We start from the raw sequence: 54,626 nt of genomic DNA, 5'->3' as shown, positions 1-54,626 counted from the left end.
CCTGGAAGCCCTGGGGCTGGCTGCTCGTGCTGCTCGTTCCATCTCCCGCGCTGGTCAAAACGGCACGGTGCAGGCATTCACCACCCAGGACGTGGCCCAGCTGTATGGCCCGAATAACCCGCTGGAAGTCATCAGCCGCGCTGAAAAGGTCGAACTGCTCAAGCGTATTGATGCCGCTACCCGCGCCCTCGATCCGCGTATTCAGCAAGTCACCGTGAGCATGGCCGGGGTCTGGGAACGGATTCTGGTGGCCTCCACTGACGGTGGCCTGGCGGCAGATATTCGTCCTCTGGTGCGTTTCAATGTCAGCGTCATCGTCGAGCAAAATGGTCGTCGCGAACGCGGCGGGCATGGCGGTGGCGGGCGTACCGATTACCGCTATTTCCTCACCGACGACCGTGCCATGGGTTATGCCCGTGAGGCACTGCGTCAGGCGCTGGTCAACCTTGAAGCCGTACCGGCACCCGCAGGCACCATGCCTGTAGTCCTTGGTTCTGGTTGGTCTGGTGTGTTGCTGCACGAAGCCGTGGGCCACGGTCTGGAAGGGGACTTCAACCGCAAGGGCAGTTCGGCCTACAGCGGCCGCATGGGTGAAATGGTTGCCTCCAAGCTGTGCACCATTGTCGATGACGGCACCCTGGCCGGTCGCCGTGGCTCGCTCAGCGTCGATGACGAAGGCACCCCGACCGAGTGCACTACGCTGATCGAAAACGGCGTGCTCAAGGGCTATATGCAAGACAAACTCAATGCTCGCCTGATGGGTGTGGCCCGCACCGGCAATGGCCGTCGCGAGTCCTACGCGCATCTGCCAATGCCGCGCATGACCAACACCTACATGCTGGGCGGTGAAAGTGACCCGGCCGAAATTATTGCCTCGGTGAAAAAGGGCATCTACTGCGCCAATCTGGGCGGTGGTCAGGTCGACATCACCAGCGGCAAGTTCGTGTTCTCCACCAGCGAGGCGTACATGATCGAAGACGGTAAAATCACTTACCCGATCAAAGGCGCAACCCTGATTGGCAACGGGCCGGAAGCGATGAGCAAGGTGTCGATGGTCGGTAACGATCTGTCGCTGGATAGCGGCGTGGGGACATGCGGCAAGGACGGACAGTCGGTGCCGGTAGGCGTTGGGCAGCCAACCCTGAAGATTGACGCGATTACTGTTGGCGGTACGGGCGGTTGATGGAAGTTTCCGGGAGGGCTGCCAGGCAACCCTCCCGGATACGAGGCTTAACGCAGACCGCGTTGAGACTCGTCCAACCCACGAATGTACTTGAACAATTTGCGGCTTGAAGCCGGTGCCTTGTTCTGAGCCAGTTCGTGTTTGGCCTGACGTATGACCGAGCGCATTTGCTGGCGATCAGCTTCAGGGAACTCGGCAACAAACTTTTCCAGTACTGCGTCATCACCTTCGATCAGGCGATCACGCCAGCGCTCGAGGTTGTGAAAACGTTCGTTGTACTGGCGAGAAGAGGCATCGACTTGATCGATCAAAGCAAGAATTTCATCAAGCGGTTGATCGCGCATCAGTTTGCCGATGAACATCATATGGCGCTTGCGCGCAATATTGGCCGTGTGTTTTGGAGCATCTGCCAGAGCCTTTCGCATTGCGTCAGTCAGGGGCATTTTGTTCAGCAAGTCAGGCTTGAGTGTCGTGAGACGCTCGCCCAGATCAACCAGAGCATGAAGCTCGCGTTTGACCTGCGATTTGCTTTTTTCGCCGTCGAAGGCGTCGTCGTAAGAATCAACCATGGTGGCAGTCCGCAAAGAAACGCCGCCATGATAACCAGTCGGGGGCCGCTTGTCCGGCCCGGTCGCTCGGCGGCCCTGCCGAAAACAGAATTTGAGTGGAGAAAACCATGAGTGCAGTACAAAGCGTCGGCCCGCAGGCCTTGCCGGCACTGCAAGAGCAAGTAGAGCAAATCATCGCCGAAGCCAAGCGTCAGGGCGCCAGTGCCTGTGAAGTAGCTGTGTCGCTGGAGCAGGGCCTGTCGACCTCGGTACGTCAGCGCGAAGTCGAAACCGTTGAGTTCAACCGCGATCAGGGTTTTGGCATCACTCTTTACGTGGGTCAGCGCAAAGGTTCGGCCAGCACTTCGGCCACTGGCCCGGATGCGATCCGCGAAACCGTCGCAGCGGCGTTGGCGATTGCCCAGCACACCTCCGAAGATGAAAGCTCGGGTTTGGCTGATGCCAGCCTGATGGCTCGAGACCTGAAAGATTTCGATGTATTCCACACCTGGGACATTACCCCTGAGCAAGCCATCGAAAAGGCCCTGGCCTGTGAAGCCGCAGCGTTCGAGGCCGACAGCCGGATCAAGAACGCCGATGGCACCACGCTAAGCACGCATCAGGGTTGCCGCGTATACGGCAACAGCAACGGCTTTATCGGTGGCTCGGCTTCGACCCGTCATAGCCTGAGCTGCGTGATGATCGCCGAAGGCGATGGCCAGATGCAGCGCGATTACTGGTATGACGTCAATTGCCAGGGTGAGCTGCTGATGGACGCCGCAACCATTGGCCAGCGCGCTGCAGAGCGCGCCGCTCGCCGCCTGGGTTCACGCCCGGTGCCGACCTGCGAAGTGCCGGTCCTGTTCTCGGCCGAGTTGGCCGGTGGCTTGTTCGGCAGCTTCCTGGGCGCAATCTCGGGCGGCAACCTGTACCGTAAGTCATCGTTCCTGCTGGATACCATGGGCCAGCAGATTTTCCCTGAATGGCTGACCCTGGATGAGCGTCCGCATTTGATGCGCGCCATGGGCAGTTCGTCGTTCGATAACGATGGTTTGGCCACTTACGCCAAACCGTTTATCAAAGATGGCGAATTGGTGTCCTACATCCTCAGCACCTACTCCGGGCGCAAGCTGGGCATGCCAAGCACCGCCAACGCGGGCGGCGTGCACAACCTGTTCGTGACCCATGGCGATGAGGATCAGGCCGCATTGATCCGGCGCATGGGCCGCGGCCTGTTTGTCACTGAACTGATGGGCAGCGGCTTGAACATGGTCACCGGCGACTACTCCCGTGGCGCGGCGGGCTTCTGGGTCGAAAACGGCGAAATCCAGTTCCCGGTGCAAGAAGTGACGATTGCCGGCAACATGCGCGACATGTTCAAACAGATCGTGGCCGTGGGCAACGATCTGGAACTGCGCAGCAACATCCGCACCGGCTCGGTGCTGATCGAACGCATGATGGTGGCGGGTAGCTAAGCGCGAGTCATATGGGGCTTGCGCCGTACTCTGTAGCCGCTGAGGAGCTTCGCGAGGCTGCGTCCGGCTGCGCAGCAGTCGTAAACCATACAACCTGGGTATATCAGAGTTTTAACCATTGCCGGGTTTACGAGGACTCTGTCCTCGGACGCAGCCTCGTTCTACTCGTCAGCTGCTACAGATCGCAATCGTTGCAAAAACACCGTAGCCGCAGCGAGGCTGCGATGGGTTGCGCAGCATTTGAAGGGCCTTCGGCCCTTTTCGCAGCCTCGTACCTCGACAGCGGCTACAGGTTTTACTGCGCCGCTAGTCATAGTTGAGCGATAGCGGGATGGAGTAGCTGTCTATCCCCGTCGTACCATCGCGTCACTGCTCAGATTACGCACCATGACACTGGCTTCTTTTTTATTTCCTTCAAATACTGCTCTGGTTGAATTGAGCGTAATTGAGGCCTCTGCTTGACTGTACAGAAACACGGTAAACAGAACGGCGACTATGTTCAAACTTTGAAATAACATATTAATAGTCTCGGTGCGCGTGTGAAAGTTAAGGAAAGGCAGAGGACTTTCTTTGTTTTTACTTAGTCGTAAATAAACGTAAAACCATGCTTGCATTGGCAGCGCCAGCCGCCAGTGATATGCCGTTTTTGATGTGTGCGGCGCACAGATCTATTGTTGCAGTGGCCGCACCCGTGCCATTAACCGTGGGTGGTGTAGTTAGACTATTACCAACATCAATATTAAAAATCGTGTTGTTGTTGTCCATCAGCAACCTCTAAGGGTGTAGGAAGCTGCAGTGGGGTACTGAGTGAATACGAGGTAGATGATAGGTTTCTGGCTGCAGTACGGATGTGGGATTAGACCCTATTACTTGTAAGGATTTTCCTAATACTTCTATGGCCAGCAGTAGCACTACCGGCGAAGTGAGATTTTTCTCAGGCAATAAAAAGACCGCGATCAATGATCGCGGCCTTGCGGATCCGGGAACAGGGCTCTAAGCCATCATCAGGCTTGTTTTGATAATCAATATCGCTTAATAATGAATCTCATTATCGAGTGAGCTTGGGTCATGAGTTCAGCCTTGCGTGAAGGGCCGTATCTAGAAAGCTGGCGTTGGATGAGCCGCCAGATCCGTTGCGGGCTGGCGCCGAACGAGCCACGCCTGATCGAGCATTATCTGGCTGAAGGCCGCTATCTTGCGGGCTGCACGGCGACCTCGCCGTGGATGATTGCCGTAACTACCTTCCGGCTGCTGCTGGACACCGCAACCGACACCGCGCTGCCGTGGCACTGGCGCACTCAGTGTCTGGACCACGCGTGGCGCCCGCTGCGCGACCTCGAAACCCAAGCCCTATGTAACTGCCGACTCAAGCGCTGGCAAAGCTGTGCCTGGCAGTTGGCGACCTGCGAGCTCGAGCCTTCAATTTCTTTAACAGAACTGGTGCAAGGATTTCCTGATGAGTAACACTCGTATCGAACGTGACAGCATGGGCGAATTGCACGTACCTGAGGCGGCGCTCTATGGCGCACAAACCCAGCGTGCAGTCGACAACTTCCCCATTAGCCATCAACGCATGCCAGCGCAATTCATTCGCGCACTGATTCTGGCCAAGGCCGCAGCCGCCCAAGCCAACATTGAACTCAAGCAAATCAGCGCTGCCCAGGGCGAGGCCATAGTCGAGGCCGCCCAGATTCTGCTGACCGGTGACTTTATGGAGCACTTCCCGGTGGATATTTTCCAGACCGGATCGGGCACCAGTTCCAACATGAATGCCAATGAAGTGATCGCAACGCTTGCCACGCGGCTGCTGGGTGAGCCGGTTAACCCCAACGATCACGTCAACTGCGGGCAAAGCAGCAACGACATTATCCCGACCACCATCCATGTCAGCGCGGCTCTAGGCTTGCACGAGCAACTGCTGCCCGCGTTGACGCATCTGGTGCAGGTTATCGAGCACAAAGCCGAGCAGGTTCATCAGTACGTCAAAACCGGCCGTACGCACTTGATGGATGCCATGCCCGTGCGCATGAGCCAGGTGCTCAACGGCTGGGCGCAACAGCTCAGGGCTAATATCGAACATTTGCACAATCTGCAGCCTGCGCTGCAATCGCTGGCGCAGGGCGGTACGGCGGTGGGCACCGGGATTAACGCGCACCCGCAGTTTGCCGCTTTGTTCAGTCAGCAGCTCACGGCCCTGACTCAGGTGAAATTCACCCCGGGCAAAGACCTGTTTGCCTTGATTGGCTCGCAGGACACGGCCGTGTCGGTGTCGGGGCAACTCAAGGCCACTGCGGTGTCGCTGATGAAAATTGCTAACGACCTGCGCTGGATGAACTCAGGTCCCTTGGCAGGCCTGGGCGAGATCGAGCTTGAGGCCTTGCAGCCGGGCTCTTCGATCATGCCGGGCAAGGTCAACCCGGTGATTCCGGAAGCCACGGCAATGGTCGCAGCTCAAGTGATCGGCAACGACACGGTGATCACCATCGCGGGGCAGTCCGGCAACTTTGAACTGAACGTGATGTTGCCGGTAATTGCCCAGAACTTGCTGAGCAGCATCGAACTGCTGGCCAATTCCAGCCGCCTGTTAGCAGACAAGGCCATCGCCAGTTTCAAGGTCAACGAGGGCAAGCTTAAAGAAGCGCTGGCGCGTAATCCGATTCTGGTGACGGCCCTGAACCCGATCATTGGTTATCAGAAGGCTGCCGAAATCGCCAAGACCGCCTATCAACAAGGCCGCCCGGTGATTGATGTGGCCCTCGAATACACCGACCTGCCACGCAGCCAGCTTGAGGTCTTGCTCGACCCCGAGAAGTTGACTGCAGGCGGCGTTTAACGCATCGACACTGCTTTGGAGGCTCACATGGAACACTGGAAACGCACGATCGAAAGAGCCAATCGCTGTTTCGCCGAGGGCGAGCTGGTCGATGCGCGGGAGCATTACTTGCAGGCGCTGGCGCTGGCACAAGTTCTGTTCGAGCGCTGGAGTGATGCCGACGAAGCAGTAGCGGCTTGTGTCATTTCGCACCACAACCTGGCGGATCTGCACCTGCGGCTCAACCAGCCGGAGGAGAGCGTCGAGTACCTCTGCGCGATCCACCAGCGTTTATTGCAAACCATGCAGAACGCTCGCCTGTCGTCGGCCTTGCGTGAAGCAGCGTTGCGTCAGAGCAGTAAAACCTATGTTGAGCTTTTGAACTTTATCAGTGAGCACGGTGAGTACCCGCGCTCCAATCTTTTACTCAAAAGCAACCTGGCTCAGAGCAGCCATGAATATTCGACAGTTAGCGGCCATCACTTGGGAGCACATTGATATGACTTACACCTTGCCTGCCTTGCCTTATGCCTACGACGCGCTCGAGCCGCACATTGATGCGCAAACCATGGAAATCCACTACACCAAGCATCACCAGACCTATATCAACAACCTGAATGCGGCGGTGGAGGGCACGGAGTGGGCCCAGTGGCCTGTGGAAAAACTGGTGGCCAGTGTTAATCAGTTGCCCGAAAAGCTGCGGGCAGCGGTGATTAACCAAGGTGGCGGGCATGCCAACCATTCGCTTTTCTGGGAAGTTATGAGCCCTCAAGGCGGTGGCAAGCCGGAAGGTGAGTTGGCCAAGGCGATTGATCAACAACTGGGCGGGCTGGAGACCTTCAAGGAGAACTTCACCAAGGCAGCGCTGACTCGTTTTGGTAGTGGCTGGGCCTGGCTGAGCGTGACCCCGCAAAAAACACTGGTGATCGAGAGCAGTGGTAACCAGGACAGTCCGTTGATGAATGGCAATACGCCGATTCTCGGGCTGGACGTATGGGAGCACGCCTATTACCTGCGCTATCAAAACCGTCGCCCGGAATACATCAATGCGTTTTACAACGTAATTAATTGGCCTGAAGTGACGCGTCGCTATCAAGCAGCGATTGGCTGAGCCCACTCAAAAGGATTCAGGCGGATTATGGGCACGCAAATATTGGCGGTAGGTGGCGTGCGGATGTTTCGCTATGCCCTCGGCACGCTCTTGCTACTGGCGGGCACAGCCTTGCTGGTAGCGAAGGGTTTGGTCTGGCTGGATCTGGAGCCGAAACTGTTGCGGGCGCTGCAGGGCGGTTCGCTCTGTGCGCTGGGCACTGCATTGGGTGCGGTGCCGGTATTGGTCATTCGTAAAATGCCGGTGGCGGTCAGCGATACCTTACTTGGCTTTGGTGCCGGGGTGATGTTGGCGGCCACGGCCTTTTCGTTGATTGTGCCGGGGATTGCTGCCGCTCAAGGCCTGGGGTTGTCGCCCTGGTCTTCCAGCGGGCTGATCAGTCTGGGCATCATGCTGGGCGCTTTCTGCCTGTTTCTGGTGGATCGCAAGGTCTCGGGTGTCGGGCCGGAGGTGTTCGCCAGCCGCCCAGGCGAGCCGGTTATTGCACCGCGGATCTGGTTGTTTGTGATTGCGATTGTGGCGCACAACATTCCCGAAGGCATGGCGGTCGGGGTGTCGGCGGGGGGCGGTATGCCTGATGCCGATAGCCTGGCGATGGGCATAGCCTTGCAGGATGTGCCTGAAGGGCTGGTGATTGCCTTGGTGCTGGCAGGGGCGGGCATGTCGCGGGTCAAGGCGTTCCTGATTGGCGCAGCCTCCGGTCTGGTTGAGCCGGTGTTCGCGGTGCTCTGCGCTTGGCTGGTCAATCTGGCTGAGGTGTTGTTACCGTTGGGGCTGGCATTGGCGGCAGGGGCGATGCTGTTGGTGGTCACGCAAGAGGTGATCCCGGAGTCGCGGCGCAACGGTCACGAAAAACTGGCGAGCCTGGGGTTGTGTGTTGGCTTTTGCCTGATGATGGTGATGGATACGGCGCTTGGGGCGTAGTCGCAGCCTTCGTTCCTCGCCGGCGACAAGGCGAGCAAAACTCCTGTAGCAGTTGACGAGTAGAACGAGGCTACGTTCGGCTGCGAAGCAGCCGTAAAACCATTCAGCCTTGGTGTTTCAGATAAATCGCGTATACCGGGTTTACGACGATTGCATCGCCGAACGCAGCCTCGTGGAGCTCGTCAGCTGCTACGAGCAATTGCGTCGCTTTGCTCACTCACCCTCATCAAAGAAGTTGTTGATCAGTTTGGCCAGTGCATCCAGAGCTTCCTGCTCCTGCTCACCTTCGGTCATCAGGTGGATGGTGGTTCCCTTGCCCGCAGCGAGCATCATCATGGCCATGATGCTTTTGCCATCTACCATTGATTCAGGAGTACGACCCGCCCGGATCTGACATGGGAACTGCCCTGCGATACCGACGAACTTTGCTGATGCCCGGGCGTGCAAGCCCAGTTTGTTGATGATTTCAATTTCCAGTACAGGCATCGCGGGGTAGATCCTTCAAGTAAGGTCGCGGTGGCGAACCTGGACGTTCTTCAGAGTTTCTTGCAGGCATTTGCCCAAGCGTTCGGTCAGGTACACCGAGCGGTGATGCCCGCCCGTGCAGCCAATACCAATCGTTACATAGGCACGATTACTGGCAGCAAAGCGCGGTAGCCACTTCAACAGGTAACTGGAGATATCCTGGAACATCTCTTCGACATCGGGTTGTGCTGCCAGATAGTCGGCAACCGGTTGGTCGAGTCCCGATTGCTCGCGCAGCTCGGGTTTCCAGTACGGGTTAGGCAGGCAACGTACGTCAAAGACCAGATCAGCATCCACTGGCATCCCGCGCTTGAAGCCAAACGACTCAACCAAAAAGGCGGTGCCGGCTTCAGGCTTGTTCAGCAGGCGCAACTTGATGGTGTCACGCAACTGATACAAGTTCAGATTGGTGGTGTTGATGGTCAGGTCTGCGAGGTCAACAATTGGCCCGAGCAGTTGGGTCTCGTCTCGAATAGCTTCGGCAAGTGAGCGGCTTGCGCTGCTGAGCGGGTGACGTCGACGTGTTTCCGAGAAGCGCTTGAGCAAGGTTTCTTCGTCGGCGTCCAGGTACAGAACATCGCACTGGATATGCCGATTACGAACCTCTTCAAGCAGTTGGGGGAAACGTGACAAGTGGCTCGGCAGGTTTCGCGCATCGATCGATACGGCCACCAGCGGCTGCGCCAATTCGGTGTGAATCAGCGCACGCTCGGCCAGTTCCGGCAGCAAGCCGGCTGGCAGGTTGTCGATGCAGTAGAAGCCGTTATCTTCAAGGACGGCGAGGGCTGTACTTTTACCGGAGCCGGAGCGTCCGCTGACAATTACTAAGCGCATGATTAATGACCGTTCTGTACGTCCAGAACAACCTGATACAACGCTTCGTTGCTGGATGCGTTACGCAGTCTTTCGCGAACGTCTTTACGATCGAGCATGCTGGCAATCTGCCGGAGCAGTTCCAGGTGTGCATCGGTTGCCGCTTCTGGCACCAGCAAAACGAACAGCAGGTCGACCGGCGCGCCATCGATGGCGTCGAAATCTATAGGGGCGTCGAGGTGAAGCAAGGCGCTGACTGGCGACTCACAGCCCTTGAGGCGGCAGTGGGGTATGGCGATGCCGTTACCAAAACCGGTAGAACCCAGTTTTTCACGGGCGATAAGGCTCTCAAAAACATCCTGCATTTCGAGACCAGGCACTTCGCGGCTGATCAGGTTGGCAATGTGTTCGAGTGCGCGCTTTTTACTGCCGCCCGGCGCGTTCACCAAGGAACGGCCGGGGGTCAGGATACTTTCAAGTCGGATCATGGGTAGGGAGTATTAACGACCGGTCGCGCCCTGGAGCAGGCTTTGGGTCTTTTCCTTATGCTTTTTCAGTTGGCGATCAAGCTTGTCAGTGAGCAGATCAATGGCGGCATACATGTCGTCATGCTCGGCGTTGGCAACGACTTCTCCTCCATGGATGTGCAAGGTGGCTTCGATCTTCTGTTTAAGTTTTTCGACCGCCATCGTTACCTGTACGTTGGTAATCTTGTCGAAGTGACGCTCCAGTCGGTCGAGTTTTTCGCCGATGTAAGCGCGTAGCGGTTCGGTGACTTCCAGTTGGTGTCCACTGATGTTGACTTGCATACAGTTTCTCCTTTGATGCCATTGCATAAAGCGGCAGGCCGAGCAGCCTGCCACTGAAACGCTGGGGTCCGTGGCTTACATCAACCGCTTACGTTCGCTTGAAGGCGCTATCCCTAGGGATTCGCGGTACTTGGCGACGGTGCGACGGGCTACCTGAATACCTTGTGCCTCCAGTAAACCAGCGATCTTGCTGTCACTCAACGGCTTTTTCTGATTTTCAGCCGCAACCAGTTTTTTGATGATGGCACGGATCGCGGTGGAGGAGCATTCGCCGCCTTCGGAGGTGCTGACGTGGCTGGAGAAAAAGTACTTAAGCTCATAAATACCGCGGGGGGTATGCATGAATTTCTGCGTAGTTACTCGCGAAATCGTTGATTCGTGCATGCCGACAGCTTCTGCGATGTCATGCAGTACCAACGGCTTCATGGCCTCGTCGCCATATTCCAGAAAGCCGCGCTGATGCTCGACGATTTGGGTAGCCACTTTCATCAGGGTTTCGTTGCGGCTTTGCAGGCTTTTGATGAACCAGCGTGCTTCCTGCAACTGGTTGCGCATAAAGGTGTTGTCGGCACTGGTGTCGGCGCGGCGCACGAAACCCGCGTATTGCGGGTTGACCCGCAAGCGTGGCACGGACTCTTGATTGAGTTCTACCAGCCAGCGTTCGTTGTCCTTGCGTACGATCACGTCAGGTACGACGTACTCGGCTTCGCTGGACTCGATTTGCGAGCCAGGGCGCGGGTTGAGGCTTTGCACCAGCTCAATGACCTGGCGCAGCTCGTCTTCCTTGAGCTTCATGCGGCGCATGAGTTGGCTGTAGTCGCGCGCGCCCAGCAGATCGATGTAGTCAGTGACCAGGCGTTTGGCTTCGTTCAGCCAGGGTGTCTTGGCCGGGAGCTGACGCAATTGCAGCAGCAGGCACTCGCCCAGGTTGCGCGCACCGATGCCAGATGGCTCGAATTGCTGAATGCGGTGCAGAACGGCTTCGATTTCATCGAGCTCAATGTCCAGTTCCGGATCGAACGCTTCGAGAATTTCCTCGAGGGTTTCGTCCAGGTAGCCCTGGTTGTTGATGCAGTCGATAAGGGTCACGCCGATCAGTCGGTCGGTGTCAGACATCGGTGCCAGGTTCAATTGCCACAGCAGGTGGCTTTGCAGGCTTTCGCCAGCAGAAGTGCGGGTGGTGAAGTCCCACTCGTCATCGTCGTTGCTTGGCAGGCTGCTGGCGCTGGTCTGGTAGATGTCTTCCCAGGCGGTATCGACTGGCAGTTCATTGGGAATGCGGTCGTTCCAGTCGCCTTCGTCCAGGTTATCTACAGTTTGCGCAGATTCCTGGTAAGTCGGTTCCTGAACGTCGGTATTGGGTTTTTGCTCGATGTTGTCGGCCAGGGGGTCTGCATTGTCGAAGTCGTCGCCTTCTTCCTGGCGTTCGAGCATCGGATTGGACTCCAGGGCTTCCTGGATTTCCTGTTGCAGGTCGAGGGTCGACAATTGGAGCAGGCGGATGGCCTGTTGCAGCTGAGGTGTCATCGTCAGCTGCTGGCCCATTCTCAAGACTAGCGATGGTTTCATGGCAGGGGCTTAACACCTTATTCGCCGGCGCACATGGCGCCATCCACTACAGGGCGCGTGAGCGCCAAACATAAGCAAATTATATGCCTGAAACCGATGCGTTTGCCTAGGGGGTGCTCAGATTAGTTTTTTGCTTGCGCAACTAATCGAGAGCGCTCCCCATCGAGCGCCTGGATAATAAAAATCATGCGGACTTTTTTCTGTCCTTGGCGCTCCGGCAACACGCTATATCCTGGCCTTACAAGCGGAATTCATTGCCCAGATACACTTCTCTCACCAACTTGTTGGCAAGAATCGTTTCAGCATCACCTTCGGCAATAAGTTGACCGTCGTTAACGATATAAGCGGTTTCGCAGATGTCGAGGGTTTCGCGCACGTTGTGATCGGTGATCAGTACGCCAATGCCCTTGGCTTTGAGGTGGTAGATGATTTGCTTGATGTCGCCGACCGAGATCGGGTCAACCCCGGCAAAGGGTTCGTCGAGCAGGATGAACTTGGGGGCGGTGGCCAGTGCCCGGGCAATTTCTACTCGGCGACGCTCGCCGCCCGACAGGCTCATGCCCAGGTTGTCGCGGATGTGGTTGATATGGAACTCTTGCAGCAAGCTTTCCAGCTCTTTGCGTCGACCTGCCTTGTCGAGTTCCTTGCGGGTCTCGAGGATCGCCATGATGTTGTCGGCTACCGACAGCTTGCGAAAAATCGAGGCTTCCTGCGGCAAGTAACCAATACCGGCGCGTGCGCGACCGTGCATCGGCTCATGGCTGACGTCCAGGTCATCGATCAGGACGCGGCCCTGATCGGCATGTACCAGGCCGACAATCATATAGAAGCACGTGGTTTTGCCCGCGCCGTTAGGGCCGAGCAAGCCCACGATTTGCCCGCTGTCGATCGACAGGCTGACATCACGTACTACCTGACGGCTCTTGTAGCTTTTGGCCAGATGCTGGGCTTTCAGAGTTGCCATTACTGGGCCTTCTTCTTGGGCTGGATCACCATGTCAATGCGTGGGCGAGGTGCTGTGACCTGGCTGCCATTGGCGCGACCGGCGCTGGCGACTTGTTTCACCGTGTCGTAGATGATTTTTTCACCTTCGGTGGTGTTGCCGTCGTTGATGACTTTAGCCTTGTCGATCAGCACGATGCGGTTTTGCGGCGCATGGTATTGAATGGTAACGGCATAAGCCTGAACCGGCTTGGGGTCCGTGGCTTTCTGCAGTTGCTCGAAGTAAGCCAGGTTGCCGACGGAAGTAACCACGTCGATCTCGCCCGCGCTATTGCGAGTAATGGTGACGGTGTTGCCAGTGATTTTCATCGAACCCTGGGTGATGATTACATCGCCCTTGTAGGTGGCAACGCCTTGCTTGTCATCCAGTTGGGCTTCGTTGGCCTGGATGCGGATAGGTTGCTCGTTGTCGTTCGGCAGAGCCCAGGCGCTCACGCTTCCCAGTGCTGCGCTCAAGCTGAGCAATAAAGGGAGGGTTTTAACGAGACTCATACTGTCCTCTTACGTTGGACAGCAGGTCCATCCTGCCGTCTTTCAAATATGCTTTCATGCCCTTGCCGGTCGTTACGCCGCCAGCACCGTCGATTCTAACGTCTCGCTCGGTCTGCGCATATTGCTTCTGCGGGAATACAGTCATGCGGGTACTGGTAATAACGGTGCTGCGGTTCTTCTCGTCGGTGCGGGCAACACGCACCGAGTCGATCAGCTCGACCTGCGTACCGTCCGGGTTGACTTCGCCACGCTCGCTCTGCACGTGCCATGGGTATGCCGTGCCGCGATACATTTGCATGTCGGGGCGGGTCAGTTGAGTGACTTCCGACGCTTTAAGATGTTCAAGCTTGTCGGAGGTCATCTCGTATTGCAGCTTGCCGTCTGGCAAGTACTGAAGGCTGCGTGCATTGACGGCGTAATAGTCGATAGCCTGTTCATCAACAGCCACGGCAGGGGTGTCGAGAAAGCGTTCCGGTCTGATATTCCAGTAGCCAACTGCCGCAAACAGCGAAGCAATGACCGCGAATAGCAGAATGTGGCGAATCTTTTTGCTCAGCATATAAAGCTCTATAGGTAGGCGGCGTGGGCTGCGTCCAGGCTGCCCTGGGCACGCAGAATCAGCTCGCAGAATTCGCGGGCGGCACCTTCGCCACCACGTGCCTGAGTAACGCCATGGGCGTGTTCGCGAACAAAGCCAGCGGCATTGGCCACCGCCATGCCCAGGCCGACACGACGGATGACCGGCAAGTCAGGCAGATCATCGCCCAGATAGGCGACCTGTTCATAGCTTAGGTTGAGTTGGCCAAGAAGCTCGTCCAACACGACCAATTTGTCTTCTCGACCCTGATACAGGTGTGGAATACCCAGGTTTTGCGCGCGGCGCTCGACCACCGGGGTTTTGCGGCCGCTGATGATCGCGGTCTGGACTCCTGCAGCCATCAGCATCTTGATGCCCTGGCCGTCGAGGGTGTTGAAGGTCTTGAACTCGCTGCCGTCTTCGAGGAAGTACAGGCGGCCGTCGGTCAAAACGCCGTCAACGTCGAAAATGGCCAGCTTGATGTTTTTACCGCGCTTGAGAAGTTCCTGGGTCATTACATTACTCCTGCGCGTAGCAGATCGTGCATGTTCAAGGCACCAACCGGGCGGTCTTCCTTGTCGACAACAACCAGCGCGCTGATTTTGTGGTCTTCCATAATTTTCAGGGCTTCGGCCGCCAGGATGTCAGCGCGGGCGGTTTTACCGTGTGGGGTCATGACCGCATCGATGGTTGCATTGCGGATATCGATCTCACGGTCCAGGGTGCGACGCAAGTCGCCGTCAGTAAAGATTCCGGCCAAGCGGCCGTCTTCTTCAACGACCACGGTCATGCCCAGGCCCTTGCGGGTCATTTCCATCAGCGCTTCCTTGAGCAGCGTGCCGCGCTGTACCTGCGGCAGCTCGTCGCCAGAGTGCATGACGTTTTCGACTTTCAGCAACAAGCGACGGCCCAGGGCGCCACCAGGGTGGGAAAAGGCAAAGTCTTCTGCTGTGAAACCGCGGGCTTCAAGCAGTGCAATGGCCAGTGCATCGCCCAGAACCAGGGTTGCCGTGGTGGAGGAGGTCGGTGCCAGATTCAGCGGGCAAGCCTCTTGGGCTACGCGTGCGTCAAGGCTGACGTCGGCGGCCTTGGCCAGTGGCGACTCTAGATTGCCGGTCATGCTGATCAGTTTGATGCCAAGGCGTTTGATCAGGGGCAACAAGGTGACAATTTCGGCGGTTGAGCCGGAGTTGGACAGTGCGAGGATGATGTCATCGCGGGTGATCATGCCCATGTCGCCGTGGCTGGCTTCTGCCGGGTGAACGAAAAAGGCCGTGGTGCCGGTGCTGGCCAGGGTGGCGGCAATCTTGTTGCCTATGTGCCCTGACTTGCCCATGCCGACCACGACTACCCGGCCTTTACTAGCCAAAATCATCTCGCAAGCGCGTACGAAATCTGCGTCGATATGTGCCAGTAAACCTTCTACGGCTTCCAGTTCGAGGCGGATAGTGCGTTGGGCAGATTGAATCAGGTCGCTGGATTGGCTCATGGTTGAAGTCGGGTAGCCTGAGAAAAGGCAACGATTATAGCGGTTATGTGCGCATCCCTCACGCTTGATCGCAGTGCTTTGTTGTCTCTTTAGGCAAAGACTTCGCGTGATTTAAGAAAAACCCTCTTTATTTCACTGTATTGAGGCTTAACCGGCACTCCTTCGGCCTTGGGCGGTCACTATGAGCGGTGGTATAGTTCGCCGCCAGTTCGGCCCGCCAGGGAACGCGTGCTTCTTGATAAGAAGTTTGGTGTCCGGGTGAGAGGCAGACGCTGTATCGCAAGGAGTTTAGATGAGCGCCGATAACGCCTACGCGGTCGAGCTGAAGGGAGTGTCCTTCAAGCGCGGCACGCGCAGCATCTTCAATAATGTCGATATTCGTATTCCGCGTGGCAAGGTCACGGGAATCATGGGCCCGTCGGGCTGCGGCAAAACCACACTATTGCGCCTGATGGGCATGCAACTGCGTCCCAGTAGCGGCGAAGTGTGGGTCAATGATCAAAACCTGCCGACCCTGTCGCGCAGTGATTTGTTTGATGCCCGCAAGCATATGGGCGTGCTGTTTCAGAGCGGTGCGCTGTTTACCGATCTGGACGTGTTCGAGAACGTTGCCTTCCCGCTGCGGGTGCATACCGAGCTGCCGGAAGAAATGATTCGCGACATTGTGTTGCTGAAATTGCAGGCAGTGGGCTTGCGCGGGGCTATCGATCTGATGCCCGACGAATTGTCTGGCGGCATGAAGCGCCGGGTGGCTTTGGCGCGGGCGATTGCCCTGGATCCGCAAATCCTGATGTATGACGAGCCCTTCGTGGGCCAGGATCCCATTGCAATGGGGGTGCTGGTACGGCTGATTCGCCTGCTCAACGATGCGTTGGGTATCACCAGTATTGTGGTTTCTCATGACCTGGCTGAAACCGCGAGTATTTCTGACTATCTGTATGTAGTCGGCGATGGTCAGGTGCTGGGGCAGGGCACGCCGGAAGAGCTGATGAATGCCGATAATCCGCGTATTCGCCAGTTCATGACCGGCGATCCGGATGGCCCGGTTCCGTTTCACTTTCCGGCCTCGGACTACCGAACCGATCTTCTGGGGAAGCGCTGATGCGCAAACATTCATTAATGGACCGTGTCGGATTGTTCGGTCGTGCCGGGATAGACATTGTCTCGGTGCTGGGGCGTTCGACGATTTTCCTGTTTCATGCACTGCTGGGGCGTGGCGGTATCGGTGGCGGGTTTGGGCTTTTGCTCAAGCAACTGCACTCTGTAGGCGTCATGTCCTTGGTCATTATTGTGGTGTCCGGCATATTCATCGGCATGGTGTTGGCGCTGCAAGGCTTCAGCATTCTGTCCAGCTATGGTTCCGAGCAGGCTGTCGGGCAAATGGTTGCCTTGACCCTGTTGCGTGAGCTGGGGCCGGTTGTAACTGCCTTGCTGTTTGCCGGGCGAGCGGGGTCTGCATTGACCGCTGAAATCGGCAACATGAAATCGACCGAGCAACTGTCCAGCCTGGAAATGATTGGGGTTGACCCACTCAAGTACATCATTGCGCCACGGTTGTGGGCCGGGTTTATTTCCCTGCCTGTGCTGGCGATGATTTTCAGTGTGGTCGGGATCTGGGGCGGCTCGTGGGTTGCAGTAGATTGGCTGGGCGTCTATGACGGCTCCTACTGGGCCAATATGCAAAACAGCGTAACCTTCAGTGGTGACGTACTTAACGGGATCATCAAAAGCATCGTTTTTGCCTTTGTAGTGACCTGGATTGCCGTGTTTCAAGGTTATGACTGCGAGCCCACTTCAGAGGGGATCAGCCGTGCCACTACCAAGACCGTGGTGTATGCCTCATTGGCAGTCCTCGGCCTGGACTTTATTTTGACTGCCTTGATGTTTGGAGATTTCTGATGCAAAACCGCACCATGGAAATCGGTGTCGGCCTGTTCCTGCTGGCTGGCATCCTGGCTTTGCTGTTGCTCGCCCTGCGGGTCAGTGGACTGTCCCCGACCGCCAGCACCGACACGTACAAGCTGTATGCCAATTTTGACAACATTGCCGGTCTTACCGTGCGCGCCAAAGTCACCATGGCGGGCGTGACCATCGGCAAGGTTACGGCGATCGATCTGGACCGTGACAACTACATGGCTCGTGTCACCTTGCAACTCGAAAAAGCTGTGGATAATCTGCCGACCGATTCGACTGCGTCTATTCTCACAGCGGGTCTGCTGGGTGAGAAATATATCGGTCTCAGCGTGGGTGGTGAAGACACCCTGCTCAAAGACGGTGGCACTATTCACGACACTCAGTCGTCGTTGGTTCTGGAAGACCTGATCGGTAAATTCCTGCTTAATACCGTTAGCAAAGACGCCAAATAAGGAGCTTTTAGATGATCTCTCTCTTGCGCCGTGGCCTGCTGGTAGTTCTGGCTGCAGCCCTTCCTCTGATGGCAAATGCTGCGCCGGGGCAATCTGCCCACGATATAGTTTCAGACACAACAACCCGGTTGCTGGCCGACCTGTCTGCCAACAAAGAGCAGTACAAGCAAAGCCCGTCCAAGTTTTACGATGCCTTGAACGAAATCGTTGGCCCAGCAGTGGATGTTGACGGTATTTCCAAAAGCATCATGACCGTGAAGTACTCGCGCAACGCTACACCTGCGCAGATGCAACGTTTTCAAGAGAACTTCAAGCGCAGCCTGATGCAGTTCTATGGCAACGCCTTGCTTGAATTCAACAACAAGGGCATCACCGTTTCGCCTGCCAAGGATGAAAGCGGGGATCGCACCAGTGTCGATATGACCGTGAAAGGTGATAGCGGCGCCATTTACCCGCTCTCCTATACCCTTAACAAGGTGAACGGCGAGTGGAAAGTGCGCAACGTGATTATCAATGGCATCAACATCGGCAAGCTGTTCCGTGATCAGTTCGCTGATGCCATGCAGCGCAACGGCAATAACCTGGATCAGACCATCGATAACTGGGCTGGTGAAGTTGCCAAGGCCAAGGAAACTACCGATGCAGCTGCTCCCAAGGCAGCTGGCAAATGAGTGAGGCGGGTGTAACCCTGGCCGGCGAGAGCGAGCTGCGTCTTAGTGGCGTGCTCGATTATCAGACCGGCCCTCGTTTGCGCAAAGAAGGCCAGGCCCTGATCAAAAAAGCCCTGGCCAAAGCCCTGGTGGTGGATTGCTCGGCAGTCACCAAATCCAGCAGCGTCGGATTGTCACTGTTGCTGTGTTACATCCGTGATGCGCAAGCCCTGAACAAGCCATTGAGCATTCGTGCCATGCCCGAAGACATGCGCGAAATCGCCCAGGTCTCGGGCCTGACCGAGCTGCTGGCACATCATTAATTGCCACCTATAGAAAAGCCCCCCGTCAGAGTCCTGTTATACGGGGTTCGCAGGCGCGGGGCTTTTTTGTATGATGGCCGACCCGCGCGCGTTAGGCGCCGAATGAGGTTGAGCATGCAGGCCGTAGAAGTGAAGAGCTTTCTTGAGGGAAAGCTGCCTGGAACCCAGGTAGAAGTTGAGGGCGAAGGCTGCAACTTTCAGCTGAACGTGATCAGTGACGAACTGGTGGCCCTGAGCCCGGTCAAACGTCAACAAAGCATCTATGCCCATTTAAACCCGTGGATCGCTGATGGCAGCATCCATGCGGTCACTATGAAATTCTTCAGCAGCGCGGCCTGGGCCGAGCGCACCTGAGCCCCCTGAGCCCATTGGCGTCGAGATTGTTATGGATAAATTGATTATTACCGGCGGTGCCCGTCTTGATGGCGAAATCCGCATTTCCGGGGCGAAGAACTCCGCCCTGCCGATTCTGGCGGCGACCTTGCTGTGCAATGGCCCGGTAACCGTAGCCAACCTGCCGCATCTGCATGACATCACCACCATGATCGAACTGTTCGGTCGCATGGGCATTGAGCCGGTGATCGATGAAAAGCTCAGCGTCGAAATCAACCCGAACACCATCAAAACCTTGGTTGCGCCGTACGAACTGGTGAAAACCATGCGTGCGTCGATTTTGGTTCTGGGACCGATGGTTGCCCGCTTTGGTTACGCTGAAGTGGCCTTGCCAGGCGGTTGCGCCATTGGTTCGCGTCCGGTTGACCTGCACATCCGTGGCCTTGAAGCCATGGGCGCAGTGATTGACGTTGAAGGCGGCTACATCAAGGCCAAAGCGCCAGAAGGCGGCTTGCGCGGTGCCAACTTCTTCTTCGATACCGTCAGTGTGACCGGTACCGAAAACATCATGATGGCCGCAGCACTGGCCAATGGCCGCAGCGTATTGCAGAACTCTGCACGCGAGCCTGAAGTCGTCGACCTGGCCAACTTCCTGAACGCCATGGGCGCCAAGGTTAGCGGTGCGGGCACTGACACCATCACCATTGATGGCGTAAAAGAGTTGCACACTGCGACCTATCGCGTGATGCCGGACCGTATCGAAACCGGTACCTACCTGGTAGCCGCAGCCGTGACCGGTGGCCGTGTGAAGGTCAAGGACACTGATCCGACCATCCTCGAAGCGGTTCTTGAAAAGCTCAAGGAAGCGGGCGCAGAAATCACCACCGGTGAAGACTGGATCGAGCTGAACATGCACGGCAAGCGCCCTAAAGCGGTGAACGTGCGTACCGCTCCGTACCCGGCGTTCCCGACCGACATGCAGGCGCAGTTCATCTCCCTCAACGCCATTGCCGAAGGCACGGGTGCTGTGATCGAGACCATCTTCGAAAACCGCTTTATGCACGTGTATGAACTGCACCGCATGGGCGCCAAGATCCAGGTTGAAGGCAACACTGCCATCGTTACCGGCACTGAAACCCTCAAGGGCGCGCCAGTAATGGCCACCGACTTGCGTGCTTCGGCCAGCCTGGTGATTTCGGCTCTGGTAGCTGAAGGCGACACCCTGATCGATCGCATTTACCACATAGACCGTGGCTATGAGTGCATCGAAGAAAAACTGCAGATGCTGGGCGCCAAAATCCGCCGCGTTCCGGGCTAGTTTTTGCTGTTTGGCTTCATGGGCACAGGGATAGTGTCCAGCCGCCAGGTGACGTAATGGCTTGCAAGCGTTACTTTACCTGGCCTCGAATCGTTCAAGTCGAGCCTGATATCAGGCTCGATGCTTGTCCGGCGCCGATTGCGTTCGGGCAAAAGTACCCTGATAAGGACTTACGTTTCCCATGTTGACCATTGCACTGTCCAAGGGCCGTATCCTTGACGACACCCTGCCGCTTCTGGCTGAAGCGGGCATTGTGCCGACCGAGAATCCGGACAAAAGCCGCAAGCTGATCATCCCGACTTCCCAGCCAGACGTCCGGCTGCTGATCGTCCGTGCCACCGACGTGCCAACTTACGTTGAACATGGTGCCGCCGACCTCGGTGTGGCCGGTAAAGACGTGCTGATGGAATACGGCGGCCAGGGCCTGTATGAGCCGCTGGACCTGCAGATTGCCCAGTGCAAACTGATGACTGCCGGTGCCATCGGTGCCCCCGAGCCTAAAGGCCGCCTGCGCGTTGCGACCAAGTTCGTCAATGTCGCCAAGCGTTACTACGCCGAGCAGGGCCGTCAGGTCGACATCATCAAGCTGTACGGCTCGATGGAGCTGGCGCCGCTGATTGGTCTCGCGGACAAGATCATCGACGTGGTCGATACCGGCAACACCTTGCGTGCCAATGGCCTGGAACCTCAGGAATTCATTGCCGCCATCAGCTCCCGTCTGGTGGTTAACAAGGCTTCGATGAAAATGCAGCACGCCCGTATTCAAGCCCTGATCGATACCCTGCGCAAAGCAGTGGAATCGCGACACCGCGGCTGACTCATCTGCGCGACCTTGAGTCGCGCCCATCTATCCGTGTAATAGCCAGAAATCTCAGGTACCCACGCGGATGGCTTGGTAGTCTTGTGGTGCCTGAGCTGTGCAAAACCAATATCCCAAGCATTCGCCCAATACCGAGGCCCTCGCTATGACCGCTCCCACTGCAATTCGTCGACTCAACGCTGCTGACCCGGATTTCGCGCAGCATCTGGATCATTTGCTGAGCTGGGAAAGTGTGTCTGACGACTCGGTCAACCAGCGTGTGCTCGATATCATCAAAGCTGTGCGCGAGCGTGGCGACGCTGCGCTGGTTGAATTTACCCAGCGCTTTGACGGGCTGAGCGTTAACTCGATGGCGGATTTGATCCTGCCGCGCGAGCGTCTGGAGCTGGCTCTGACACGCATTACTACGCCACAGCGTGAAGCGCTGGAAAAAGCCGCACAGCGTGTACGCAGCTACCACGAAAAACAGAAACAGGATTCCTGGAGCTACACCGAGGCCGACGGCACGGTACTGGGCCAAAAGGTCACGCCACTGGACCGTGCCGGTCTGTACGTGCCGGGCGGCAAAGCCTCGTACCCGTCGTCGGTATTGATGAACGCCATTCCGGCCAAGGTCGCAGGCGTCACCGAAGTGGTGATGGTGGTGCCGACCCCGCGGGGTGAAATCAATGAACTGGTACTGGCTGCCGCCTGCATTGCGGGTGTTGACCGGGTGTTCACCATTGGCGGCGCACAAGCTGTCGCTGCGCTGGCTTATGGCACCGAGAGCGTTCCGAAAGTCGACAAGGTGGTCGGGCCGGGCAACATCTATGTCGCGACGGCTAAACGCCACGTATTTGGTCAGGTCGGCATCGACATGATCGCCGGTCCTTCGGAAATTCTCGTGGTCTGCGATGGCCTGACCGATCCGGACTGGATTGCCATGGACCTGTTCTCCCAGGCCGAACACGACGAAGACGCGCAAGCGATTCTGGTCAGCCCGGACGCTGAATTCCTCGACAAGGTTGCGGCCAGCATCGCCAAGCTGCTGCCAACCATGGAACGGGCCGAAATCATCGAAACCTCGATCAATGGTCGTGGCGCGCTGATTCTGGTCAAGGACATGCAGCAGGCGATTGATGTTGCCAACCGTATTGCTCCGGAGCACCTGGAGTTGTCGGTGGCTGACCCGCAAGCATGGCTGCCGCAGATCCGCCACGCGGGTGCGATCTTTATGGGCCGCCATACCTCTGAGGCCTTGGGCGATTACTGCGCGGGTCCAAACCACGTATTGCCGACTTCCGGCACGGCGCGTTTTTCGTCGCCGCTGGGGGTGTACGACTTCCAGAAGCGCTCCTCGATCATTTTTTGCTCCGAGCAGGGTGCTTCCGACCTGGGCAAGACCGCTTCGATTCTCGCTCGCGGCGAATCGTTGACCGGTCACGCCCGTAGTGCCGAATACCGCATCATCGCCGACGAACAGGGGCAATAAGCATGAGCAAATTCTGGAGTCCATTCGTTAAAGAACTGGTGCCTTACGTACCGGGCGAACAGCCTAAATTGACCAAACTGGTCAAGCTCAATACCAACGAAAACCCTTACGGGCCTTCGCCTAAAGCGCTGGCGGCGATGCAGGGCGAGATCAACGATAACCTGCGTTTGTACCCTGACCCGAACAGCGACCTGCTAAAGCAGGCTGTTGCCGAGTACTACGGAGTGCAGGCCAATCAGGTGTTTTTGGGCAACGGCTCGGACGAAGTGCTGGCCCATGCGTTCAACGGTTTGTTCCAGCACGACAAGCCGCTGTTGTTCCCGGATATCAGCTACAGCTTCTATCCGGTTTACTGCGGTTTGTACGGTATCGAATTCGATGCTGTGCCGCTGGATAAGCAGTTCCAGATTCAGCCTGCGGACTACGCCAAGCCTAATGGCGGGATCATCTTCCCGAACCCTAACGCTCCGACCGGCTGCCTGCTGGCGCTGGACGCCATTGAGCAGATCCTCAAGGCCAGCCCCGACTCAGTGGTGGTGGTCGATGAGGCGTACATCGACTTTGGCGGCGAGACGGCCATTAGTCTGGTGGATCGCTACCCGAACCTGCTGGTGACCCAGACCCTCTCCAAGTCGCGTTCCCTGGCCGGGTTGCGGGTCGGTTTGGCGGTGGGCCATCCGGATCTGATCGAGGCGCTGGAGCGGATCAAGAACAGCTTCAACTCCTACCCGCTGGATCGTATCGCCATTGCAGGCGCGGCGGCGGCGTTTGAAGACCGTGAGTACTTCGAGCAGACCTGTCAGTTGGTGATCGACAGTCGCGAGCAAGTGGTCGGGCAGTTGCAGGCGCTGGGTTTTGAAGTGCTGCCATCAGCGGCGAACTTCATCTTCGCCCGTCACCCGGAGCACGATGCGGCGGCGCTGGCGGCCAAATTGCGCGAGCAGGGCGTGATCGTGCGTCACTTCAAGCAACTGCGCATTGCCCAGTTCTTGCGCATCAGCATCGGCACGCCGGAGCAGAATGCGGCGTTGATCGAAGGGTTGTCGGATATCTAATACACAATGACTACTGTGGGAGCGAGCAGGCTCGCTCCCACAGTGTTGGGGTGTGTTGTTTATCAGTCATTCTGCGGCGGCTGCTCTTGCGGCGGGCGCAGGCCCACTTCGGCAGTGAGCTTCAACTCTTTGCCGTTACGCATGACCTGAATCGTGATTTTGTCCGAAGGCTTGATCCGCGCCACCTGATTCATCGAGCGACGGCCATCGTTGGCGGGCTCGCCATCAATGCTCAGAATCACATCCCCCAGTTGCAGACCGGCTTTTTGCGCCGGGCCATCACGGAAAATCCCCGCGACAACAATCCCCGGACGCCCACTGAGACCAAACGATTCGGCCAGTTCCTGAGTGAGCGGTTGAACCTCAATCCCCAGCCAGCCACGAATTACCTGGCCGTGCTCGATAATTGATTTCATGACCTCCATCGCCAGATTGATCGGGATCGCAAAGCCGATGCCCTGGGAGCCACCGGACTTGGAGAAGATTGCGGTGTTGATCCCGGTCAGGTTGCCGTTGGCATCCACCAGCGCACCGCCCGAGTTGCCTGGGTTGATCGCGGCATCGGTCTGGATAAAGTCTTCGTAGTTATTCAGCCCCAACTGGTTGCGACCGGTGGCACTGATGATACCCATGGTGGTGGTCTGACCCACCCCGAACGGGTTGCCGATTGCCAGGGCAATATCGCCGATGCGCAGGGTGTCCGAGCGGCCGATGGTGATGGATGGCAGGTTTTTCAGGTTGATCTTGAGCACCGCCAAATCGGTTTCAGGATCGCTGCCGATAACCCGGGCCAAGGTTTCGCGCCCGTCCTTGAGCGCCACCACAATCTGGTCGGCCCCGGCGACCACGTGGTTATTGGTCAGCAAGTAACCTTCGGGGCTCATGATCACCCCCGAACCCAGGCTGGATTCCATGCGCTTTTGTTTGGGCGCGTTGTTGCCGAAAAAGTGGCGGAACTGCGGGTCCTCGAACAATGGCTTGGCGTTCTTGTTCACCACTTTAGTGGTGTACAGGTTGGCTACGGCGGGAGCCGCGCGTACCACCGCATCGGCATAGGTCACAGGGCCTTGCTGCACATAGCTGGCTTGCGGGGCTTGCTGCAGATTAACGTCCAGGCTCGGCAGTCCAACCCATTGCGGGTAACGCTGAATAATCAGCAAAGCGATAAGCACGCCAGCCAGCAGTGGCCAGCCAAAGAAACGCAAAGCCTTAAACATTGAACTCAGTCCTGAAGGTTGCAGAGCCATCTTGACGGCCCATAATGGCGCCATTATACGAGGGCCGCCCGGCTCTGAACGCTATATTTAGGAGTCTTTTATGGCTGTCGCCCTGAGCACGCTGGTAGAAGAAGCAAATCGTTACCTCAACTGTGCCTCCATCAGTGATTACTGCCCCAATGGTTTACAGGTCGAAGGCCGCCCGCAAGTGATGCGGATCGTCAGCGGCGTGACCGCCAGTCAGGCATTGCTGGATGCTGCCGTCGAGGCCCAGGCCGATCTGGTGCTGGTGCATCACGGTTATTTTTGGAAGGGCGAAGATCCATGCGTCACCGGGATGAAGCAGCGCCGCCTGAAAACCTTGCTCAAGCACGATATCAGCCTGTTGGCGTACCACTTGCCGCTGGATCTGCATCCTGAGGTGGGCAATAACGTGCAATTGGCGCGGCAACTGGACATTACCGTTGAAGGCCCGCTGGATCCGGGCAATTCGAAAGTAGTGGGGCTGGTGGGGTCCTTGGCTGAGCCGGTGACCGCCCGTGACTTTGCGCGCCGCGTTCAAGAGGCGTTGGGGCGTCAGCCGCTGCTGATTGAAGGCAGTGAAATGATCCGCCGCGTGGGTTGGTGCACCGGAGGCGGGCAGGGCTACATCGATCAGGCAGTACTGGCCGGAGTGGACCTGTACCTGAGCGGCGAAGCGTCCGAGCAAACCTTCCACAGTGCCCGCGAAAACGACATCAGTTTCATTGCCGCAGGGCATCACGCCACCGAGCGTTATGGCGTGCAGGCCCTGGGTGATTACCTGGCGCGACGCTTTGCCCTGGAACACCTGTTTATTGATTGCCCGAATCCGATCTGATTCCAAGCAACGATGACTAACCGTGGGAGCGAGCCTGCTCGCGAAGAGGCCATTATCAGCATCTCTTTCGCGAGCAGGCTCGCTCCCACAGGCAATTACAGCCCAAACTCGGCGATCTATTCTTAGACCGTTTCGATCTAGTAGACGCGATCAATAGAAGAGGGTGCTGTGCTAGCATTCGACCCTCGAACACGGCCCGCAGGCCGTTCATAAGATAGCTTTCGTGAGTAGCCATGGTCGACAAACTGACGCACCTGAAACAGCTGGAGGCGGAAAGCATCCACATCATCCGCGAGGTGGCCGCCGAGTTCGATAACCCGGTGATGCTGTACTCGATCGGTAAAGATTCCGCCGTGATGCTGCACCTTGCACGCAAGGCGTTTTTCCCTGGCAAGCTGCCGTTTCCGGTGATGCATGTCGACACCCAGTGGAAATTCCAGGAGATGTACAGCTTTCGCGACAAGATGGTCGCCGAGCTGGGCCTGGACTTGATCACTCACGTCAACCCGGACGGCGTGGCGCAAGGGATCAACCCCTTCACCCACGGCAGTGCCAAGCACACCGATATCATGAAAACCGAGGGCCTCAAGCAGGCTCTGGACAAATACGGCTTCGACGCCGCCTTTGGTGGTGCACGTCGCGACGAAGAAAAATCCCGTGCCAAAGAGCGCGTGTATTCCTTCCGCGACAGCAAGCATCGCTGGGACCCGAAAAACCAGCGCCCCGAGTTGTGGAATGTCTACAACGGCAACGTCAACAAGGGCGAATCGATCCGCGTATTCCCGCTGTCGAACTGGACCGAACTCGATATCTGGCAGTACATCTACCTCGAAGGCATCCCGATTGTGCCGTTGTACTTCGCCGCCGAGCGCGATGTCATCGAAAAGAACGGCACGCTGATCATGATCGACGACGAGCGCATCCTTGAGCACCTGTCTGACGAAGACAAGGCGCGCATCGTCAAGAAAAAGGTCCGCTTCCGTACCCTGGGTTGCTACCCGCTGACTGGCGCGGTGGAGTCTGAGGCTGAAACCTTGACTGACATCATCCAGGAAATGCTCCTGACGCGAACTTCCGAGCGCCAGGGCCGAGTCATCGATCACGATGGCGCAGGCTCAATGGAAGATAAAAAACGTCAGGGTTATTTCTAAGGGGTTGTTATGTCGCACGTATCTGATTTGATCAGCGAGGACATCCTCGCCTACCTGGGCCAGCACGAACGCAAAGAGATGTTGCGTTTTCTGACCTGCGGCAACGTCGACGACGGCAAGAGCACCCTGATCGGGCGCCTGCTGCACGACTCCAAGATGATCTATGAAGACCATCTGGAAGCCATTACCCGCGACTCGAAAAAAAGCGGCACCACGGGCGACGATATCGACCTGGCGCTGCTGGTAGACGGTCTGCAAGCCGAGCGCGAGCAGGGCATCACCATCGACGTGGCGTACCGCTATTTCTCAACCGCCAAACGCAAATTCATCATTGCCGACACCCCAGGCCATGAGCAGTACACCCGCAACATGGCCACCGGTGCGTCGACCTGTGACCTGGCGATCATTCTGGTAGATGCCCGTTACGGCGTGCAGACCCAGACCCGTCGCCACAGCTTTATTGCCTCGTTGTTGGGCATCAAACATATCGTTGTGGCCATCAACAAGATGGACCTCAAGGGTTTTGATGAAGGTGTGTTCGAGTCGATCAAGGCCGACTACCTGAAGTTTGCCGAAGGTTTGAAGCTCAAGCCGACCAGCCTGCACTTTGTGCCGATGTCTGCCCTTAAAGGCGACAACGTGGTGAACCGATCCGAGCGTTCGCCGTGGTACACCGGTCAGTCGCTGATGGAAATCCTCGAAACCGTAGAAATTGCCGCGGACCGTAACCTCACCGACTTGCGCTTCCCGGTGCAATACGTGAACCGTCCCAACCTGAACTTCCGCGGTTTTGCCGGTACGCTGGCCAGCGGCATTGTGCACAAGGGCGATGAAATCGTTGTGTTGCCGTCGGGCAAGAGCAGCCGGGTCAAATCCATCGTCACCTTTGAAGGTGAGCTGGAGCACGCCGGTCCTGGCCAGGCGGTAACGCTGACCATGGAAGACGAGATCGATATCTCCCGTGGCGACCTGTTGGTGCATGCCGACAACGTGCCGCTGGTGACCGATAACTTCGAAGCCATGCTGGTGTGGATGGCTGAAGAGCCGATGCTGCCGGGCAAGAAGTACGACATCAAGCGCGCTACCAGTTACGTGCCTGGTTCGATTGCCAGCATCGTCAACAAAGTTGACGTAAACACCCTGGAAGAAGGTCCGGCCAGCGCCTTGCAGTTGAACGAGATCGGCAAGGTCAAGATCAGCCTCGATGCGCCGATTGCGCTGGATGGTTATGACAGCAACCGCACCACCGGTTCGTTCATTATCATCGACCGTCTGACCAATGGCACCGTCGGTGCAGGCATGATCGTTGCTCAGCCGCTGAGTCATGGCAGTGCAACCCATCACGGCAAACTGGCGCACGTAGCGGTTGAAGAGCGCGTCCAGCGTTTTGGCCAGCAGCCAGCGACTGTGTTGTTCAGCGGCTTGTCCGGTGCCGGCAAAAGCACCTTGGCCTATGCGGTTGAGCGCAAGCTGTTCGACATGGGTCGTGCGGTGTTCGTACTGGATGGCCAGAACCTGCGCCATGACCTGAACAAGGGGCTGCCACAGGATCGTGCCGGGCGTACTGAAAACTGGCGTCGTGCTGCGCATGTGGCGCGTCAGTTCAACGAAGCGGGCCTGCTGACATTGGCTGCGTTTGTTGCCCCGGATGCCGAAGGCCGTGAACAGGCCAAGGCGCTGATTGGCAGTGACCGTTTGCTTACCGTGTATGTCCAGGCATCCCCGGCCGTGTGCGCCGAGCGTGACCCGCAAGGGCTGTATGCGGCAGGTGGCGACAACATCCCGGGTGAGTCCTTCCCGTATGACGTGCCGTTGAATGCCGACCTGGTGGTCGACACGCAATCGCTGCCACTGGAAGACAGCGTCAAGCTGGTGCTGGATCTGTTGCGTCAACGCGGCGCGATTTAAGCCGCACTAAAAAAGCCCGCCACCGAGTGATCGGTGGCGGGCTTTTTTATTGGGTGCGGCAATCAAATAATTGTAGCCGCTGCGAGGTACCAAGGCTGCGATCAACGGCGAAGCCGTCGTGAATAATGCCCCCGGTGTTTCAGACATATCAGGGACTCAGGTTGTACGGGCTCTGCGATCCCGATCGCAGCCATCGTACCTCGGCAGCGGCTACAGGGTTGTGAATCAGGTTTTGGGATACTCCCGATGCAGCTCGCCCAGCAACCGGTCCTTGTCCTCCCAAAGCCGGTTGATCCAGCCCTGAAACGCCAGCCGGTACTCGGGGTCCTGATCGTAGTTTTTACCGAGAAACTCAGCCGGGATTTTCAGCTCTTCAAACACCACGACCACCTCTTTCACATTGCCGCACAGCAAGTCCCAGTACCCCGGACGTCCGCCCGGGTAGTGAATCGTCACGTTGACGATCGACTGCAGCTGTTCGCCCATTGCATCGAGTACAAAGGCGATGCCACCGGCCTTGGGCTTGAGCAAGTAGCGAAACGGCGAGTTCTGCTGTGCGTGTTTGGCCTCGGTAAAGCGCGTGCCTTCAACGAAGTTGAAGATCCCCACCGACTGGTCTTTGAACTTGGCGCAGGTTTTACGTGTGGTCGCCAGATCGGCGCCTTTCTTCTCCGGGTGTTTGGCCAGGTAGGCCTTGGAGTAACGCTTCATGAACGGAAAGCCCAATGCCCACCAGGCCAGGCCAATCACGGGCACCCAGATCAACTCCTGCTTGAGGAAGAACTTCAGCGGGCGGATACGTTTGTTGAGAACGTATTGCAGCACCATGATGTCGACCCAGCTCTGGTGGTTGCTGGTCACCAGATACGAATGCTCGTAGTCCAGCCCCTCGAGCCCCTTGATATGCCAGCGGGTCTTGCGCAGTAAATCCATCCAGCGATTGTTGTTGCCGACCCAGGTTTCGTGGATACGGCGCATCAATTCGTCGGTCACCCGCTGCGCTGCCGGGAAGGGCAAGCACAGCTTGAAAATCGCGACGATAAACAGCGGCGTGCAACACACGATGGTGTTGAACGCCAGCAGCAGTGAAGCGATGACGCCGCGTAACGGCGCAGGCAGAAAGTCCAGCATTTACACATCCATAGGTCGGTTGGCGGCTTGAATCGCCGTAAGGGCGATGGTGTAGACGATGTCGTCCACTTGCGCGCCGCGTGGCAGATCGTTCACCGGTTTGCGCAGCCCTTGCAGCATCGGCCCAAGGCTGACGCAATCGGCGCTGCGCTGTACGGCTTTGTGTGTCGTGTTGCCGGTGTTGAGGTCGGGGAACACGAATACCGTGGCCCGGCCCGCCACCTGGCTATTGGGGGCCAGTTGTTTAGCTACCACCTCGTTGGCGGCCGCGTCGTATTGCAGCGGGCCGTCAATCAGCAATGCGTGCTGGGCTTCGTGGGCCAATAGAGTGGCTTCGCGAACCTTTTCGACCTCTTCGCCACTGGCCGAATCACCGCTGGAATAGCTGATCATCGCCACTCGCGGAGTGATGCCGAAGGCGGCGGCAGAATCGGCGCTTTGCAGGGCGATTTCAGCCAGTTCGGTTGCGGTGGGGTGCGGGTTCATCACGCAGTCGCCGTATACCAGCACCTGCTCGGGGAACAACATAAAGAACACCGACGATACCAGGGTGCAGCCCGGCGCCGTCTTGATCAACTGCAGGGCAGGGCGAATGGTGTTGGCGGTGGAGTGGATTACCCCGGAGACCAACCCGTCCACTTCATCCAGCGCCAGCATCATGGTGCCAATCACCACCGGGTCTTCCAGTTGTTGCTCGGCCATCGGTGCGTTGATGCTTTTGGTCTTGCGCAGGGCCACCATTGGCTCGACGTAACGGGCCCGAATCAGGTCCGGGTCGATAATTTCGAGGCCCTCAGGCAGCTCGAAACCGTGGGCCTTGGCCACCGCCTGGACTTCTTCGGGCTTGGCCAGCAAGACACAGCGGGCGATGCCGCGAGCATGACAAATAGCTGCCGCCTGCACGGTCAGGGGCTCGCTGCCTTCTGGCAGAACGATGCGCTTGTTGGCTTTTTGGGCGCGCTGGATCAGTTGATAGCGAAATACCGCAGGGGTCAGGCGCATTTCCCGTGGCGTGCCGCAGCGTTGGTGCAGCCACTGGGCATCGAGATGGCTGGCGACAAAGTCGGTGATGATTTCCGCACGTTCGCGGTCATCGATCGGGATTTCCTTGTTCAGGCCATTGAGGCGGTTGGCGGTGTCGTACGATCCCGTACTCACCGACAGCACCGGCAGCCCGGCCTGTAGCGCTCCCCGACACAGTTCCATCAACCGCGGATCGGGTTGGGTGTCACTGGTCAGCAGCAAGCCCGCCAGCGGCACGCCGTTCATCGCGGCCAGACTCACGGCCAGAATGATGTCGTCGCGATCGCCCGGGGTCACCACCAGTACGCCTGGCTTGAGCAGTTGCAGGGTATTGAGCACGGTGCGGGCACACAGGATGATTTTCGACATGCGCCGGGTTTCATAGTCCCCGGCATTCAGCACCTGAGCCCCCAGCAACTCGGCCACATCGCGGGTGCGCGGGGCGTTGAGTTCAGGTTGGAACGGAATGCAGCCCAGCAGCTTGAAATCACCACTGCGCAGCAGCGGCGAATGCTCCTTGAGGCGTGCCGAGAAGACTTCCATGCTTTCGTCGGTGCGCACCTTGTTGAGGATCACGCCGAGCACCTTGGGGTCTTTGGGGCCGCCAAACAGCTGTGCCTGCAACTCAACCCGGCCGGAGAGTTCGGTCAGCACTTCGTTTTCCGGGGCGGAGACCAGGATCACTTCGGCATCCAGGCTTTTCGCCAGGTGCAAATTGACCCGTGCCGCGTAGCTGGCGGTGCGGGTGGGCACCATGCCTTCGACGATCAGTACGTCCTTGCCGACGGCGGCCTGCTGGTAAAGGTTGATGATCTCTTCGAGCAGCTCATCCAGCTGGCCGTCGCCGAGCATGCGCTCGACATGCGCCAGGCCCAGTGGGGTAGGCGGCTTGAGGCCGTGGGTGCGGGCGACCAGTTCGGTCGAGCGCTCTGGGCCAAGATCGCCTGGATGCGGTTGGGCAATGGGCTTGAAAAAACCGACTTTCAACCCGGCGCGCTCCAGAGTGCGAACCAGGCCCAGGCTAATGGATGTCAGACCCACACCAAAATCGGTGGGGGCGATAAAGAAAGTTTGCATGCGAGCTTCCTGACGTGGCAGTGCAAGGGCAACACCCTTTAAACGGGGTTTGTGCCTGAATCAATTGCCAAGATTAGCGCTATCCGCCTCCTGAGCACACCAACCGCAGTCAAAGGGCTGGCCTATTTTTTTCTGGCGCTGCAATGGATCAAGCACCCAGGGCCTGGATTGCCAGGGGGGTTGGTGACGCTGGTGCTGGGTGTGGCCGCAGGAGAGCACGACAACCCAGTGCTCCTCTTGATCCAGACGCCAGCCAATGATTGTTGAAGTTTTCAAAATTATCCGTTGGTCTTGGTTGTGTTCGCTTTCGAGTGATTGCTTGGTTAAACTTGCGCTTCTTTATTATTTTGCAAAAGGTCTCGCCCCATGACGATCGCCACCAACAAGGCAGTCTCCATCGAATATACCCTGACCAACGACGCTGGTGAGGTCATCGACAGCTCTGCCGGCGGCGCACCGCTGGTTTACCTGCAAGGCGCAGGTAACATCATCCCAGGTCTGGAAAAGGCTCTTGATGGCAAGGCCGTTGGTGAAGAACTGACTGTTACCGTTGAACCTGAAGACGCTTACGGCGAGTACTCCGCCGAGCTGGTCAGCACTTTGAGCGCCAGCATGTTCGAAGGCGTTGACCAACTGGAAGTGGGCATGCAGTTCCACGCTTCCGCTCCAGACGGCCAAATGCAGATCGTGACTATCCGTGACCTGGACGGCGACGACGTGACTGTTGATGGCAACCACCCATTGGCCGGTCAGCGCCTGACCTTCCAGGTTAAGGTTGTTGCTGTACGTGACGCGAGCGAAGAAGAAGTTGCTCACGGCCACGTACACGGTGAAGGCGGTCATCAGCACTGATAAGTGCTGCTAAGCTCACAGTGAGCTAGCTATAAAAAAGGCGCCTTCGGGCGCCTTTTTTGCATCGTAGATCATGGCAATTGGCACCTTGAGCGATTGCTTGAATGTAGCCCCGGGAAATTTGGAGTCCGTCATGAGTGCTTTTCACGACCTAACCTTGGACGCGTTGGACGGCAAACTACTGCCACTGGAAACCTTCAAGGGCCACGTGGTGCTGGTGGTGAACGTCGCCTCCCAATGTGGTTTGACGCCGCAATACGCGGCATTGGAAAACATCTTCCAGCAGTACAAGAGCCAGGGTTTCAGCATATTAGGTGTGCCATGCAACCAGTTCGCCGGACAAGAACCTGGCACTGAGCAGCAAATCCAGGAATTTTGCAGCCTCAACTACGGTGTCAGCTTCCCTCTGAGCAGCAAGCTTGAGGTCAACGGGCCTGAGCGTCATCAGCTTTATCGTCTGTTGGCTGGCGAGGGGGCCGAGTTTGAAGGGGATATCACCTGGAACTTCGAAAAGTTCCTGGTTGGTCAGGATGGTCGAGTACTGGCACGTTTTTCACCGCGCACCGCACCAGACGATGCAACGGTGATTCAGGCAATTGAAAAATCCTTGGCTTAAGTTTTTTTCGCCGCGATTTGAACCGCTGCTGCGGCTGCGCCAGCGCAGCCCTGGCAAGCCCGCTGCAACTGGTTTTCGAACTGTTCGATAATGCCCGGCCAGCTCTGGCGGCTGGCATGGCGGCGGGCATTGAGGCGCAGGGTGCGCAAGGTTTCGGGGTTTTCCAGCAGCCAGCAGGCAGCTTCGATCCAGGCGTATTCATCGCCAGGCATGGCCAGCACACCGTTGTAACCATGACGGATATGCAGGCCAGCAGCGGCTTCGTCATACGCGACCACGCCCAAACCTGAAGCCTGGGCCTCGAGCACCACATTGCCAAATGTCTCGCCCAGGCTCGGAAACAAAAACACATCTGCGCTGGCGAAGTGGCAAGCCAGCGCGTGTCCGGACTGCTGGCCGCAGAAAATTGCTTCAGGCAACGCTGCTTCCAGTACTGCGCGTTTTGCTCCGTCGCCCACCACAATCAGCTTGAAGCGGCGTGCGGGATAACGGGCTTGCAGCTCATCAAAGCAGCGCTTGAGTGCGTCGAGATTTTTTTCCGGAGCCAAGCGTCCAACATATAACAGCGCAATGTCGTTTTCTCTGAGTCCCCAACTCTGGCGCAAGGCGTTTTGGCGTTTTGCAGGGTTGAACAGCTGGCTGTCGACCCCACGCGGGAGCAGATCCAGGCGTTCGAAATGACGGCGCTCAAGTTCCACGCGCTGGCTGGTGCTGGGGACCAGAGTCAGCGCCGAACGGTTATGGAACCAGCGCAGGTAGTGCGTCAGTGCGCGGGTGAACAGAGTCAGGCCGTGTTGGCGCAAGTACTGCTGGAAATTGGTGTGAAAGCCGGTGATCGCGGTAATGCCCAAACGCCGGGCAACCCTTAATGCACACAAGCCCAACGGTCCCTCTGTGGCGATATAGACCACATCCGGGGGTTGCTGGCGCCAGCGTTTGGTCAGGCGATGGGTAGAGGTCAGGCCCCATTGCAGGCCGGGATAACCGGGTAACGGCCAGCCGCGGCAGAGCATCAGCCCGTCGTTGCTGCGCTGGTTACCATCGTCGGTCTGGCGTGGGCGTATCAGTTCAATGCGATGATTGCGTGCGCGCAAACCGTCATACAGATGGCCAAGGGTATTGGCGACCCCATTGATTTCGGGCGCGAAGGTGTCGGTGATCAGGGCGATATGCAGGGCTGTGGTCATGACCCCAGTGTGCTTTGGAGTCATGACGCCCATGTGTCACGGTGATGATGGATTTATGAAGTCAGCGGCTGCGGCTGGAGGCTGCCAGTGCTTCATCGCCACGTTCGCGTACCCAGAACAGAGTCGCCCCGGCCACGGCAGCGGGCATCATCAGGATATTGACCACCGGGATCAGCAGCATCAGGTAGACGATGCCGCCAAAGCTCATGCTCTGCCAGCGCTTCTCGCGCAGCCAGGCGAGCATTTCGTTCCAGCCCAGCTTGTGGTTGTCGGCCGGGTAGTCGATGTACTGAATGGCCATCATCCAGATCCCGAACAGTAGCCATAACGGTGCGGCAATCAGGTTGAGCACCGGAATAAACGACAGGATCAGCAACGCAATGGCCCGCGGCAGAAAGTAGCCCAGCTTGCGCATTTCGCGGGCCAGGGTACGCGGCACCATTGCTGCCAGTTCGGCCCAGCTGAAGGGCGGGGAGTTATCGACCCCGCGTACCACGGCTTCGACTTTTTCCGATAGAAAACCGTTAAACGGCGCGGCAATGATGTTGGCCAGCATGGTGAAGGTGAAAAACACCATCAACGCGACCAGCACCACGAACAGTGGCCATAACACGTAATTGAGGAAGCTCAGCCAGCTGGGCAGCGACGGCATCAGGGCATCGACCCATAGGCTGAATTGATGCCCGGCGAAGTAAATCAATCCGACGAACAGCACCAGATTGATCAGCAATGGCAGCAGCACGAACAGGCGCAAGCCGGGGCTGAGAACCAATTTCAGGCCTTCACGCAGATACTGCGGGCCAGAGAGAACGGGGGCGGGCATAGAGTGCTCCGAGCAGTGGAAAACCGGGCGACCTTAACGGCTTTATCCGCAAGGCGAAAGTCTTGTATCAGGTTCGACAATTACTGTAACAAAGCCGTCTAAAATCGGATTCGACTACATAGAGACCCGCTATGAGCTGGATTGTTAATGCGTATTTCCTTACTCTCTGCGGCCTCTATATGCTTCACCCATATTTTTCAGGATCTGCGCGTTCCAGGCATAGCTTGGGCAGATTTACGGTTTCTTTTTATTCCAGCCGGTAAAGCGGCGTTCCGACCCGGTTGCAATGCGGGCGGTCATAGGAGTGAGTCATGTCTGAAGTACGTCATTCGCGTGTGATTATTCTGGGTTCCGGCCCTGCCGGTTACAGCGCCGCTGTTTACGCGGCCCGCGCCAACCTCAAGCCACTGCTGATCACGGGCATGCAGGCTGGCGGTCAATTGACCACCACGACTGAAGTCGACAACTGGCCGGGTGATGTTCATGGTCTGACCGGCCCGGCACTGATGGAGCGCATGCGCGAGCACGCCGAGCGTTTCGAGACTGAAATTGTTTTCGACCACATCAATGAAGTGGATCTGAAAAACAAGCCGTTTACCCTCAAGGGCGACAGCGGCACTTTCACCTGCGACTCGCTGATCATCGCGACAGGCGCCAGTGCCCGTTACCTGGGCCTGCCGTCTGAAGAGGCGTTCATGGGCAAGGGCGTTTCGGCCTGTGCAACCTGTGACGGTTTCTTCTACCGTAACAAGCCGGTTGCCGTGGTGGGTGGTGGCAACACTGCTGTTGAAGAGGCGCTGTACCTGGCCAATATCGCCAGCAAAGTGACCCTGGTCCACCGTCGTGAAACGTTCCGTGCCGAGAAGATCCTGATCGACAAGCTGCACGCCCGTGTCGCTGAAGGCAAGATCGAGCTCAAGTTGAACGCGACTCTGGACGAAGTGTTGGGCGACAACATGGGCGTGACCGGTGCCCGCCTGAAGAACAACGACGGCAGCTTTGACGAGTTGAAAGTCGACGGCGTCTTTATCGCCATTGGCCATACGCCGAACACCTCGTTGTTCGAAGGCCAACTGGAGCTCAAGGACGGCTACATGGTTGTGCAGGGCGGCCGTGAAGGCAACGCCACGGCTACCAGCATCGAAGGTGTGTTTGCTGCGGGCGACGTGGCTGACCACGTTTACCGTCAGGCCATCACCTCGGCGGGTGCTGGTTGCATGGCTGCGCTGGACGCCGAGCGCTACCTGGACGGCCTGCAGAACGCCCAGTTCTGATAGCCCGCCCCAATAAAAAAACCGGCCTAGGCCGGTTTTTTTGTGTCTTGTGCCAACCCCACAACCCGTAGCCGCTACCAAAGGCTGCGATAAGGTTCGAAGAACCTTCAAAAGCGGGTTGCTGCGCACCCATCGCAGCCTTCGGCAGCGGCTACAGAGGTTGGGATTACGCCTTGCGCGTCAGCGGCTGGGCGTCGAATTTGACCCCGGCCAGGCCGTGGGTAATCAGTGCACGGATATTGCTGTGGTCAGTGCCTTCGGGGGTGGCCAGTACCGAGCGGTAGTGCTCGCCGAAGGCCAGTAACGATTCCTGATCGCTCAGGCCTTCCAGCAGGGCCAGGCCCAGAGTCTTGCATGAACCTTCGTTCTGCCCGGCAGCGTTTTCCACGCCACCGTTGTTGAAGGCCTGTGGCTGGTAATCGTAGTGCGCTGCGATAAACGCCAGGGTATCGGCAAAAACGTGTTCGCCGCTGGTGAGGCTGGCGCGCAGGGTGTTCAAGTCAGTCATGTTTTTTTCCTTGGGCAAACGCCGCCGCCTGCTCGGCGCTGGCTTCTTTCTGGTATAGGGATTTCCACTCGGCATACGGCATGCCGTATACCACTTCACGGGCGTCATCGAGGCTGATGTCGATCTGGCGCTCGTCAGCCGCTGCCTTGTACCACTTGGACAGGCAATTGCGACAGAAACCCGAGAGGTTCATCAGGTCAAGATTTTGCACGTCCTTGCGGCTGTCCAGATGCGCAACAAGGCGACGAAAGGCCGCGGCTTCGAGTTCAAGTTGTTCTTGGGCTGTCATGGGTTTCACCGAGGTTAAGAGGTTGCAGCCTGGCGGCTCGCCGCCAGGGTAATCGACACCGATTCGGCATAGCGCAGCGCGTGCGGCTTGTCGACTTCGACTTCGGCATACAGCACGGCCGCGTTGGCCATCACCAGGTCCAGCAACTCCTGGGTCAGGCGCTCCAGCAGGGCGAAGCGGTTTTCTTCGACGTGCTGGATCACGGCCTTGGTGATGGTGCGGTAATTGAGTGCGTGGTCGATATCGTTATCGCGTACTGCCTCTTGCGCCGCGTAGAGGATGGTGAGGTTGATCAACACATCCTGCTTATTGAGGATTTCTTCCTCATTGATGCCGATATAGGTGCGCAGGCACAGATCTTTGACGCGAATGCGGGCCATTCCTGGCTGAAGTTGTGACATTACGACTTGCTCCGTCCAATCAGTTGCAAGAATTCCATGCGGGTACTCGATTCGCGAAAGGCGCCGAGCATGACCGAGGTGTTCATGGTCGAATTCTGTTTTTCTACACCGCGCATCATCATGCACATGTGCTGGGCTTCAATCACCACGGCCACACCAGCGGCCTGGGTGACGCTCTGAATGGCGTCGGCGATTTCCCGGGTGAGGTTTTCCTGGATTTGCAGGCGACGGGCGAACATGTCGACGATGCGGGCGATTTTCGACAGCCCCAGCACTTGGCCGGTCGGGATGTAAGCTACATGGGCCTTGCCGATAAAGGGCAGCAGATGGTGCTCGCAGAGTGAATACAACTCGATGTTTGCCACGATCACCATCTCGTCGCTGTCCGAGGCGAACAGAGCCCCGTTGACGATGGTTTCAAGGCTCTGCTCGTAGCCATGACACAGGTATTGCATGGCTTTGGCGGCGCGCTTTGGGGTGTCGAGCAAGCCTTCGCGCTCAGGGTCTTCGCCAAGACCAATGAGGATATTGCGGTAATGCCCGGGCAGTGATGCACTCATGAAAATACTTCCTCGCGGGACGGCTTATTTTAGATGCCGGCCGCCATTGACGGTCAGGGTAGTGCCGGTCACATGGGGGTTATCCAGCAGATAGCGCAGGCTCTGGTAGATCACCTCGGCACCGGGCTCGATGCCCAGCACGGATTTGGCCAGCGCTTTGGTGCGGTACGCCGCATCGTCGTCAGGGTTGAACAACAGCATGGCCGGGGCGATGCCGTTGACTTTGATCCGTGGTGCCAGTTTAGCCGCGAACGACAAGGTCAGGCTTTCAAGCCCGGCCTTGGTCGCGCAATAGGCAATATGCTTGCTGCTGCCCTTGCGCGTCACATCATCGCTGATATGCACAATGTCCGCCGGGCTCGAGTGCTTGAGCAGTTCGCTGCAATGCAGGTTGATCAGGTACGGCGCGAGCATGTGCACGCTGAACATTTGCATGAAGGCGCTGGTTTCTGTGCCTGGCGTTTCTGCCAGCCAAGCTGAGGCGTTGTGGACAATCGCGCGCAAGCTGGGGGTATGGTTTTTAAGACGCTCGATAAAATCAATAATGCCGGCCTCGGTCGAGAAGTCGGCAAACAACGCAGTAGCGCCCAGGTCACGTAGGGTTTGCACCCCGGGTTTTTCGCTGCGATAGCTGAAAATCACCGGGTAGCCGTCTGCCAGCAATTGCTGCGCACAGTGCAGGCCAATACGTTGGCCTGCACCGGTGATCAGGATCGGAGCTGAAGAAGTGGGCATGACGGACTCAGTGCACAAAAGCCGGAAACAGTCGCGGCGCAGTGGCAAAACTATACCAGCGTGCGCGACATAACGCCCAAGCCCGAGTTTTAGTTGCGCTGTGTCGCAATCGTGTTGCGCATGGGTTTGCCCGGCGTGCTGTGCAGCCAGCTGGCAAGCAAGTGCGTAGACAGCGGAATAAACAGATAAACCATCAGCGGTGTCAGGGCCAGAGTGCTGACCAGTACCCGTGGCAACAAACTCAACTCGCCCAATAATGGTGCGCACACAAAGTTGAACAATAGCGAGACAGGGAAAAATGCCAGCCAGATGGCAACGGCTTGCTTCCAGCGCGGTGGTCGCTGCCCGGCAGCGCCAAACCAGCCGTCGATACCGCTGACACGGTGCTCGGAAGGGTCGGCGAACAAGTCGCTGCCGCGTAGCAACCAGGCTTTGCGCGAGACCGAATGCTCCCAGGCGTGCAGGGTGGATTCGTCGGCAAAGCGGAAAATGATTTGAAACTCGTCATCGCCTGCAGGCGGAGCCAATACGCCGGAGCCCAGATAACCGGGAAAGTCCGTGGCCAACTGTTCGCCTTCATGCAACCAGGCAATTAATTCCTGATAGCGACCTTTGGCGACACGGCGCGCAACCATCAACGTGACAGGGGAGGTAGACATTGTGTATCTCCATGAGGCTAATGCTGCCCGGGTAGGGCAGACACAAAACACAGCGCCGGGGTGGTGGGCTGTGTGATGAAAGCATGCAAGGATTGTTCCTGAATAAGATCTACCGATCCACCTCACATCAGGGATGTGGGGTGGATCGGGTTCAAGCCAGCTCTGTGGTGGTATTTTTCACCACGGCCAACTCTGGATGCGCCACCAGCTTGTCAATGTGCAACTCGTCATTGTTCAACCAGGTTTCGGTCAGTACCCGATAGTGCTCCATGTCCCGGCAGCGCATGCGCAGACTGTAATCGAAGGGGCCGCTGATCAATTGGCATTCAAATACCTGGGGGCAGGCTTTGACGCAGGCTTCGAAGGCCTTCTGTGCCGAGCGCCCGCTCTGGTTGGAGAGGGCCACCAGTACCAGCAGCGACAGCCCTGGCGAGACCATTTGCACATCAATGATCGCGCCGTAACCACGAATCACTCCGCGCCGCTCCAGCTTGCGCACGCGCTCCAGGCACGGCCTGGGTGTCAGGTGGACCAGTGCAGAGAGTTTCTCGTAAGTGATACGTCCCTGGTGGCGCAGCACATCGATAATGGCCTCATCGATGCGATCCAGTGCAGGGGAGGAACGGTGGCCGGTGGCCTTTGGGTCCATGGTCAATGTCGTGTTCACTTCAAGCGGTTAGAGAGAAATTGCTGCAAGCGTTCGCTGTTCGGTTGATCCAGAATCTCGGCACCACCCTGTTCCTCGACCCGGCCCTGATGCAGAAACAGCACCTGGCTCGACACCTGTCTGGCAAAGCCCATTTCGTGGGTGACCATCAGCATGGTACGACCTTCCTCAGCCAACGTCTGTATGACTTTAAGGACTTCACCTACCAGCTCTGGGTCAAGCGCCGAAGTGGGTTCGTCGAACAATATTATCTCCGGCTCCATTGCCAGGGCACGGGCAATTGCCACCCGTTGTTGCTGGCCACCGGAAAGGAAAGCCGGGTATTGATCCGCTACCCTGCCCGGCAAACCGACCTTGTCCAGGTACATTCGCGCACGCTCTTGCGCCTGCGCAGCGCTCACCCCCAACACCCGACGCGGAGCCATGCAGATGTTTTCCATCACAGTCATGTGGCTCCACAGGTTGAAGTGCTGAAACACCATCGACAGGCGGGTGCGCAGGTTTTGCAACTGCGCCTGATGCGGTGCCTGAGTGCCGGATCGGCCTTGACGCATTTCAATGCTGATGCCGTCGAGGGTTATCACCCCGGCGTCTGGCTGTTCAAGAAAGTTGATGCACCGTAGCAGGGTGCTTTTGCCGGAGCCGCTGGCGCCGATCAGGCTGATCACGTCTCCGTTGCGGGCATTGAGTGAAACGCCCTTGAGTACCTGATGCTCAGCGTAACTTTTATGCAGGTCCTGGACCTTGAGTTTGACGTTGGCGTTTGCTGCCACGACGGTTTGCCTCGCTGCGGGGCGGGTCTCGGTGACGAGAGTTGGATGAGCGGCCAAGGCCTGCGCGGACTGATTCATGGGTTAGCCTCGAGTAGGAGCAAGAAAACGCATCCAGCGATGTTCGGCCAGTCGAAACAGGCCCACCAGAGCAAAGGACAGCAACATGTAAAGCAGAGCAGCAATACCGAAGGCCTGGAACGTCAGGAATGTCTCGGCATTGGCATCGCGGGCTATCTTCAGGATATCGGCGACGGTTGCGGTGAATGCCAGGGAGGTGGCATGGAGCATCAGGATCATTTCGTTGCTGTAGGCCGGCAACGAGCGGCGCAGTGCCGCCGGAATTACCACAAACATGTTCAGTCGCCAGCCGTGCAAGCCATAGGCCCGCGCTGTTTCGATTTCACCGTGTGGAATATTGCGGATGGCTCCGGCGAAGATTTCTACCGTGTAAGCGCAGGTGTTGAGCACAAAGGCCAGCAAGGTGCAGTTGAGTGCATTGCGCAAAAACTGGTTGAGCATTGCGTTGTCTTGCACCACTTGCAGGCTATACAGACCGGTGTAGCAAATCAGCAGTTGGATATACAGCGGGGTGCCGCGAAACAGGTAGGTGTACAACTCCACCGGCCAGCGTACCCAGAAGTGTTCAGAAACTCGGGCGATGGCCAGCGGGATCGACAGAAAGAAGCCGAGGGTCACCGAAATGATGAATAGCCACAGTGTCATGGCTACGCCGCTGAAACCCTGTCCATCGGTAAACAGGTAGGCCAGACCATATTGCTGGATTAATTCGATCATCGCGCCATCCCCTTGATGCCGATGTTGTAGCGCCGTTCCAGGCGTTTGAAGATGCGGTTGGACAGGGTGGTGATCAGCAGATACACCAAGCCTGCGAGGATCAGGAAATACAGCGGATCATTGGTGGTCTTGCCGGCGTTTTGCGCAGCCTTGACCAGGTCCGATAAACCGATGATCGACACCAGCGCCGTGGACTTGAGCAGCACCAGCCAGTTATTGCCCAGACCCGGCAGGGCAAAGCGCATCAATTGTGGAAACATCACCAGATAAAAGCGTTGCCAGCGACTCAGGCCATAGGCCGTCGCAGCCTCCAGTTGGCCCGCTGGTACGCTGAGAATTGCCCCGCGAAAATTCTCCGTGAAGTAGGCGCCGTATATAAAACCCAAGGTGACTACGCCAGCGGTGAATGGGTCAATTTCAAAGTAATCCCAGCCGAGCACTTCAGTCAGGTCGTTCAGCCACAGTTGCAGGCTGTAGAAAATCAGAAGGATCAGTACCAGGTCCGGCACGCTGCGGATCAGCGTGGTATAGAGCGTGGCTGGTATCCGCAGCAGCTTGGCGCTGGAGAGTTTGGCTGCGGCCGCGACCAGTCCCAGAGCGAGGCTCAGGACCAGCGCCAGGAATGCCAGCTTGACCGTCATCCAGGCACCTTGGGCCAGCAGGGGGCCGAAGCCCTGCAAGTTAAGGAGTTCATTCACGGGGAAGTTCTCTGAAGGAGTTGTGTCGTCACAGTCGAGGTCCGAAGGACCGCTCTATGGGGCCGCTTCGCAGCCCATCGCAGCCTTGTGCCTCGGCAGCGGCTACGGGACTCGCATTACTCGTGGTAGATATCCAGGTCGCCGACATACTTCTTCTGGATTTGCTCGTAGGTGCCATCGGCATGCACAGCGGCGATGCCTTTGTTGAGCAGCTCCAGCAACTCCTTGTCGTTCTTGCGCAAGCCCATGGCGATGTCCAGAGGCAGGGTCGGGTCCTTGATGGCCGGGCCGCTTTTGAAATCGGCGCCTTCAGGTTTGGACAGGAAATTGAGCTGGGCTTCGAGTTTGTCGGTCAGGGTGGCGTCAAGGCGACCGTTCTGCAGGTCGGCGTAGTTCTGGCTCTGGGACTGGTACGCCTTGATCTGGGCGCCGAGCTTGGCCAGGTGCGCGCGGGCATAGGCCTCCTGCAGCGAGCCCTGGAGTACACCGACCTGTTTGCCTTCAAGGGACTCCGGAGTATCGCCGAAGTCGGCACCCTTGCGGGTGATCACCGATGTGGGGCTCAGGAACAGCCTGTTGCTGAAGTCGATTTGCTTCTGCCGGGCCGGGGTCACGGCCATCGAGGACATAATGGCGTCGAATTTACGCGCACGCAGGGCCGGGATCATGCCGTCGAATTCGTTGTGTACCCAGACGCACTTGACTTCAAGCTTGGCGCAGATGGCATTGCCCAGGTCAATGTCAAACCCTTGCAGGCTGCCATCGGCGGCCACTGATTCAAAGGGTGGGTACTCGGGGAAGACCCCGAAGCGGATTTCCTTCCATTCCTGAGCCTGGGCGGCGGTGGCACACAAAGGAAGGAGCAGCGCAGCGCAAAGTGTTCGGAGTCGAGTCATGATGTGTATTCCCTATATTTTGTAATTGATGTCAGGGCAGTAGGAAGGTGTTACAGGTCGCATTCATTTTCTGACTCTTTGGTCGCGCTCAGAATGCTTCATGGCGAATCGTTTTTTGTGTCGTTTGCCTCGGGTTTGGCGCTCGGAATGTGCTGTTAAAATGCGAGTGACAGCGCAATCGGCTGCGACACCCTCAAAATCGGCTTTCGGTCCGATATTTTCCAGCCTGCTACTTGCGCAAAGCAGCAGGCTAGAGCTGTCTCAAGCGCGCTTTTTCTGCTGTGCAGCGGGTTGTTGCGCAAGGCGTGCAAACAGGTCCTTTGGGTTGGCCAGGTCCGGCACCAGTTCCAGCTCGCTGCCTACGTCCAGTGCCTTGGCCACGTCCAGTACGTAACGCAGCGCGGAGTAATCTTCGATCGCAAAGCCCACCGAATCGAACAGGGTGACTTGCTGCGCATTTTCTCGGCCTGCGACCTGGCCGTTGATGACCTGCCACAATTCGGTGACCGGCGAGTCCGCTGGCATATGCTGAATTTCGCCTTCGATACGACTTTGCGGTTCGTACTCAACGATCACGCGAGCGCGTTCAACGATGCGTCGATCCAGTTCGGTTTTGCCTGGGCAATCTCCGCCCACGGCGTTGAGGTGCATGCCGGGTTCGATCATTTCGTCGCTGAGGATGGTGGCGTAGGCCTTGTCGGCAGTGACGGTGGTAACGATGTCGGCGCCGCGCACAGCTTGGGCAACACTGCTGGCCACAATCACCCTGATCGCAGGGAAAGCTTTTAGGTTGGCTGCCAGCTTGGCGCTGGCATTGGCGTCGATATCGAACAGACGGATTTCGTTGATCCCCAGCATGGCGTGGAAGGCCAGGGCCTGGAACTCGCTCTGGGAGCCATTGCCGATCAGCGCCATGCTGCGGCTGTTGTCTCGGGCCAGATAGCGCGCCACCAGTGCCGAGGTGGCAGCGGTGCGGATTGCGGTGGTCAGGGTCATTTCGCTGAGCAGTACCGGTTTGCCGGTATCGACGTCCCCCAGAGCGCCGAAGGCCATGACGGTGAGCATGCCGCTCTGAGTGTTTTTCGGATGGCCGTTTACGTATTTGAAGGCGTACAACGAGGCGTCCGAGACCGGCATCAGCTCAATCACTCCCTCGGGAGAATGGTTGGCCAGGCGCGGGCACTTTTCAAATTCCTGCCAGCGCAAGTAGTCGGCGCGGATGTACTCGGCCATCTCGGTGATGCACGTCAGCAGACCTTTTTGCGAAACCAGATGGCAGAGATCGTTGACGTCGATGTAACGGGTCATGGGAGGCTCCTTTTATTGAAATGAGGGACGCAATGGAAAATGCACTTCGGCCAACATGCAGCGGGCACTGCCGCCACCGATGCGTTCAATGTTGTCGATGTTCACCACCACCGGCCGGGTGTGCCGTTCTATGTGCTGGCGCTGGGCGGGCTTGAGGGATTGCCAGGCGCTGGCGGACATCACCAGCAACTGCTGGCCGTTGCGGTTGTGGACTTCCAGCATGTTGCCGGCGAAGGCTTCCAACTGATCAAAATCCAGGGCCAGGATGTCCTTGCCGGTATCGCGCAGGGAGCGTTCCAAGGTCAGGCGTTCGTGTGCTTCGGGCAGAGCTTGCAGGCAGACCACGGACAGATCACGGCCGACACTCATCATCACGTTGCTGTGGTAGATCGGTGCCTGATGGCGGTCGACGGCGTGAAAGGCGCACACCTGATAGCCCAGGCGTTCGGCAAACTGGTGCAAGGCGTTGCTGTGGGTGCGCCCGGAGTGGCAGGCGTAGCTGATCCGGTGCTGACGGTCGAGGACCATGCTGCCGGTGCCTTCGAGGAAGATATTCTGTTGTTCCAGATGGCTGAGGTCGATGGTATGGCTGATCGCGAATCGCTGCTCCAGCACTTGCAACACGCCTTTATTGCGTTCCAGTCGGCGGTTCTGGCCTTCCATCGGGTAGAGCACCAGGCTGCCGTCGGCATGGCTGCTCCACCAGTTGTTGGGGAAAATCGAATCCGGGGTGTGGGGGGCCGGCGTGTCCTGTACCACCAGTACGTCAACGCCGTTTTTACGCAGGGTATCGACGTAGCCGTCGAACTCCTCCAGCGCTTTATGCTGTGCCCCTATCGGGTCTGCTGGCGGCTGCTGAAAGCGGTTGTTGATCGCGGTATCCGGGTTGAAGGCAAAGTGCGCCGGGCGGATCATCAGGACGGTGTTGGTGGTTTGCATGGGGCACGGGTCCACGGGCTGGGTAGTGAGGCTATTTTGTGCGCTGTGATCGCGTAATCCCGGTTGAAGTAGGGGAGTGGCTCAGCCGGGAAAGCTGAAAAGCGATGCGCGGCAGCCGAATCTGTTGCGTCCCGCAGGATCAAATTCGGGGGAGGTCTTTACGCGGGAGCGGCGGGGTCATCCCCTGAAGCGTAGAATGGCCCCATCTATTGCAGACCGTGCCCTCCCGATGCCCGTGATTACTGATATTGAGCCCATTACGCAGACTGGCGATGGCCGTGATTCCGAAGGTCTCTACCCGATCCGGGAAGTCGCCAGACTCACTGGCATCAACCCGGTAACCCTGCGCGCCTGGGAGCGGCGTTATGGTTTGATCGAGCCAAAACGCACCGAAAGTGGGCATCGCCTGTATTCGGTGACCGATATTGGGACAATTCGTCGGGTAATGGACTGGCTGGAGCGTGGGGTTACGGTAAGCAAAGTCGCGCAACTGCTCGCCAGCAACACGGCCTGCGACGACCCGCAACCGGTCGCCAACGAATATGCCGAATGGCAGAACCGCATTAGCAGCGCCCTTGCTGCATTCAATGAACCTGAGTTGGAACGCCTCTATGGGCAGGTTTTTTCCAGTTACCCGGCAGAAGTGGTGTTTCAGGGGGTTTTTCTGCCGTTGTGGCAGCAACTGCTGAAAACCCGGGATGTTTTTGGGCGTACCAGCGAGTGGCTACTGCTGGACGGTTTTTTGCGCGGGCGGGTGCAGCACCGTCTGCAATTGCAGGCGATGGATGCCCGGCAGTGCGTGGTTGTAGTGGCAATGCCTGAGCTGTGCCACGAGCTGGAGTTGCTGGTGGCAGGCTTGCTGTTGACCCGCAGTGATCGGGTCGTCAGGGTTTTGGCCATCGGTCAGCCACTGGATGAGCTGTCTCTTGTTTGCGACAGGCTTGAACCGCAGGCCGTTGTGCTGTTTGCCAACCATGCGCTGAACACGGCGCAGCACCGCAGGCTGGAGCGGCTGGCGCAGGCCTTGAATTGTTCGGTGTCATTGGCCGGGGAGGCGGCAAATGTGGCCCAGGAAGCGCTGGCGGGATCATCCATTGGCTGCCTTGGCAGTGAGGCGCGATTGATGAACCAGCGGCTGGACGCTGATCTCAAGGCAACACAGGGCAGTTGATCGGCGTCAGATGTGCAGGCTCGGATGCGCCAGGCGGTGTTGCTGCAGGATGTACTGGCGCAACTGTTCGATTTCGCCTTTGTCACGCTGGCTTAGCCGATATGCGTAAAAGCCCAGCTCAGTCTTGCGTTCCAGCGTGCCGCGTAGAGCGATCCGTTCATATCCGTCGGGGCTGAACCACTGCGCAAACTGGCGGGGCGGCCGGCTGTCGTGACGCATTTCAACCAGCACGCCTTTGAACGAAATTTCGGTTATCCACAGATGCCCGGCTTTGCCCCGGATATTTTCCAGCGGCACCGGTTCGGCCAGCGTCAGGCGCCAAGGGCGAGCCTTTGGCCCGTCTTCGAAGATACTCGGAGCACCCAGTTGCAGATGTTGGGCATGGAATTCGTCTTCGACCAGACGCAGCGGAAAACTCATTTGCTGGTTGGCAAATTGCGCCTGGATCGTGACCTGTTCATGGGCCGCCAAGCGTGTCAGCAGATCACGGATTTGTGACATTCCGTTGAGCATCAGGCTGGACGACGCATCCCGCGAATTCAGCAGCGGGTTCTGATGCATCGTTTGGATGAAATCCAGCTCGTCCTGAGTCAAAAGGGAATCATGAGACATGGATGGGGCTCAAAAAAGGGTATGAAAATTCGTCACAGTGAGTATCAGACCGCTATTTCTACGTTTTGTTTAATCCGCTCGTCGCCTTGAGCGCTTGCAGTTCGGCCTGTACTGCGGCCAGTTGGGCTTCGAGCTGGGCGACACGCTGCTGGGCCTTGACCTGCTGGGTGACATCTTTTTGCACGCCAATAAAGTACGTCAGCTTGTCGTTCTCGTTGAACACCGGGGTGATCGACAGCTCATTCCAGAAATGCGTGCCGTCCTTGCGATAGTTGCGCAGCACCTGGCGGGTTGGCTGCCCGCTGGCGATGGCTTCGCGGATCAACTGCAGGCCAATCTGGTCGCGGTCGCCCGCCTGCAAAAAACGGCAATCCTGATACAGGATGTCGTCGCGGTTGTAGCCGGTGAGGGCTTCAAACGCGTTGTTTACATAAATCAGAATGTTGTCTTCGCCCTCTTGTTCGGCAACCACAATGCCGTCCTGGGACGCGTCTACCATGCGTTGCAACAAACGGGAGTTGATCATTGTGCGATTCTCTTTAGTCGAACAGATTCAAGGATGTTAAGGCATCGGTACGTGAGTGGCGTATCACCTGCTAGTATCCCAGCCTTTTAGTCAGTTACAGGATCAGATTGATGAAAGTCGCCATCCTTTCCGGCTCGGTGTACGGCACCGCTGAAGAAGTCGCCCGCAATGCCAAGCAACTGCTTACCGATGCCGGTTTTGAGGTTTTGCTCAATACTCGCGCCACCCTGGCCGATATTCAGGCGTTTGCTCCCGAGGCTTTTTTGGCCGTGACCTCGACCACTGGCATGGGTGAGCTGCCGGACAACCTTGTGCCGCTGTACAGCGCCATCCGCGATCAGTTGCCAGCCGCCTGGCGCGGTCTGCCCGGCGCCGTGATCGCGTTGGGTGACGAGAGCTACGGCGACACTTTCTGTGGCGGTGGCGAACAGATGCGCGAACTGTTCGCCGAGCTTGGTGTGCGTGAAGTGCTGCCGATGTTGCGTCTGGATTCCAGCGTCACGGTTACTCCTGAAGAAGACTCCGAACCGTGGGTTGCAGACTTGATTAAAGCACTGAACCCATAACCGGTCGTTCACGCAGCAGCTCAAGCCAGGCTTGAGCTGCCCGTGACAAATACGCGCCGTCGCGCCAGATAAACGCGATATCCCAGCGCAGGGAGTCCGGCGCCACAAGCTTGACCCGAACCACGCCGGGGCGCTCCAGAGCACGGGCAACCACGCTGGGCAGCAACACCACGCCTTGGCCTGCGGCTACCAGTGCCACCAAAAAATCCGCCTGGCCACTGCGTCCGCCTTCCTTGGGGGTAAAGCCTGCTTGCTGGCAAGCCTTGAGCACGCGGTCGTTGAGCATAAAACTGCGTTGGTAGAGCAAAAATGGCGTGTCGGCCAATTGCTCGAGGCGCACGCTGGGGCCTTCTGAAAGCGGATGATCGGCCGGGATCAAGACATCCAGCGGCTCGTCGCAAAAAGGTTGGTAAGCAAACGTGGGGTTTTTCGGGGTCAGACTACCGCCCAACTCCAGTTCACCACTCAAAACCGCCTGCTCGATATTCAGACTCCCTTCTTCCAGCAACTGCACTTGAATATTCGGATAGCGCCGCCGGTATTCTGCAAAGAGCCCGGCGAACAGTGTGTTACTGCCCAGCAGCGGCAGGCCGACCCGCAGCTCGCCCCGGGTCAGATGGCTCAAGTCGTCGAGTTCACTCAGCAACTCCTGATGCAAACGCAGCATACCTTCGGCCCGCTGCAACACCACCTTGCCCGCAGCCGTCAGCCTGACCTGTGAACCCAGCCGGTCAAACAGCGGCGTGCCGAGGCTGTGCTCAAGTTGCGCCACCTGCTTGCTCACCGCTGATTGGCTGATATGCAAGTTGTGAGCGGCTGGAGTGAAGCCGCCAAGGCGTGCGACTTCAACAAAGGTGCGCAGGTGTTTGAATTCCATGTGCGTGATTCCATTTTGGAATGGCTATAAGTCTGACAATTCGTTTTCGGGATGGTAGCAGGCTCTTTAAACTGAGGGTCTGTCTGGAATGGAAACATCATGAAACGCTTCGATGTAAAACGCTTGGGTCGTTTGCTCAGTGAACTGGCCGTGTTGTTGGCGCTGTACTTTCTGGGCTGCCAACTGGCGGCCTGGTGGCACTTGCCAATACCGGGTGGGGTTGTGGGTATGGCGCTGTTGTTGATGGCGTTTGCTCTGGGCTGGGTCAAGCCTTCGACCCTGCAACTGGGCGCTGGTGCATTGATGGCGGAAATGCTGCTGTTTTTTATTCCCGCACTGATGAGCTTGCTCGATTACGGCGTAATTGTGCGCGATGACGGTTGGCGCATCCTGTTGGTGATTGGCGTCAGCACCTTGCTGGTGATGGTAGTCACGGCGTTTACCGTGGAAGCAGTGTGCCGCTGGAGAGTGCGCTATGAAGTTTGAACTGATGCCCATGTTCTGGCTGGCGCTCACGCTGGGGAGTTATGGCTTTAGCCGCTGGCTGTATCGGCGCACCGGGCGTTATCTGCTGTCACCGCTGATCCTGGTGCCGGCCATGTTGCTTGCCGTGGCTGTGCCGTTGCACACGGCGTATGCCGAATACTCCCGCAACACGCATTGGCTGATGCTGGTCTTGGGGCCGGTAACAGTGGCCTTCGCCGTGCCGATCTGGCAGCAGCGCAAGTTGCTGGCCCGGCATTGGGTGGCGTTGCTGCTGGGGATGCTGGCGGGCAGCGCGGCGTCTATTGCCAGTTCTTTCTGGTTGGCCAAGGCGTTGTCACTCGACACTGCATTGACGATGTCATTGGTGCCGCGCTCCATCACTACCCCGTTTGCCATGCCGCTGGCGCAAGACCTGGGTGGCGTGCCCGAGCTCACGGCGGTGTTTGTAATGTTTACCGGAGTATTCGGCGCATTGCTGGGCGGCATCCTGCTCAAGTGGTTGCCGCTGCGCAGCAGCCTGGCCCGAGGCGCACTGTTCGGCATCGGCGCCCATGGTGCAGGTGTGAGCCGCGCCCGTGAAGTGGGCAGCGAAGAAGGATCGGTGGCGGGGCTGGTGATGGTATTGACCGGCATCCTCAACCTGTTCGCGGCGCCGTTGCTGAACATGGTGTTTTAACCATAAATGCATCCCTTGCTTTTGTGGGAGCTTGCTTGCCTGCGATGGCATCTCACGGTTTTGCCTGACGGACTTCATCGCCTGTATCGCAGGCAAGCCAGCTCCCACAGAAGACGCGCTTGGATTATCGCAGGCATAAAAAAGGCCGCTGAAAACAGCGGCCAAAGAAGACGTTCATCAAGGAGCTACAAATCAACGTCAGGGTAAATTGGGGGGCAGAGTCGATGCGACTCAATGCGTTGGACGTGTGTCCGTGCTGGAAAGTTCGACAAGAATAAGGGCTCGCCCGCTGCGGAGTAAGCCCGCTTTGCGACAATCTCTTTTACAGCTTCGACAACAGTTACAGTGCGAAAAAACGTCTGTGGCTCAAGGGTTTGGGCGCTTCGACGGATAGCCAGGATCTGCTCGATGAAGCTAAATTCGTATGGGTGTTTTGATAGCGTTCATCGTCAGTCCGGCTGATACCCCATCCGCCAACTGATGGCCTGGCTCGCAGCCAATAAACGTTTGGCTGCGGGCCCGTTTTCATCGGCATGGAACAGCGACGTTGGGCCTACTACGGTCAGTACGCCCGCCACCTTGGCAGTCGCATCGAACACCGGGGCCGATAGCGCATCGACGCCGGGCATCAGCAAGCCGTGCACGAAGTGCAATCCACGCTGACGGATTTGCTCGCAGAGCCGGGTGTAGGCCTCGGGTTTTTCCAAGGGATGCACCAGATCGGTTTTCAACTCCAGTTCACGCAAGTCAGCGGTTTCGCGATCCGGCAAAAAGGCGTTGAACACCAACCCTGTGGATGAACTCAGCAGCGGTAGAACCGAGCCCAATTGAGTGACCACCGTAATTGCCCGCACCGCAGGTTCGATATGCACCACGGTCGCGCCCTGATTGCCCCATACGGCCAAAAAGCAGGTTTCATTCAAGTCATCACGCAGCTCGGCCAAGGGCAGGGCGGCGACTTTCAGCACATCCATACTGTTGAGCGCGGCCAACCCCACGCGCAACGCCTCGCGCCCCAGCCCGTAATGGTTGGTGGCGATGTTCTGTTCGGCAAACCCGCTGGCAATCAGCGCCTGTAAATAGCGATGCACCTTGCTGGCGGGCATCTGCACGTGTTCGGCCAGACGCGACAGTGACGTCGAGGGGGACAGCTCGGCCAGGGCCTTGAGGATGTCTGTACCGACTTCGGCTGAGCGCACTTTTTGCTTGCCGGCACTGTCGTTGCTGCTGCGGGTCTTTTCCATGGTGATGCTTATATCTCGGGACGAATGGGCGTCTTTATAGCTTGACGCTTAATACCAATCAAATTACGTTATGCGTAATTGAATTACGATAAAAATAACGCAGCGACGCGCAAACTGTTTCACTGCAGCGCGCGGTCAACTGTCTTCTCCACTTTGGAGGCTCCATGAACCTCGACGCGTCTTCGCCAGCCCTTGGCTATCAATCCGGGTTTGGCAACGAATTCAGCAGCGAAGCACTGCCCGGCGCCTTGCCGGTTGGTCAGAACTCCCCGCAAAAAGCCCCGTACGGTTTGTACCCCGAATTGTTCTCTGGCACTGCGTTCACCATGGTTCGCAGCGAGGCGCGGCGCACCTGGATGTACCGCATCCAGCCGTCCGCCAACCACCCGGCGTTCGTCAAGCTGGAACGGCAATTGGCCGGTGGTCCGCTGGGCCCGGTGACGCCTAATCGCTTGCGCTGGAACCCGTTGCCGATCCCAGATGACGCCACGGATTTTATCGACGGTCTGGTAGGCATGGTGGCCAATAGCGGGTCGGAAAAACCCTCGGGTATCAGCATTTATCATTACCGTGCCAATACCTCGATGCAGCGGGTGTTCTTCAATGCTGACGGCGAGTTGCTGCTGGTGCCTGAACAAGGCCGCTTGCGCATTTGCACCGAGCTGGGGCGTCTGGATCTGGAGCCTTTGGAGATTGCGGTAATCCCTCGAGGTCTCAAGTTTCGTGTCGAGCTGCTTGACCCGCAGGCGCGTGGTTACGTCGCTGAAAACCACGGCGCGCCGCTGCGCCTGCCCGACCTTGGGCCGATTGGCAGCAACGGCCTGGCCAACCCGCGTGATTTTCTGACCCCGGTCGCGCATTACGAAGACACGCGCCAAAACACGGTTCTGGTGCAAAAGTTTCTGGGCGAGCTGTGGGGCTGCGAGCTGGATCATTCGCCGCTTAACGTCGTCGCGTGGCATGGCAATAACGTGCCGTACAAATATGATTTGCGCCGTTTCAACACCATCGGCACCGTCAGTTTCGACCATCCTGACCCATCCATTTTTACAGTTCTGACCTCGCCGACCAGTGTGCCGGGCTTGGCCAACCTGGACTTCGTGATCTTCCCGCCGCGCTGGATGGTGGCTGAAAACACCTTCAGGCCACCCTGGTTCCATCGCAACCTGATGAACGAGTTCATGGGCCTGATCCAGGGCAGCTACGATGCCAAGGCCGAAGGCTTTCTTCCCGGTGGCGCGTCGCTGCACAGTTGCATGAGCGCCCACGGCCCGGACGGCGAAACCTGCACCAAAGCGATTGCGGCCGAACTGCAACCGAGCAAAATCGATAACACCATGGCCTTTATGTTCGAGACCAGCCAGGTGTTGCGCCCAAGCCGTTTTGCCCTCGAATGCCCGCAACTGCAATCCAATTACGACACTTGCTGGGCCACGCTGCCCGTGACCTTCACCCCGAATCGGAGATAACCCATGACCCAGTCCACTTTCCCCCGTAGCTGGATCACCTCCGCCAACGGTCACAGCGACTTCCCTCTGCAGAACCTGCCGATGGGCATCTTCAGCATAGATGGCTCGGCTGCGCGCAGCGGGGTTGCCATTGGCGATGCGATTTTCGATCTGGAGGCCGGGTTGGCGGCCGGTCTGTTTGAAGGCCAGGCCAAAGTGGCGGTAGAGGCCTCGTTGGGCGGCGCGTTGAATGCCTATTTTGCGTTGGGCCGCAGTGCCCGCGTTGCCCTGCGTGAGCGCTTGCTGGAATTGCTGAGCGAAGGCAGTACCCTGCGCGGAAAAATCGAAGCCCAAGGCGCCAGGCTGCTGCCGCTGGCGGCCGATTGCCAACTGCATTTACCTGCCAAAATCGGTGACTACACCGACTTTTATGTAGGCATTGAGCACGCTAAAAACGTCGGCAAACTGTTCCGCCCCGACAACCCTCTGCTGCCTAACTATAAATATGTGCCGATTGGTTATCACGGTCGTGCCTCGACCATTCGTGCGTCTGGCGCCGAAGTCCGTCGCCCTAAAGGGCAAACCTTGGCAGCCGGTCAGACCGAGCCGACCTTTGGCCCGTGCGCACGTCTGGACTACGAGCTGGAACTGGGGATCTGGATTGGTCAGGGTAACGACATGGGCGACTCGATCCCGGTCAGCGAAGCGGGCGAGCACATTGCCGGTTTCTGCCTGCTCAATGACTGGTCGGCCCGCGATATCCAGGCCTGGGAATACCAGCCGCTTGGCCCGTTTCTGTCCAAGAGCTTTATCACGAGCATCTCGCCTTGGGTCGTGACCGCCGAAGCGCTGGAGCCGTTCCGCCGTGCGCAACCGTCCCGTCCCGAAGGTGATCCGCAGCCGCTGGCCTATCTGCTGGATAGCAGGGATCAGTCCAGTGGCGCGCTGGATATCGAACTTGAAGTGCTGCTGCTGACTGAATCAATGCGTGAGCAAAACCTGCCAGCCC

At 57.8% G+C, this 54,626-nt stretch carries 63 protein-coding genes and 1 pseudogene (2 of these 64 cut by a window edge); 29 read left to right on the top strand and 35 right to left on the bottom strand.

The window, feature by feature from the left end; all coding sequences use genetic code 11:
- Positions 1-1,183, top strand: the 3' portion of a protein-coding gene (tldD, locus tag V6L79_RS23455) for a metalloprotease TldD (RefSeq protein WP_338579568.1). The gene continues 260 nt to the left of window position 1, outside the view; only the last 1,183 of its 1,443 coding nucleotides appear in the window; the start codon falls outside the window, past its left edge; its stop codon occupies positions 1,181-1,183.
- Positions 1,184-1,230: 47 nt separating this feature from the next.
- On the opposite strand, the gene yjgA is transcribed toward tldD, so the two are convergent.
- Positions 1,231-1,752 (bottom strand): ribosome biogenesis factor YjgA, encoded by a 522-nt coding sequence (yjgA, locus tag V6L79_RS23450; protein ID WP_261739637.1) that lies wholly within the window; start codon positions 1,750-1,752, stop codon positions 1,231-1,233.
- A gap of 107 nt (positions 1,753-1,859) precedes the next feature.
- On the opposite strand from yjgA, the gene pmbA reads away from it, so the two are divergent.
- Positions 1,860-3,206 carry a metalloprotease PmbA gene (gene pmbA, locus V6L79_RS23445; protein ID WP_321834506.1) on the top strand — a complete coding sequence of 449 codons (1,347 nt, stop codon included), beginning with the start codon at positions 1,860-1,862 and terminating at the stop codon, positions 3,204-3,206.
- A gap of 576 nt (positions 3,207-3,782) precedes the next feature.
- Here pmbA and V6L79_RS23440 read toward each other — a convergent pair.
- Positions 3,783-3,971: a hypothetical protein gene (locus V6L79_RS23440; protein ID WP_338579567.1), complete on the bottom strand. Its 189-nt coding sequence runs from the start codon at positions 3,969-3,971 to the stop codon at positions 3,783-3,785.
- 303 nt (positions 3,972-4,274) lie between these two features.
- On the opposite strand from V6L79_RS23440, the gene V6L79_RS23435 reads away from it, so the two are divergent.
- From V6L79_RS23435 to V6L79_RS23415, 5 genes are read left to right on the top strand one after another with little or no spacing between them, the layout of a single operon-like run.
- Positions 4,275-4,670, top strand: a complete 396-nt coding sequence (locus V6L79_RS23435; RefSeq protein WP_261739634.1) for a FagA protein — start codon at positions 4,275-4,277, stop codon at positions 4,668-4,670.
- The gene (locus V6L79_RS23430) at positions 4,663-6,039 is read left to right on the top strand and encodes an aspartate ammonia-lyase (protein ID WP_261739633.1); all 1,377 of its coding nucleotides are present in this window, start codon (positions 4,663-4,665) and stop codon (positions 6,037-6,039) included. Before V6L79_RS23435 ends, V6L79_RS23430 begins: the two co-directional genes overlap by 8 nt.
- A 27-nt stretch (positions 6,040-6,066) precedes the next feature.
- A complete protein-coding gene (locus tag V6L79_RS23425) occupies positions 6,067-6,516 on the top strand; it encodes a DUF2753 domain-containing protein (RefSeq protein ID WP_261739632.1) in 450 nt (149 codons plus the stop codon).
- Position 6,517: 1 nt separating this feature from the next.
- Complete coding sequence (locus V6L79_RS23420; RefSeq protein ID WP_338579566.1) at positions 6,518-7,129, top strand: superoxide dismutase; 612 nt, start codon at positions 6,518-6,520, stop codon at positions 7,127-7,129.
- Positions 7,130-7,156: 27 nt separating this feature from the next.
- The gene (locus tag V6L79_RS23415) at positions 7,157-8,053 is read left to right on the top strand and encodes a ZIP family metal transporter (RefSeq protein WP_261739630.1); all 897 of its coding nucleotides are present in this window, start codon (positions 7,157-7,159) and stop codon (positions 8,051-8,053) included.
- 213 nt (positions 8,054-8,266) lie between these two features.
- Here the strand turns inward: V6L79_RS23415 and V6L79_RS23410 are convergent, their stop codons facing one another.
- From V6L79_RS23410 to V6L79_RS23365, 10 genes are all read right to left on the bottom strand, one after another.
- Entirely contained in the window at positions 8,267-8,539 is a 273-nt protein-coding gene (locus tag V6L79_RS23410; protein ID WP_261739629.1) for an HPr family phosphocarrier protein, read from the bottom strand.
- 15 nt (positions 8,540-8,554) lie between these two features.
- Entirely contained in the window at positions 8,555-9,412 is an 858-nt protein-coding gene (gene rapZ / locus V6L79_RS23405; protein WP_261739628.1) for an RNase adapter RapZ, read from the bottom strand.
- 2 nt (positions 9,413-9,414) lie between these two features.
- On the bottom strand, positions 9,415-9,879 hold the full coding sequence (gene ptsN, locus V6L79_RS23400; RefSeq protein ID WP_261739627.1) for a PTS IIA-like nitrogen regulatory protein PtsN: 465 nt from the start codon (positions 9,877-9,879) through the stop codon (positions 9,415-9,417).
- Between the two features lie 12 nt (positions 9,880-9,891).
- Entirely contained in the window at positions 9,892-10,200 is a 309-nt protein-coding gene (gene hpf, locus V6L79_RS23395) for a ribosome hibernation-promoting factor, HPF/YfiA family (RefSeq protein WP_016781796.1), read from the bottom strand.
- Positions 10,201-10,275: 75 nt separating this feature from the next.
- Positions 10,276-11,769 (bottom strand): RNA polymerase factor sigma-54, encoded by a 1,494-nt coding sequence (locus tag V6L79_RS23390; protein ID WP_261739626.1) that lies wholly within the window; start codon positions 11,767-11,769, stop codon positions 10,276-10,278.
- 238 nt (positions 11,770-12,007) lie between these two features.
- Positions 12,008-12,733, bottom strand: coding sequence for an LPS export ABC transporter ATP-binding protein (gene lptB / locus V6L79_RS23385; protein WP_261739625.1), 726 nt, complete (start codon positions 12,731-12,733; stop codon positions 12,008-12,010).
- On the bottom strand, positions 12,733-13,263 hold the full coding sequence (gene lptA, locus V6L79_RS23380) for a lipopolysaccharide transport periplasmic protein LptA (protein ID WP_261739624.1): 531 nt from the start codon (positions 13,261-13,263) through the stop codon (positions 12,733-12,735). Before lptA ends, lptB begins: the two co-directional genes overlap by 1 nt.
- A complete protein-coding gene (gene lptC / locus V6L79_RS23375; RefSeq protein WP_321834501.1) occupies positions 13,250-13,822 on the bottom strand; it encodes an LPS export ABC transporter periplasmic protein LptC in 573 nt (190 codons plus the stop codon). The genes lptA and lptC overlap by 14 nt, the downstream gene beginning before the upstream one ends.
- Positions 13,823-13,830: 8 nt before the next feature.
- Positions 13,831-14,355 (bottom strand): HAD family hydrolase, encoded by a 525-nt coding sequence (locus tag V6L79_RS23370; protein ID WP_261739622.1) that lies wholly within the window; start codon positions 14,353-14,355, stop codon positions 13,831-13,833.
- Positions 14,355-15,329 (bottom strand): KpsF/GutQ family sugar-phosphate isomerase, encoded by a 975-nt coding sequence (locus V6L79_RS23365; RefSeq protein ID WP_321834499.1) that lies wholly within the window; start codon positions 15,327-15,329, stop codon positions 14,355-14,357. Before V6L79_RS23365 ends, V6L79_RS23370 begins: the two co-directional genes overlap by 1 nt.
- A gap of 292 nt (positions 15,330-15,621) precedes the next feature.
- Here V6L79_RS23365 and V6L79_RS23360 point away from each other — a divergent pair, with 292 nt between their 5' ends.
- The 10 genes from V6L79_RS23360 (at position 15,622) to hisC (ending at position 23,665) form a co-directional block, all read left to right on the top strand.
- Positions 15,622-16,431, top strand: coding sequence for an ATP-binding cassette domain-containing protein (locus tag V6L79_RS23360; protein ID WP_048360074.1), 810 nt, complete (start codon positions 15,622-15,624; stop codon positions 16,429-16,431).
- On the top strand, positions 16,431-17,228 hold the full coding sequence (mlaE, locus tag V6L79_RS23355) for a lipid asymmetry maintenance ABC transporter permease subunit MlaE (protein WP_261739620.1): 798 nt from the start codon (positions 16,431-16,433) through the stop codon (positions 17,226-17,228). Before V6L79_RS23360 ends, mlaE begins: the two co-directional genes overlap by 1 nt.
- Positions 17,228-17,695 (top strand): outer membrane lipid asymmetry maintenance protein MlaD, encoded by a 468-nt coding sequence (gene mlaD, locus V6L79_RS23350; RefSeq protein WP_261739619.1) that lies wholly within the window; start codon positions 17,228-17,230, stop codon positions 17,693-17,695. The genes mlaE and mlaD overlap by 1 nt, the downstream gene beginning before the upstream one ends.
- 11 nt (positions 17,696-17,706) lie before the next feature.
- A complete protein-coding gene (locus V6L79_RS23345) occupies positions 17,707-18,366 on the top strand; it encodes a phospholipid-binding protein MlaC (RefSeq protein ID WP_261739618.1) in 660 nt (219 codons plus the stop codon).
- Positions 18,363-18,668 carry a lipid asymmetry maintenance protein MlaB gene (locus tag V6L79_RS23340; RefSeq protein WP_261739617.1) on the top strand — a complete coding sequence of 102 codons (306 nt, stop codon included), beginning with the start codon at positions 18,363-18,365 and terminating at the stop codon, positions 18,666-18,668. Before V6L79_RS23345 ends, V6L79_RS23340 begins: the two co-directional genes overlap by 4 nt.
- Before the next feature lie 114 nt (positions 18,669-18,782).
- Positions 18,783-19,022, top strand: a complete 240-nt coding sequence (locus V6L79_RS23335) for a BolA family protein (RefSeq protein ID WP_003439919.1) — start codon at positions 18,783-18,785, stop codon at positions 19,020-19,022.
- Positions 19,023-19,053: 31 nt separating this feature from the next.
- Positions 19,054-20,319, top strand: coding sequence for a UDP-N-acetylglucosamine 1-carboxyvinyltransferase (gene murA / locus V6L79_RS23330; protein WP_261739616.1), 1,266 nt, complete (start codon positions 19,054-19,056; stop codon positions 20,317-20,319).
- A 181-nt stretch (positions 20,320-20,500) separates the two neighbouring features.
- Positions 20,501-21,136 (top strand): ATP phosphoribosyltransferase, encoded by a 636-nt coding sequence (hisG, locus tag V6L79_RS23325; protein ID WP_261739615.1) that lies wholly within the window; start codon positions 20,501-20,503, stop codon positions 21,134-21,136.
- A 148-nt stretch (positions 21,137-21,284) separates the two neighbouring features.
- Positions 21,285-22,610, top strand: coding sequence for a histidinol dehydrogenase (hisD, locus tag V6L79_RS23320; RefSeq protein ID WP_261739614.1), 1,326 nt, complete (start codon positions 21,285-21,287; stop codon positions 22,608-22,610).
- Between the two features lie 2 nt (positions 22,611-22,612).
- Positions 22,613-23,665, top strand: a complete 1,053-nt coding sequence (hisC, locus tag V6L79_RS23315; RefSeq protein WP_261739613.1) for a histidinol-phosphate transaminase — start codon at positions 22,613-22,615, stop codon at positions 23,663-23,665.
- Positions 23,666-23,727: 62 nt separating this feature from the next.
- Here hisC and algW read toward each other — a convergent pair whose 3' ends face one another.
- Positions 23,728-24,882: a Do family serine endopeptidase AlgW gene (gene algW, locus V6L79_RS23310; protein WP_261739612.1), complete on the bottom strand. Its 1,155-nt coding sequence runs from the start codon at positions 24,880-24,882 to the stop codon at positions 23,728-23,730.
- Positions 24,883-24,982: 100 nt separating this feature from the next.
- On the opposite strand from algW, the gene V6L79_RS23305 reads away from it, so the two are divergent.
- The 3 genes from V6L79_RS23305 (at position 24,983) to cysN (ending at position 28,800) form a co-directional block, all read left to right on the top strand.
- A complete protein-coding gene (locus tag V6L79_RS23305) occupies positions 24,983-25,741 on the top strand; it encodes a Nif3-like dinuclear metal center hexameric protein (protein ID WP_261739611.1) in 759 nt (252 codons plus the stop codon).
- Between the two features lie 233 nt (positions 25,742-25,974).
- Positions 25,975-26,892: a sulfate adenylyltransferase subunit CysD gene (cysD, locus tag V6L79_RS23300; RefSeq protein ID WP_131655038.1), complete on the top strand. Its 918-nt coding sequence runs from the start codon at positions 25,975-25,977 to the stop codon at positions 26,890-26,892.
- 9 nt (positions 26,893-26,901) lie between these two features.
- Positions 26,902-28,800, top strand: coding sequence for a sulfate adenylyltransferase subunit CysN (gene cysN / locus V6L79_RS23295; protein WP_261739610.1), 1,899 nt, complete (start codon positions 26,902-26,904; stop codon positions 28,798-28,800).
- 225 nt (positions 28,801-29,025) lie between these two features.
- On the opposite strand, the gene V6L79_RS23290 is transcribed toward cysN, so the two are convergent.
- The 3 genes and pseudogenes from V6L79_RS23290 to V6L79_RS23280 form a co-directional block, all read right to left on the bottom strand.
- Entirely contained in the window at positions 29,026-29,931 is a 906-nt protein-coding gene (locus V6L79_RS23290) for an acyltransferase (protein ID WP_261739609.1), read from the bottom strand.
- Positions 29,932-32,031, bottom strand: a complete 2,100-nt coding sequence (pta, locus tag V6L79_RS23285) for a phosphate acetyltransferase (RefSeq protein WP_261739608.1) — start codon at positions 32,029-32,031, stop codon at positions 29,932-29,934.
- A gap of 60 nt (positions 32,032-32,091) precedes the next feature.
- Positions 32,092-32,399: pseudogene (locus V6L79_RS23280) on the bottom strand (DUF3565 domain-containing protein).
- On the opposite strand from V6L79_RS23280, the gene V6L79_RS23275 reads away from it, so the two are divergent.
- Both V6L79_RS23275 and V6L79_RS23270 read left to right on the top strand, forming a co-directional pair.
- Positions 32,398-32,883 (top strand): peptidylprolyl isomerase, encoded by a 486-nt coding sequence (locus V6L79_RS23275; protein ID WP_261739607.1) that lies wholly within the window; start codon positions 32,398-32,400, stop codon positions 32,881-32,883. The pseudogene V6L79_RS23280 and the gene V6L79_RS23275 sit on opposite strands and share 2 nt — an antisense overlap.
- Before the next feature lie 133 nt (positions 32,884-33,016).
- On the top strand, positions 33,017-33,499 hold the full coding sequence (locus tag V6L79_RS23270) for a glutathione peroxidase (protein WP_261739606.1): 483 nt from the start codon (positions 33,017-33,019) through the stop codon (positions 33,497-33,499).
- Here V6L79_RS23270 and V6L79_RS23265 read toward each other — a convergent pair.
- Positions 33,496-34,686, bottom strand: a complete 1,191-nt coding sequence (locus V6L79_RS23265; RefSeq protein WP_261739605.1) for a glycosyltransferase family 1 protein — start codon at positions 34,684-34,686, stop codon at positions 33,496-33,498. The two genes, V6L79_RS23270 and V6L79_RS23265, sit on opposite strands and share 4 nt — an antisense overlap.
- A 61-nt stretch (positions 34,687-34,747) precedes the next feature.
- Complete coding sequence (gene cysZ, locus V6L79_RS23260) at positions 34,748-35,509, bottom strand: sulfate transporter CysZ (RefSeq protein WP_261739604.1); 762 nt, start codon at positions 35,507-35,509, stop codon at positions 34,748-34,750.
- A 311-nt stretch (positions 35,510-35,820) separates the two neighbouring features.
- Between cysZ and trxB the strand changes: the two genes are divergently transcribed.
- The gene (trxB, locus tag V6L79_RS23255) at positions 35,821-36,783 is read left to right on the top strand and encodes a thioredoxin-disulfide reductase (RefSeq protein ID WP_261739603.1); all 963 of its coding nucleotides are present in this window, start codon (positions 35,821-35,823) and stop codon (positions 36,781-36,783) included.
- Positions 36,784-36,949: 166 nt separating this feature from the next.
- Here the strand turns inward: trxB and V6L79_RS23250 are convergent, their stop codons facing one another.
- The 13 genes from V6L79_RS23250 to ctlX all read right to left on the bottom strand — a co-directional run bounded on the left by V6L79_RS23250 (position 36,950) and on the right by ctlX (position 46,011).
- Positions 36,950-37,291 (bottom strand): HopJ type III effector protein, encoded by a 342-nt coding sequence (locus V6L79_RS23250; protein WP_261739602.1) that lies wholly within the window; start codon positions 37,289-37,291, stop codon positions 36,950-36,952.
- Complete coding sequence (locus V6L79_RS23245) at positions 37,284-37,580, bottom strand: DUF1244 domain-containing protein (protein ID WP_338579564.1); 297 nt, start codon at positions 37,578-37,580, stop codon at positions 37,284-37,286. Before V6L79_RS23245 ends, V6L79_RS23250 begins: the two co-directional genes overlap by 8 nt.
- Positions 37,581-37,594: 14 nt before the next feature.
- Positions 37,595-37,981: a dihydroneopterin triphosphate 2'-epimerase gene (gene folX / locus V6L79_RS23240; protein ID WP_261739600.1), complete on the bottom strand. Its 387-nt coding sequence runs from the start codon at positions 37,979-37,981 to the stop codon at positions 37,595-37,597.
- Positions 37,981-38,541, bottom strand: coding sequence for a GTP cyclohydrolase I FolE (folE, locus tag V6L79_RS23235; protein WP_261739599.1), 561 nt, complete (start codon positions 38,539-38,541; stop codon positions 37,981-37,983). The genes folX and folE overlap by 1 nt, the downstream gene beginning before the upstream one ends.
- 24 nt (positions 38,542-38,565) lie before the next feature.
- Positions 38,566-39,276, bottom strand: a complete 711-nt coding sequence (gene folM / locus V6L79_RS23230; RefSeq protein WP_338579563.1) for a dihydromonapterin reductase — start codon at positions 39,274-39,276, stop codon at positions 38,566-38,568.
- An 89-nt stretch (positions 39,277-39,365) separates the two neighbouring features.
- Positions 39,366-39,935 (bottom strand): antibiotic biosynthesis monooxygenase, encoded by a 570-nt coding sequence (locus V6L79_RS23225; protein WP_261739597.1) that lies wholly within the window; start codon positions 39,933-39,935, stop codon positions 39,366-39,368.
- Between the two features lie 151 nt (positions 39,936-40,086).
- Positions 40,087-40,584 carry an Lrp/AsnC family transcriptional regulator gene (locus V6L79_RS23220; RefSeq protein ID WP_261739596.1) on the bottom strand — a complete coding sequence of 166 codons (498 nt, stop codon included), beginning with the start codon at positions 40,582-40,584 and terminating at the stop codon, positions 40,087-40,089.
- Between the two features lie 14 nt (positions 40,585-40,598).
- On the bottom strand, positions 40,599-41,453 hold the full coding sequence (locus V6L79_RS23215) for an ABC transporter ATP-binding protein (RefSeq protein WP_261739595.1): 855 nt from the start codon (positions 41,451-41,453) through the stop codon (positions 40,599-40,601).
- Positions 41,454-41,456: 3 nt separating this feature from the next.
- Complete coding sequence (locus V6L79_RS23210) at positions 41,457-42,170, bottom strand: ABC transporter permease (protein WP_338579562.1); 714 nt, start codon at positions 42,168-42,170, stop codon at positions 41,457-41,459.
- Entirely contained in the window at positions 42,167-42,868 is a 702-nt protein-coding gene (locus V6L79_RS23205; protein WP_315968125.1) for an ABC transporter permease subunit, read from the bottom strand. The genes V6L79_RS23210 and V6L79_RS23205 overlap by 4 nt, the downstream gene beginning before the upstream one ends.
- A gap of 116 nt (positions 42,869-42,984) precedes the next feature.
- A complete protein-coding gene (locus V6L79_RS23200) occupies positions 42,985-43,764 on the bottom strand; it encodes an ABC transporter substrate-binding protein (protein WP_261739593.1) in 780 nt (259 codons plus the stop codon).
- Between the two features lie 261 nt (positions 43,765-44,025).
- Positions 44,026-45,072 carry an ornithine cyclodeaminase gene (locus V6L79_RS23195; protein ID WP_338579561.1) on the bottom strand — a complete coding sequence of 349 codons (1,047 nt, stop codon included), beginning with the start codon at positions 45,070-45,072 and terminating at the stop codon, positions 44,026-44,028.
- A 12-nt stretch (positions 45,073-45,084) separates the two neighbouring features.
- Entirely contained in the window at positions 45,085-46,011 is a 927-nt protein-coding gene (gene ctlX / locus V6L79_RS23190) for a citrulline utilization hydrolase CtlX (protein ID WP_338579560.1), read from the bottom strand.
- A gap of 229 nt (positions 46,012-46,240) precedes the next feature.
- Here ctlX and V6L79_RS23185 point away from each other — a divergent pair, with 229 nt between their 5' ends.
- Entirely contained in the window at positions 46,241-47,182 is a 942-nt protein-coding gene (locus tag V6L79_RS23185) for a MerR family transcriptional regulator (protein ID WP_338580344.1), read from the top strand.
- Between the two features lie 6 nt (positions 47,183-47,188).
- Here the strand turns inward: V6L79_RS23185 and V6L79_RS23180 are convergent, their stop codons facing one another.
- Entirely contained in the window at positions 47,189-47,794 is a 606-nt protein-coding gene (locus V6L79_RS23180; protein WP_261739590.1) for a hypothetical protein, read from the bottom strand.
- Between the two features lie 58 nt (positions 47,795-47,852).
- A complete protein-coding gene (locus V6L79_RS23175; RefSeq protein WP_261739589.1) occupies positions 47,853-48,320 on the bottom strand; it encodes a PAS domain-containing protein in 468 nt (155 codons plus the stop codon).
- Positions 48,321-48,430: 110 nt separating this feature from the next.
- On the opposite strand from V6L79_RS23175, the gene V6L79_RS23170 reads away from it, so the two are divergent.
- Positions 48,431-48,886, top strand: coding sequence for a flavodoxin (locus tag V6L79_RS23170; RefSeq protein WP_261739588.1), 456 nt, complete (start codon positions 48,431-48,433; stop codon positions 48,884-48,886).
- Here the strand turns inward: V6L79_RS23170 and V6L79_RS23165 are convergent.
- Positions 48,867-49,763 (bottom strand): LysR family transcriptional regulator, encoded by an 897-nt coding sequence (locus V6L79_RS23165; protein WP_261739587.1) that lies wholly within the window; start codon positions 49,761-49,763, stop codon positions 48,867-48,869. The two genes, V6L79_RS23170 and V6L79_RS23165, sit on opposite strands and share 20 nt — an antisense overlap.
- A 99-nt stretch (positions 49,764-49,862) precedes the next feature.
- On the opposite strand from V6L79_RS23165, the gene V6L79_RS23160 reads away from it, so the two are divergent.
- Both V6L79_RS23160 and V6L79_RS23155 read left to right on the top strand, forming a co-directional pair.
- Positions 49,863-50,249 carry a CidA/LrgA family protein gene (locus V6L79_RS23160; RefSeq protein ID WP_338579559.1) on the top strand — a complete coding sequence of 129 codons (387 nt, stop codon included), beginning with the start codon at positions 49,863-49,865 and terminating at the stop codon, positions 50,247-50,249.
- Positions 50,239-50,925, top strand: a complete 687-nt coding sequence (locus V6L79_RS23155; protein WP_261739585.1) for an LrgB family protein — start codon at positions 50,239-50,241, stop codon at positions 50,923-50,925. Before V6L79_RS23160 ends, V6L79_RS23155 begins: the two co-directional genes overlap by 11 nt.
- Before the next feature lie 449 nt (positions 50,926-51,374).
- Here V6L79_RS23155 and V6L79_RS23150 read toward each other — a convergent pair whose 3' ends face one another.
- Complete coding sequence (locus V6L79_RS23150; protein WP_261739584.1) at positions 51,375-52,169, bottom strand: IclR family transcriptional regulator; 795 nt, start codon at positions 52,167-52,169, stop codon at positions 51,375-51,377.
- A 164-nt stretch (positions 52,170-52,333) separates the two neighbouring features.
- On the opposite strand from V6L79_RS23150, the gene hmgA reads away from it, so the two are divergent.
- Positions 52,334-53,638: a homogentisate 1,2-dioxygenase gene (hmgA, locus tag V6L79_RS23145; RefSeq protein ID WP_338579558.1), complete on the top strand. Its 1,305-nt coding sequence runs from the start codon at positions 52,334-52,336 to the stop codon at positions 53,636-53,638.
- 3 nt (positions 53,639-53,641) lie between these two features.
- A protein-coding gene (gene fahA, locus V6L79_RS23140; RefSeq protein WP_321834478.1) for a fumarylacetoacetase crosses the window boundary here: on the top strand, positions 53,642-54,626 show its 5' portion. The gene runs 320 nt beyond the window's last position; only the first 985 of its 1,305 coding nucleotides appear in the window; it begins with the start codon at positions 53,642-53,644; its stop codon lies beyond the right edge, outside the window.

Origin of the sequence: Pseudomonas sp. ML2-2023-6 (assembly GCF_037055265.1) — a bacterium.
Classification (GTDB): domain Bacteria; phylum Pseudomonadota; class Gammaproteobacteria; order Pseudomonadales; family Pseudomonadaceae; genus Aquipseudomonas; species Aquipseudomonas kulmbachensis.
This window is presented reverse-complemented; position numbering and strand designations above follow the sequence as displayed.

Coding starts and splice junctions, on each gene's coding strand:
- rapZ (WP_261739628.1), bottom strand. CDS start 9,412: ATGCGCTTAGTAATTGTCAGCGGACGCTCCGGCTCCGGTAAAAGTACA.
- V6L79_RS23155 (WP_261739585.1), top strand. CDS start 50,239: ATGAAGTTTGAACTGATGCCCATGTTCTGGCTGGCGCTCACGCTGGGG.
- V6L79_RS23270 (WP_261739606.1), top strand. CDS start 33,017: ATGAGTGCTTTTCACGACCTAACCTTGGACGCGTTGGACGGCAAACTA.
- V6L79_RS23215 (WP_261739595.1), bottom strand. CDS start 41,453: ATGAATCAGTCCGCGCAGGCCTTGGCCGCTCATCCAACTCTCGTCACC.
- V6L79_RS23195 (WP_338579561.1), bottom strand. CDS start 45,072: ATGACCCGTTACATCGACGTCAACGATCTCTGCCATCTGGTTTCGCAA.
- V6L79_RS23410 (WP_261739629.1), bottom strand. CDS start 8,539: ATGCCTGTACTGGAAATTGAAATCATCAACAAACTGGGCTTGCACGCC.
- V6L79_RS23425 (WP_261739632.1), top strand. CDS start 6,067: ATGGAACACTGGAAACGCACGATCGAAAGAGCCAATCGCTGTTTCGCC.
- mlaE (WP_261739620.1), top strand. CDS start 16,431: ATGCGCAAACATTCATTAATGGACCGTGTCGGATTGTTCGGTCGTGCC.
- hisG (WP_261739615.1), top strand. CDS start 20,501: ATGTTGACCATTGCACTGTCCAAGGGCCGTATCCTTGACGACACCCTG.
- cysD (WP_131655038.1), top strand. CDS start 25,975: ATGGTCGACAAACTGACGCACCTGAAACAGCTGGAGGCGGAAAGCATC.
- V6L79_RS23200 (WP_261739593.1), bottom strand. CDS start 43,764: ATGACTCGACTCCGAACACTTTGCGCTGCGCTGCTCCTTCCTTTGTGT.
- V6L79_RS23345 (WP_261739618.1), top strand. CDS start 17,707: ATGATCTCTCTCTTGCGCCGTGGCCTGCTGGTAGTTCTGGCTGCAGCC.
- V6L79_RS23210 (WP_338579562.1), bottom strand. CDS start 42,170: ATGATCGAATTAATCCAGCAATATGGTCTGGCCTACCTGTTTACCGAT.
- hpf (WP_016781796.1), bottom strand. CDS start 10,200: ATGCAAGTCAACATCAGTGGACACCAACTGGAAGTCACCGAACCGCTA.
- V6L79_RS23365 (WP_321834499.1), bottom strand. CDS start 15,329: ATGAGCCAATCCAGCGACCTGATTCAATCTGCCCAACGCACTATCCGC.
- algW (WP_261739612.1), bottom strand. CDS start 24,882: ATGTTTAAGGCTTTGCGTTTCTTTGGCTGGCCACTGCTGGCTGGCGTG.
- V6L79_RS23175 (WP_261739589.1), bottom strand. CDS start 48,320: ATGATCAACTCCCGTTTGTTGCAACGCATGGTAGACGCGTCCCAGGAC.
- cysN (WP_261739610.1), top strand. CDS start 26,902: ATGTCGCACGTATCTGATTTGATCAGCGAGGACATCCTCGCCTACCTG.
- pmbA (WP_321834506.1), top strand. CDS start 1,860: ATGAGTGCAGTACAAAGCGTCGGCCCGCAGGCCTTGCCGGCACTGCAA.
- V6L79_RS23180 (WP_261739590.1), bottom strand. CDS start 47,794: ATGTCTCATGATTCCCTTTTGACTCAGGACGAGCTGGATTTCATCCAA.
- hisC (WP_261739613.1), top strand. CDS start 22,613: ATGAGCAAATTCTGGAGTCCATTCGTTAAAGAACTGGTGCCTTACGTA.
- lptC (WP_321834501.1), bottom strand. CDS start 13,822: ATGCTGAGCAAAAAGATTCGCCACATTCTGCTATTCGCGGTCATTGCT.
- V6L79_RS23360 (WP_048360074.1), top strand. CDS start 15,622: ATGAGCGCCGATAACGCCTACGCGGTCGAGCTGAAGGGAGTGTCCTTC.
- V6L79_RS23370 (WP_261739622.1), bottom strand. CDS start 14,355: ATGACCCAGGAACTTCTCAAGCGCGGTAAAAACATCAAGCTGGCCATT.
- V6L79_RS23220 (WP_261739596.1), bottom strand. CDS start 40,584: ATGGACCCAAAGGCCACCGGCCACCGTTCCTCCCCTGCACTGGATCGC.
- V6L79_RS23340 (WP_261739617.1), top strand. CDS start 18,363: ATGAGTGAGGCGGGTGTAACCCTGGCCGGCGAGAGCGAGCTGCGTCTT.
- V6L79_RS23430 (WP_261739633.1), top strand. CDS start 4,663: ATGAGTAACACTCGTATCGAACGTGACAGCATGGGCGAATTGCACGTA.
- V6L79_RS23420 (WP_338579566.1), top strand. CDS start 6,518: ATGACTTACACCTTGCCTGCCTTGCCTTATGCCTACGACGCGCTCGAG.
- V6L79_RS23435 (WP_261739634.1), top strand. CDS start 4,275: ATGAGTTCAGCCTTGCGTGAAGGGCCGTATCTAGAAAGCTGGCGTTGG.
- V6L79_RS23335 (WP_003439919.1), top strand. CDS start 18,783: ATGCAGGCCGTAGAAGTGAAGAGCTTTCTTGAGGGAAAGCTGCCTGGA.
- V6L79_RS23160 (WP_338579559.1), top strand. CDS start 49,863: ATGAAACGCTTCGATGTAAAACGCTTGGGTCGTTTGCTCAGTGAACTG.
- V6L79_RS23440 (WP_338579567.1), bottom strand. CDS start 3,971: ATGGACAACAACAACACGATTTTTAATATTGATGTTGGTAATAGTCTA.
- V6L79_RS23275 (WP_261739607.1), top strand. CDS start 32,398: ATGACGATCGCCACCAACAAGGCAGTCTCCATCGAATATACCCTGACC.
- mlaD (WP_261739619.1), top strand. CDS start 17,228: ATGCAAAACCGCACCATGGAAATCGGTGTCGGCCTGTTCCTGCTGGCT.
- folE (WP_261739599.1), bottom strand. CDS start 38,541: ATGAGTGCATCACTGCCCGGGCATTACCGCAATATCCTCATTGGTCTT.
- V6L79_RS23290 (WP_261739609.1), bottom strand. CDS start 29,931: ATGCTGGACTTTCTGCCTGCGCCGTTACGCGGCGTCATCGCTTCACTG.
- V6L79_RS23225 (WP_261739597.1), bottom strand. CDS start 39,935: ATGTCTACCTCCCCTGTCACGTTGATGGTTGCGCGCCGTGTCGCCAAA.
- V6L79_RS23170 (WP_261739588.1), top strand. CDS start 48,431: ATGAAAGTCGCCATCCTTTCCGGCTCGGTGTACGGCACCGCTGAAGAA.
- folM (WP_338579563.1), bottom strand. CDS start 39,276: ATGCCCACTTCTTCAGCTCCGATCCTGATCACCGGTGCAGGCCAACGT.
- V6L79_RS23265 (WP_261739605.1), bottom strand. CDS start 34,686: ATGACCACAGCCCTGCATATCGCCCTGATCACCGACACCTTCGCGCCC.
- trxB (WP_261739603.1), top strand. CDS start 35,821: ATGTCTGAAGTACGTCATTCGCGTGTGATTATTCTGGGTTCCGGCCCT.
- yjgA (WP_261739637.1), bottom strand. CDS start 1,752: ATGGTTGATTCTTACGACGACGCCTTCGACGGCGAAAAAAGCAAATCG.
- V6L79_RS23165 (WP_261739587.1), bottom strand. CDS start 49,763: ATGGAATTCAAACACCTGCGCACCTTTGTTGAAGTCGCACGCCTTGGC.
- V6L79_RS23305 (WP_261739611.1), top strand. CDS start 24,983: ATGGCTGTCGCCCTGAGCACGCTGGTAGAAGAAGCAAATCGTTACCTC.
- hisD (WP_261739614.1), top strand. CDS start 21,285: ATGACCGCTCCCACTGCAATTCGTCGACTCAACGCTGCTGACCCGGAT.
- ptsN (WP_261739627.1), bottom strand. CDS start 9,879: ATGATCCGACTTGAAAGTATCCTGACCCCCGGCCGTTCCTTGGTGAAC.
- V6L79_RS23245 (WP_338579564.1), bottom strand. CDS start 37,580: ATGACAGCCCAAGAACAACTTGAACTCGAAGCCGCGGCCTTTCGTCGC.
- V6L79_RS23150 (WP_261739584.1), bottom strand. CDS start 52,169: ATGGAAAAGACCCGCAGCAGCAACGACAGTGCCGGCAAGCAAAAAGTG.
- V6L79_RS23415 (WP_261739630.1), top strand. CDS start 7,157: ATGGGCACGCAAATATTGGCGGTAGGTGGCGTGCGGATGTTTCGCTAT.
- lptA (WP_261739624.1), bottom strand. CDS start 13,263: ATGAGTCTCGTTAAAACCCTCCCTTTATTGCTCAGCTTGAGCGCAGCA.
- cysZ (WP_261739604.1), bottom strand. CDS start 35,509: ATGCCCGCCCCCGTTCTCTCTGGCCCGCAGTATCTGCGTGAAGGCCTG.
- V6L79_RS23390 (WP_261739626.1), bottom strand. CDS start 11,769: ATGAAACCATCGCTAGTCTTGAGAATGGGCCAGCAGCTGACGATGACA.
- lptB (WP_261739625.1), bottom strand. CDS start 12,733: ATGGCAACTCTGAAAGCCCAGCATCTGGCCAAAAGCTACAAGAGCCGT.
- V6L79_RS23185 (WP_338580344.1), top strand. CDS start 46,241: ATGCCCGTGATTACTGATATTGAGCCCATTACGCAGACTGGCGATGGC.
- folX (WP_261739600.1), bottom strand. CDS start 37,981: ATGTCACAACTTCAGCCAGGAATGGCCCGCATTCGCGTCAAAGATCTG.
- pta (WP_261739608.1), bottom strand. CDS start 32,031: ATGCAAACTTTCTTTATCGCCCCCACCGATTTTGGTGTGGGTCTGACA.
- hmgA (WP_338579558.1), top strand. CDS start 52,334: ATGAACCTCGACGCGTCTTCGCCAGCCCTTGGCTATCAATCCGGGTTT.
- murA (WP_261739616.1), top strand. CDS start 19,054: ATGGATAAATTGATTATTACCGGCGGTGCCCGTCTTGATGGCGAAATC.
- ctlX (WP_338579560.1), bottom strand. CDS start 46,011: ATGCAAACCACCAACACCGTCCTGATGATCCGCCCGGCGCACTTTGCC.
- V6L79_RS23250 (WP_261739602.1), bottom strand. CDS start 37,291: ATGACTGACTTGAACACCCTGCGCGCCAGCCTCACCAGCGGCGAACAC.